A 57671-nucleotide genomic window follows, 5' to 3' on the forward strand; every position below is an offset into this window, starting at 1 on the left:
TAAAGTCGTGGATATTGACCAAAGCCCAATTGGACGTACACCGCGCTCAAACCCTGCAACCTATACAGGTTTGTTTACGCCAATTCGTGAACTCTTTGCTCAAACCCCAGAAGCCAAAGCACGTGGGTATGCCGCAGGTCGTTTCTCGTTTAACGTGAAAGGTGGTCGCTGTGAAGCCTGTGAAGGCGACGGCATGATTAAAGTGGCGATGCATTTCTTACCGGATATGTATGTGCCATGCGATGCCTGCCACGGCAAGCGTTATAACCGTGAAACATTGGAAGTCGGCTATAAAGGCAAAAACATTTCTGACGTGTTAGAGATGACGGTTGAAGACGCCATGCATTTCTTTGATGCGATTCCTGTTATTCATCGTCGTTTAGAAACTTTACATCAAGTTGGTTTAGGCTATATCCGTTTAGGTCAGTCTGCAACCACGCTTTCAGGTGGTGAAGCACAGCGTGTGAAACTTGCACGTGAGTTGGCGAAGCGTGATACAGGTAAAACCCTGTATGTGCTTGATGAGCCGACTACAGGTTTACATTTTCACGATATTGCCAAACTTTTAGATATTCTTCATGAGCTACGCAATAAGGGTAATACCATCGTGGTGATTGAGCATAATTTAGATGTCATTAAAACTGCCGACTGGATTGTGGACTTAGGTCCTGAAGGTGGTGCAGGTGGTGGTATGATTATTGCCGAAGGTACGCCTGAAGAAGTGGCAAATAATAAGGTTTCTCATACAGCGAGATTCTTGAAGCCAATGTTGAAATAACAATCTCCCCTAACCCCTCTTTTCTAAAGAGGGGGAAATTCCCTCCTTTAAAAATGTGAGGAGCATTGCTCCGCAAGGGGGAGGATTTTTAAATATTCAATTTCTATGCTAAAACGGTGAATTAATCACCGTTTTTATTTGGGGTAATAATGGGTTTTGCAGAAAGGTATGGCTATTCAAAAGTAAAATCTGCCATACAACGAGAATCTATAGATAATGAATTAAAAACTAGATTATGGTCTTTATTAGATATTCATTTGTATAGCAACTATCGTAAACCTTTTCTATTCAACCGTGACACTCATAATTTTTTAGATCAACTAATTCAAAATTATTGGTATAAATTCTTAAAAGAATCAACAGACAATATCCCAATAAATAACTTGGAAAAAATTAAAGAATTAAAAGGAATTTTTTTCAACAAACTCTCTTGGTTTAAAATTTATGATTTTATGGAGTTCACTATAGTTGAGTTGCATAAGGTTAATCCAGAAGCAGATATTCTCCATAAAATTAAAAATGAACTTAACAACTTATTAGAAGAAGAAAATTCTGCGTATCGGCTTATAAACTTAGAAATTATAGAAATCAGTGCTCATTTAGAAATCCAATCCATCGAAGAAGCTTTAGAAAATACAAATCAATTTTCAGGTGTTCAACAACATTTAAAGCAAGCGTTACAACTGATGTCAGATCGCCAAAATCCTGACCATCGGAATTCAATTAAAGAATCAATTAGTGCTGTTGAATCCATTTGTAAAATTGTGACCAATGACGATAAAGCTACTTTAGGAAAAGCACTTAAAATTATTGAAGATCAATTCGGTTTACACCCTGCACTTAAAGGAAGTTTAAGCCAACTTTATGGCTATACATCCGATAGCGATGGTATTCGCCATGCAATGTTAGAAGAATCTAATCTAACCTATATCGACGCTAAATTTATGCTCGTTGCGTGCACCAACTTTATTAACTATTTAATTGAGAAAACCAAAGATCAAAACTGAAATTTAATGACATGACAAGCGACATGGATGTCGCTCGTTTGATTGGGATATAAGGATGTATCCTCAATCAAACAAAAGCATTTTGCCTACTTTTGTGCTTTCAAAAGTAGGAAACTCCTACGCAAATTTAATAAAAAACCTAACTGACAATTGAGGACGTAACTACTGCCAATATTCACATAATCTTAGCTTGAAACACTATTACGCCCCTGCGCTTTCGCCCTAAATAATGCTTGGTCTGCCTTAGCAAATAAGGCTTTCCAAGAATCAGCACCTACCGCAACACCCACACTGATCGAAACCGTAAATGATTGACCTTGCTCATCTGTAAATTGTAAATCACCAATACCCTTACGCATCTTTTCTGCAGCACGTAACCCATGTTCAAGGTCTAAATTTTCAATCAACACCAAAAATTCATCACCACCAAAGCGAACGACTAAATCGGTTGATCGAACATTATGACTTAAACAATTCGCCACCTGCTGAATGACCTGATCCCCTGCCACATGACCATATTGATCATTAACCTGTTTAAAATAATCAATATCTACAATCATCAAACACGTTTGGGTAAACTTATTGGGCTGAGCTTCCATAAGTTTGGTATAGGCTTCTAAAGCAAAACGATTTGAAACACCTGTTAATTTATCAGTATTGGCAATATTCTTTAATTCAAATTCAAACTCATCACGTTGATGCAACATTTTCTGAAGTTTTTGCATCGCTTCGTGTAATGAATGTACTTGCTTCTGCTGATCTTCAATAAAATTACTATCGACCAAAGCATTGGCATACGATAATTCAACTAATTTATCTCTCACCATGATAAGCGGCGAAATAACTTTACGTTGAACATAGATCATCGTAAATAAAGCAGCCAATAGTGAAATTAAAGAGACTATCAACGTGAGTAGGAAGTTCAATTGATTCGCGTCTTTTTCTGACTTCGCGATTTCAACGCTCTTATTGAGCAAATAGTCTTGTAAATCGATAACTGTTAAGAATTTACCAGATACAGCTACACTTAATTCAGTCCCTGATAAAAAATAAGGTTGTCCCTTTCGGCTTTCATCAATTAATCGCATGATGATAGGTAAACCTTGATCAATAAACTGAGTTTTCACTTCTTGGTGTAAACGAGCGAATTCAGCTGTACGATGGCGTTCTGGTTGGATGGTATTCACTAAATCCCACAAATAGCGCACTTGTTTTTGCGTTTGTAATGCGCGTGCAATATTGTCACTTGGTAACGGCTGCTGAAATGTCACATGTGCAGTTACGTTTGAAGCAACACGTCCAGCCTGATCACGCAAATCTGCCAACACCAAAATCATGGTGTAATAATGCCCCATCGAACTGTCTTTACTTTTAGACTGCATTACCAGTTTCTTCAGTAAATCATGACTGCTATCCCACGCATTAAACATTGTAAGAATAGCTTGATCTAAAGCTTCAGGCGTACGCTCTGCAAATGGCAACGAAATATAGTGATCGACTTGTTTGCGACCTTCCGCTAATTTTGGATTTAGGTATTGAGCGACGTACTCTTCTAAACCATCATATCCAGACTGATCTAATCGATGAATCGAGACCTTAATTTGTTCATCTACTCCCGCACGATACTCAATAAGCGCTTGTTTATTTTTTTCAAACTCTTCTTGTGAACTCGACATCGCCATGTTCGCAGGGCCACGCTCGCGTGAAATACGATTCGCTAGAGCAGCAACGGCTCGAAGATTTTCAATTTCAATCAATGCTGTTTGTGATTTCTGATATTCGCGATAATGGCTAATGACCAATGGGATTGAAATACAGAGGATAGATAAGACGATAATCATCACGAACACAAATAGGCGGCGACCAATTTGCTCGGAATGTGATTTTAACATCCAAACTACCTCTAAAATAAAAGACCGTATGAAGCGGTGAGATTTATAAAATTTCTTTGAACTTGGTTATATTTTACAATATAACCATGCTTAAAAAGCACTTAAAGCACAAGTTTTTATTTAAGAAACAACGTGATAAATATCACACTATTGTAATGCCGTAAATTTTTTTGTTTAATATTTAAATTATTTTTCCACCAATATACAAGTGATATATTTCGCAGTATTTACTTTTTTTGAATTAAAATCAGATGATTATTTTGATCACTTAATCAGCATCGAAAAAATAGATCACGCGCATAATATTTAATCATTATACAAACTTCATCCTTTAAACCATAATACTTACATCGCAAAGACACTGATTCATATCAGATTTGCTTAATGAATTTTGCTCTACCCTCGGATGTTTCTCCCACATATAGAACATCCTTTTTCAGCCCAGCCATCCCAATCGGCTGGGTTTTTTTTATCTTTTATATGACTTTTAACGTAAATAATGAAATAAACCGAGTCGATCTAAAATATCTAAAGTGATTTCCTTCCGTTGCTGAATTTTATCACCATTTTTCATTTCTAAATTTAATGCAAAGGCAGTGACTTGACCGCTGGCTTGTTCTACAAAACCCACATACCAGCCCACCTGAGGCTCAATATCCATTCCCCAACCACTTTTGGCATATAACTTATTCGCACCACGTGATTCAACATACATCATGTCTCTTACATCTTGTTGTACATCTCTACGAAACGGCAATGACAACTGTGCCAATCTATAAACAAATTTAACTTGTTGATCAGGTGTAATCTCTAGAGGACCTTTTAACCAAAATTGATCTATCTCATCCCCGACTTTTGCATTTCCATACTGAATTCGACTTAATTCCTGCTGCATCAATGTTGGTCCAATACGGTGTGCTAAGGCTTGATACACAGGTACAACAGATGCTTGTAAGGCCTCACCAAGCGTAAAATCACGTTGCCAACTATCAAATGAACGCTTATTTCCATCCCATTTAAACACTTCATACCGAGTTGATTTATGATGTTCTAATCCAATCAAAGCATTGACTATTTTAAAAGTGGATGCAGGGATAAAATTTTCTTTTGCTCTTGTTCGATCAGAACCGTAAGTTTTAACGTGTTTGCCATCATAGGTGAGAAATACACCTTGAATATTTTGCTGATTAAATAGGGTCTCAATATGATGCTGATTCTTTGATTCACTGCTATTCAGCATTGAATCGTCTTTTAAATCGTATGCTTTTGTTCTCGGATTAATATGATCTAAGGCCTGGCAGGCAGATAAAAAAACAGACGTTAAAACAAGTGCAACAACGTAGATTCCTTTCAATTCAATGTTCCAATTTGACCAATGCATTTAATTCAATTTTGACAGATTATTTCCAATTTTTTTTGTCTATTTTTAACACTTTTTTTAAAAATAATATTTACATGTGCAATATGCTGGTGCATAATGCCCCACATTAGGGCGAGATAGAAATATACCTCAGCAGAATTTCTGTATTTCCCTCAAGTTTTGGCGAAAAAACCTAGTTTTCATAGAAAACTAGGTTTTTTTTTGCTCAGTATTGATAAAGAATACACCTGATTATGCACTATAATAGTGCAAATAAATATAAGTTATAAAAAACCCAGCCTTGGGGAAAGCTGGGCATATAAGAGAAATAACCACTATAATATTTAGTAAATCTAAAAGGCAAAACTCAATTTATTTAAATATAAAAAAAAACTTAGTTAAGGAGCATGTAATTATGTGAAAATTAACTTAAATTGCAAACATCGCAACCCCTTGAAATTCCTAATCGACCTAACACTTTACCACCAAGTAGGTGAAAAAAGTCACATTATTTATTTTCAAATGAGTTAAAATTAAACGAAAATCTTAAATTTCATGTAAATTAACATTTTCTTTATACGTTTTATCCGATTCTAATAATCTTTTTTTTTTGTATAATTTCGATGCAATTTTTTAAGGTTAATCGACGTTGAAAATCTCCTTATCACATTGTTATTTTTGAATAAAATGTTCAAAAATTCATGTTCTTAATCTTCTTGTATCAAGACATAACACACAACATAAATTTAGACCAGCAGACTATTACCTTAAAGATCATTGACTTAATACATTGTTACAATACAATATTTACTGCATATTCATTCGACATTTATTTGGTAACTATTATGAAAAAAATTAGTTTAGCCACTGCTTTATTAGTAGCAATGACTGGGGCACACGCATATCAAGTTGAAGTACAAGGCGCTGCTGAATACTTTGATGACTCATTGAACAATGATAACTATACTGGTTCTGTTCAAGGTACTTACTACTTCAAGAATGTAGACTCAACTAAAGGTCCTTTAGCTGAAGCGGCTTTCTTAAATCAAGCATCTAATGTTTCTGTTGCTTATAACTTCGGTGAATATTCTGCTGATATTAAAGCTGCTAATCAGAAAGTTGAAGCTCAGCAACATAACTATGGTGCAAAAGCTGAAGCTTATATCCCAACTAAACTTATTCCTTTATATGCAAGCGCGTCATATAGCCACTCAAAAACTGATGCTAAAAATGACTTCACTGCAAACAACCCATTAAACCACCCACAAGTTGCTAAATTAGCAGATGGTAACGGCGATCGTTATGCTTTAGAACTTGGTGCAATGTTACTTCCAAACTTCTTAGTTGCTGTAGGTTATACAAGCGTTGCTGATCAATACTCTTTTGATGTCTTTAAAGCAATCAACAACGGCAGCGTATTCTCAGCACTTGAAACAGGTACTATTGCTGAAGATCAAGATGCGATCACAGCTCGTACTAAATATGTAGGCGGCATCACTGATACAAATATGTCTGTCGGCTTTGAAGCTGGTTTAGTATACGGTGAAGATACACTTTACCAATTAAAATCTGACCTTTACTTCAATCCACAGTTAAGCGCAGGCGTTTCTTATACTGAATCAAGCTTTAATGGCACTCCAAGCTCAGCTATCGGTGCTAACGTAAACTACTTCATCACTCCAGCTGTAGCTGTTGGTGCAAGTTATGTAAATGCTAACGCTGAAAATGGTTCTAGCCGTGATACTGAAACTGTTGGCTTAAATGCTAAATTCCGTTTCTAATAAATTATTAGATACAGAATCAAAAAAGGACGCATAATGCGTCCTTTTTTAATCATTCACTATTTACTCAGGGCTACGAATTACACTTAAGAAATGTAAATGTCTTTCGTATTGATCAATGACATCTTGAATTAAGTCTTCTTGTGTCCAGTCCATTACATCATAGGCCTGTCCACCCTCTCTTAAAAACACTTCCGCCTGATAATAATCCTGCTCATTCACCATTGTATCTGGCATAAAGCTCGGTGGCGTTGTTCTTTGTGACATCACTTGATATACGAAATTCAACTCGTCATGATGATCTACCCTCAACTCTATTCCTTCACCCAATCGATTTACACTAACCTTAAACTGTCTTCTCTTGAACTCTTTCTGCACTTGCTCTAATGCTTGATATACTTGAGATTCAATAAATACATCAACCTCTTCCTTAGAATGAGGATAGTGCATAATCAATCCTAAGCGTTTTTGCCAACTCCGTGGTTGATGAATTGCTCGAGGTGTAATTCTCGCCTCTTGCAGAGCATTCATTTTAATTAAATCTACTTTTAAGGCTTTGAGTAATCCCCAACAAATAAAGAGCATAATGACGGAGAATGGCAATGCACTCATGATGGTTGCAGATTGTAAAGCACCGAGCCCACCGACCAATAATAATACAATTGCCAATACCGCCATAAGCACAGTCCAAAAGAGTCGTTGCCATGTCGGTGAACCTTCACCTTTAGCCGTCAAATAGTCTGTAACTAATGCACCTGAATCCGCTGAAGTGACAAAGAATAAAATAACCAGCGATGTTGCTACCACACTCATCATTGAAGCGAGTGGTAAGCTATTTAAAAATTCGAATAATGCAACGGAAGAATCCTTCTGTACTGCTAGCATCAGTGCTTCATTGCCTTCTTGCATAATACTGAAGAGCGCAGCATTCCCCATAAAGCCCATCCAAATGAGTGTAAATCCAGTAGGAATCAACATAACTCCAACGATAAACTCTCGAATAGTTCTTCCGTGAGACACACGTGCGATAAACATCCCGACAAATGGTGACCATGAGATCCACCATGCCCAATACATAATCGTCCAACCACCAATCCAACCATTGGGTTGATAAGCATATAAATTAAATGTCATGGTAAAGAGATTAGAAACATACTGACCCATGTTCTGAATTGTGGTTTGCAAAAGATAAATGGTAGAACTCGTGAAGAATACAAAGAGTAATAAGCTTAATGCCAATACTAAATTCAGCTCAGACAACCGTTTAATTCCTTTTTCTAAACCTAGAAAAACGGATAATGATGCCAATGCACTGACGATAATAATCAGTATCACTTGTGTACTTGCTGATTGAGGAACATCAAATAAATAATTCAAGCCTGAGTTAATTTGCGTTACACCAAAACCCAACGTTGTCGCCACACCAAATACTGTTCCAATCGTGGCAAATGTGTCTACGGCATCCCCCATTGGACCATGAATTTTTTTTCCAATGATCGGATACAGCGCAGAACGCACTTTTAAAGGCAATTGATGTCGATAAGCAAAATAGGCCAAAGACAATCCAATCAATGCATAGATCCCCCATGCATGAAGTCCCCAGTGGAAGAAAGTCACTCGCATCGCTTGCTGCGCTGCCATAACCGTTTCTCCATCACCGACTGGCGGAGAGACATAATGCATTACAGGTTCTGCTACCCCAAAAAACATCAAGCCAATCCCCATACCTGCGGTAAAGAGCATTGCAAACCAAGAGCCATTACTGTAACTCGGTTGGCTATGATCTGGACCGAGCCTGATTTTGCCGTAGTCAGAAATTGCGATATAAGCCAGCACGATCAGAAATATGGCAACTGCTAAAACATAGAACCAACTAAAAGAATCCGTAATCCATTGGTTCAGTTGCTGAGTAACTAATTCAAAACCATTAGGAGATAACACCACAGTGGCCAAAAATACAAAAATGATGAGTACCGTGCTGATAAAAACACGTGGATTTACATTTGAATACCATGAAGGATGCTGAGAAGACATAATTCCCCTATATATTTATTTTTCGGTGAAACGCTTCAAACTGGATAAAACGCTATATGAATTGAGATCATTTATCCTCAACCTCATACAAAGCCGAGTTAGTTTCATCAAAAACAGAATAGAAAATCGACTCAATATCGAGGGTTGGAGATTATTTTTTGATCTAAGTACTTATTATTCATGATTTTGCAGATGAATGCCGTTAGCAAGATGTAACGTTCTGTTTTAATCATCCTGATGCTTTGGCAAATGAGCAATGTATTGCAGTGCAATTAAGCGCGAAACAATCAAAGCCAGATACATGACTCCACTAAACATTTGAATCATGGCAATCAGTCTCGCCAGCGGACTCAAGGGCATAATATCTGAAAGACCTGTTGCCGACTGAATACTAAAACTGAGAAACAACAAATCTAACCAACTATGTTGAACAGATTGTTCAGGCGTTATGCTAAAACTCAGTGGGTCATATAGCTGGCAGATGCTATATAAAAATACGAAGCTCCATGCAATTAAAGTAAAAACAGCTGCTGCCGCAAATAATTCATCTTTGGTCAAATAGCGGTCTTCGAACATATATCGAACCAAACCATAAGCCGCTGTCGTATACGCGATAACTTCAAATACATGCGCTGTAATTTGAATATAGGCTTGATGGTATCCAATCAGAATCAAGAAAGAAAAAATGAGAGCCCCTAATACCCCAAATAAACCTACAGCACTAAAAATTGGGGTCATTTTGATGACTTTAGCAATAATGAGAAGGACTAAAGCACCGAGAATCCAAGTCATGGAGCGATAAGCCAAATCATGATTTGATACCACTGCGAGGAATAGAATCAGCAGCTGCAAAATCAGTAGACAAGCGGATGGTAAACGTACGAGATCACGTATCGCGCGGCATATTAAATTCATCTCAACTCCAACTATTTTTATTGTTTTGTTTGAATAAAAGCATAGCGGACAGTTGATGAATTGTATGTCATTTAAAATAGAAATTTGGTAAAGAAAAAAAGCCCCTTAAAGGGGCTTTTTATCATGATCAGTATGGTTTAGTGGTCTGACGCACCAGAAATACCAATACCTGTTTGTGAACGTACAAACTGTGCATCAAATGCTTTACGTTCTGCTTGCGCTTGTGCAGAATTGTCTGTCACAGAGAACAACCAGCAGAAGAAGAATGCTAAAGGCATCGCAAATAATGCAGGACCGTTATATGGATTAATTGGTGTATCAGAAATACCAAGCGTATCTACCCAAACTGCTTTAGAAAGTACGATGAGTACAACCGCTAAAACTAATCCAACAACACCACCGGCAACTGCACCACGCGTTGTTAAACCTTTCCAGAACATTGAAAGTACAAGCACTGGGAAGTTTGCACATGCAGCAACAGAGAATGCTAAACCTACCATGAAGGCAACGTTTTGTTTCTCGAACAAGATACCCAAGATCATCGCAAAGATCGCAAGACCTAAAGTCGCGATTTTAGACATACGAAGTTCAGATTCAGGTGTAGTTTGTCCTTTTTTCAATACGTTCGCATATAAGTCATGTGAAATTGCTGAAGCACCTGACAACGTTAAACCTGCAACAACTGCGAGAATCGTGGCAAATGCAACCGCTGAAATGAAGCCCATGAACAAGTCACCGCCTAAAGCATCAGACAAGTGAACCGCAGCCATGTTATTACCACCAACAAGCTCTAGCTTGCCAGTTACTGCCATTTTCGCAATATCAAGGAATTGTGGGTTGTTCGATACATAGAGAATCGCACCGAAACCAATGATGAAAGTTAAAAGATAGAAGTAACCGATAAAGCCTGTTGCAACAACAACTGATTTACGTGCTTCTTTCGCATCTTTTACTGTGAAGAAACGCATGAGGATATGTGGTAAACCAGCTGTACCAAACATCAATGCTAAACCAAGAGAAATCGCATCAATTGGGTTTGATGCCAGACTACCTGGTCCCATGATTTTGGTTGCATCATCTAAGGTTAAATCATGTACTTTAGAGAAGACTTGAATCGATTGCTCGAACATATTGGTGAAGCTAAAGCCAACGCCTTTCATCACCATAAATGCCATGAAGGTAGCACCTGACAACAACATCACTGCCTTAATGGTTTGCACCCATGTTGTCGCTAACATACCGCCAAACATAACGTATGCCATCATAAGCAGACCGACGATGACGACAGCAATGTTATAGTTCAAGCCAAACAGAAGCTTGATCAACTGACCAGCGCCGACCATTTGGGCAATCAAGTAGAATGCAACAACAACAAGAGAGCTTAACGCTGCCAGTGTGCGTACAGGTTTTTCTTGTAAACGGAATGATACAACGTCAGATAAATTGTATTTACCCAAGTTACGCAAACGCTCTGCTATCAAGAAAAGTACGATAGGCCAACCTACCATGAAACCAAGTGAATAGAGTAAGCCATCGAAACCTGACAGGAAAACCATCGCAGAAATACCAAGGAACGATGCTGCGGACATATAGTCACCAGCAATGGCTAAACCATTTTGGAAACCAGAAATTCCACCGCCTGCGGTATAGAAATCTTTGGTGTTTGTGGTTTGTTTAGCTGCCCATTTGGTAATCCCCAGCGTTGCACCGACGAAAATCAAGAACATGATAATCGCAGGCCAATTTGTTGCTTGTTGTTCTGCTGCACCTAAATCAGGACCTGCGAATGCCAATCCAGATAACATTGCAGTCCCTGCAAATGTGAGTAAAGAATTCCATTTCATCTTAGTGTAGTCCCTTCTCGTGAGTGATGGCTTCAACTTCGCGCATAGCTTCTTCGTTTAATTGATCGAGCTTATTGTTGGCAATGTACGAATACACACCACATAACAAGAAAGACAGCACGATGATGCCTAATCCTAGAGGGATACCCCAAGTGGTTACACCACCTGAAAGCGATGACAATAAAAATTCTTTGTTATAGCCAACTAAAAGCATAAAACCAACGTAGACAAACAGCATAATGCCTGTCAATGTCCAGCTCAGTGTGCTTTTCTTTTTGACCATTTCTTTGAATTTGGGATTCTGTAGAATTTGCTCTACTTGTCTCTCATCCATAAACAAGACTCCATATGAGACCCAACCGTAGGTCATTTTTTTTATTTAAATTATTCCGATTTTTAAATTAGCAAGATTTTGCATTGGTTGTAATTTAGACTTTGGTCGCTAAATTTTGATCAATTTGAACGTGACAGTTCATGGATGCGTTATCATTACACGAGATTCTCAAGTGTAAGTCCTATGAACAGTTGGTTGATTATTGGGGTACTCGCCCTCTACATCCTCATCCTTTTTATTTGCGCCTTTTTTGGTGAAAAACATGCCAGTCGGCTCAGCCCACGTGGACGCATGTTATTGTTTAGTTTGACCTTAGGCGTGTACTGTTCGTCTTGGACATTCTACGGCGCAACGGGTGCTGCTGTTCGTGAAGGGATCATTTTCCTTCCAATCTACTTAGGCCCACTTCTGTTTGTCTGGTTTGGTTATGATATTTGGCGTCGCTTAGGTCGAGTACGTCAGCACCATGCTATTTCCTCAATTGCTGACTTTGTGGCAGCACGTTATGGCAAAAGCGGACCTCTCGCCTCACTCGTCACCATTTTAGCCGTGATCGCCATCACTCCTTATCTTGCCTTACAACTGAGAGCCATTGCACTCAGTGCATCCGTGATGTTGCAACAAGATTCAGAAGTGATGAATCTGACCACCAATGGTGTTCTTGCACTTACAGGGGTTCTCGCAATTTTGGCTATGATGTTTGGTACACGTCAGATTGCCAACACCGAACAGCATGGCGGTTTAATGCTGGCAGTCGCTTTTGAATCCTTTGTTAAATTATTTGCACTCCTCTGTGTCGCTTTTTTCTTTTTATTTGAACGCCCCGAAAACCTCATTCAAGTTTCCGCAGACGTATCCAAAACCTTCCATGAAATTCAACTGATGGGCGTGCCAGATACCTTTTGGATTCAAACACTTTTAGCAGCATTAGCGATTATATGTTTGCCACGCCAGTTTCATGTTGCTGTAGTTGAATTACGTGATGAAAAACATATTCGTGGTGCGCGCAGATGGTTTGCCGCTTACATCATTTTAACCGTTGTCGCGATTATTCCGATTGCAAGTTGGGCACTTCATGCTGCACCAGAATACATGGCAGTCCCTGATGTTGCCGTGCTGTCACTGCCTTTGAGCTATAACCAAGAATGGCTGACGCTCTTAGCATTCCTTGGAGGATTTTCGGCTTCAACTGGTATGCTTTTAGTCTCTTCAGTCGCACTCTCAATCATGCTCAGTAACGACTTGATTATGCCTGCGCTATGGCGTTTGGGTTGGATTTCTCGTCATGACAAGCGTTTACCTCGAATGCTGAAATTCACACGTCGCGTATGTATTTTGGCGGTCATGCTACTTGGATTCTTATTCTTCCATTTCTTTAATGACATTGATCAGCTGTCAGTATTTGGTCTTTTGGCATTTAGTGCTGTTGCACAGTTTGCACCTGCACTTATTGGGGGGTTGTACTGGCGTGGTGGAAGTAAACAAGGGGTCTATGCAGGTCTCATCGTTGGTTTTGTGATGTGGAGTTACACACTGCTCTTACCAACAATTTTAAGAAGTTTACCAGATGAATATTATCAATTTACTTATTCGTTTCTGATGTTTGGCCCTCTGGGATTTGACTTATTAAAGCCTGAAGCATTACTTGGTTTTGAATCATTTGCGCCATTAACACATGGTGTAATTTGGTCACTTGGCTTAAATATCGTGCTCTACATCTGGATCTCACGAATTTATCGTCCAAGTATTGCTGAGCAAATACAGGCAGAAAGTTTCTTCTATTACGAAACAAAACCCCTACAAACGCAACAAACCTCAAATGAAGTTAATTATTTACATCATGATGTCGCACGATTAAAAGTGGGTGACCTGATCACGCTTGCCAAACGGATTACGGGTGAAGGTCCGACCATGCATGCGTTTAATCAATTCTGCTTATCCAATAATGTGATATTAAACGAAAACAGCAGTGCCAATGGGATGTGGTGGCGTTTCACTGAACAATATCTTGCTGGCACAATTGGAGCTGCATCGGCACGTACCCTACTCACTACAGCCATGGTTAACAATGGATTAGCACTTGGACAGGTCGCTAATATTCTAGATCAAGCATCACAATGGCAACGCTTTAACCAAAATCTAATTATGACCATGATCGACCACATGACCCAAGGGGTAAGTGTTGTCGATGAAAACATGTGTTTAGTCGCATGGAATAATCAATATCTCGTTTTATTCGATTATCCAAAAGATTTGGTATATGTGGGCTGCCCAATTGCAGACTTGATCCGATACAACGCAGAGCGCGGTGAATGTGGACCTGGTTCCGTTGAAGAGCACGTACGTAAACGTATTCATTGGATGAAAGTAGGTAGCGCTCATGAGTTCGAACGTATTCGAAAAGATGGTCGTGTTATCCAAATGCGAGGAAATCCAATCGAAGGCGGTGGCTTCGTGACGACATTTGCTGATATCACGGCATTCCGAGAAACTGAAGCACTACTTGAAGGACGCGTTCAAGATCGTACTCAACAACTTGCCAATGCCTTGGCAGAACAACAATTGGCACGTGAACAAGCTGACAAAGCCAATATGTCAAAAAGTCGATTCATTGCTGCAGCAAGTCATGATTTACTTCAACCTATGCACGCTGCACGGTTATTCAGTACGGCATTAGAACAAAGCATTCAAAATGAAGAAGATGCTAAAACGCTACAGCAACTCGACCGTGCCTTACATGGTGCAGAGAGTATGCTTTCTGCATTATTAGACATTGCACGTTTAGAAGGTGGAACAATACAACCTAAACGACAAGCCTATCCATTACATGACCTATTGAGTGACTTAGAACTACAATTTAAATCAATTGCAGCACAACGAGCGATCTCCTTCCGAGTGCATGACGTGAAGTTCTGGATTGATACAGATCCTCAATGGATTCGCCGTATTATTCAAAACTTTGTCAGTAATGCCCTAAGATACACAGCAAAAGGTCGTGTAATTGTTGGGGTGTTACGTTCAGCAGAAAGAGCGAATCATATTCGTATTGGTGTTTGGGATACTGGTCCAGGGATTGCTGAACAACAACGTATTAAACTCTTCCAAGAGTTTGAACGTTGCGGACATACCTCGCCATGGGGTGAACAAGGTTTAGGTCTTGGACTCGCCATCGTTCAGAGAATGACCAGTATGTTGGGTTATCCTGTGCATGTGTATTCCGAGTTGGGTAAGGGTTCATGTTTTATGATTGAAGTCCCACTCATCGATGCACCAAAGGTTGTGACCGCACCAGTTCAAGCCACACCATTAAAATCTGCAGCGTATAAAATTTTATGTTTAGACAATGATGAAACTATTTTAGAAGGCATGGCAACTTTGCTTACTAAATGGGGTTATCAAGTGTTTAAAGCCACAGAACCTGAACAAGCGCTTGAGATTATTCAACAAGAGAACATTCAAGTTTGGTTGGTCGATCAACACCTGAATTCAAATAAAATAGGATTAGATTTTATTGTAGACCATCGTCAAGAAAATGTACCTGTAGCATTGATTACAGCTGATTCAGATCCTGAGCTTCCTCAACGACTCAAAGAGCTGAATATTGTCCTACTGAAAAAACCTCTCAAACCTGCCTCACTACGTTCATGGTTATCAGGTTTAAAAATTTCAAAATAAGATTCGAAATAGTCATATTTTGATACATTCATCACCCAGTTTTTCCAAGAAAAGCTGGGTGATTTTTATACATATTCACACCGTACTTTACAATGATTGGCAGATCTCAGCTTTAGAGGTGGCAAAAGAGAACAAAATAAAGCTAAAAAGAGCATTGGCAATTGACCAAAAAAATCAAAGTCCGATTTTCTATGGCAAAACACATCAAAAGTTGAAATATCATTTAAAACAAATAGTTACAAGTTTACTAACATCATGTTTTTAGATGACAAATTTACTCATCAAATAAAAATTAATACTTTAGTCTTATTCTTATTGCAATCAACATAATTCTAAATCTAGCCATCAGCACATCTTCTTTCGATTAAAGAAATCAAAGTGCCTCAAATTTTCTCGAGAATAAAAGTATCAAATGGAGTCTTGCAATGAACATTTCAGAAGCTATGCCACATGGTTTAGATCGTAATCACGAATTTCATCGCCAATATGGTGCCAATGCAATTTTGCCTGAAATCAAGTGGCAAGAAATTTTTCCATCTACATCCTTAAAAAATGTACATGTACGTGCCTTGGAACAGATTTACCAAACTGCAGTACCTTTGGCTTTACAGGTTTTTGAACAATTAAAATTTGATGTATTTACACCAGCAGCTTATCACCCTCAAGGCTTAGGTTTATTTGATAAACTGGCACAACAAGAAAATCAACTTATTCAACGTTTAGCATCAGAATGCCGAGATTTAGATGAACATACGCGTCATCAAGTGTGGAGTATGTTGTTGCGTGGTGGTGCCGTTTTGGTCTTTAAAGCTTGGCTTGGTAAAGTGAAAACTGGTGAAAATACGCTTGATACCACGCAGTTTGATGAAATTTCAGATTTACTCTTTATCAAAACATCGCCGCTTGCACTCGCAGAACAACTGGGCATCGATGCATATGCAGATTTCGATCATATTTTTCTCATGTATGGCAATGAGGTGTTTTTAGATCGTTTTAATGGACTTGAAACGGCTGCACTCTTTGTTGATCTGAAAGTTTATGATGCCGCTTTTTTAAGTCTTAGAGATGATCGCGTTGCAGAATATTTAAAACGCAAGGGCTATGTAACTCAAGACCAAATTGATGAACTTCAATGTGCACTCAATCCTCTGTATTGTAATGAGTTGACACCTAAACAGGACTGTTTAGCCTAAAGTAGATACGCATCGAAAAAAAGACCTTTGATTAGGTCTTTTTTTCAAATCTAGGAATCAATTAAACACGTTTTTCTTCGATGTTTAATGCATTAATCGCTAATACAGCCTGAGTACGATTTTGAACGCCTAATTTACGGAAAATCGCGGTCACATGCGCTTTAATCGTTGCTTCAGAAACATCAAGTTCGTATGCGATCTGTTTATTCAACAAACCTTCTGCAACCATCATTAACACTCGGAATTGTTGTGGTGTTAGAGATTGAATACGTTCTGCTAAAGCTGTTTCATCTGCAGCACGTGGATCAAAGTTTAAATTCGCAGGCAGATTTGGCGGTAACCACATATCCCCTTCTAATACCTGACGAATCGCTTCACCAATGTGACTTGGATGCGCTGATTTTGGAATATAGCCCATTGCACCATGTGCAATCGAGCGTTGAATAATTGAAACTTCTTCATGCGCCGATACGACAATAATTGGTAACGATGGATACTGTGCACGCACATGCACCAACGCTGAGAAGCCTGATGCACCTGGAAGATTCAAATCTAAAAGCACTAAATCTGGTTCAGGACCTTTTTCTAAACGTTCATAAAATTCATTAACAGCAGCTGTTTCATGGATTTGGGCTTGCGGTAAGCTGTAACGAACTGCTTGAATTAAAGCATGACGAAACAGTGGATGATCATCAACGATTAAAATATTCATAAGCGAGGCGAGAGATCTCAAACACAATCAATATACTAACTGTGCTATAGCTGTTAAGGATATATAAATATTAACGAATTTTTGCAGAAAATGTCGGGCTAAATCTTACAAACGCGATTTTTTTATGTAATTTTGAAAATTCGATAAGCACATCACTTTTAAATATAAAATTTATTCAAATATTGAAATAGCTTATTCATAATCATAAATATACGTTTATTCAGTTATTTATCACTTATTTGTATCTCAAAAAGATTAAATTATCGCCATATACGCAAAAATGATATTTATTCTTATTTTGCTTATTTTACAGAATAAGCATAAATCCACATAAATAGTGCATCCGAGATTAATTTTAAATTTTTAGGTTTGTACTATGTCTACTGCTCAACAAAAACCATTAAATATCGTTGCTGTCTCTGGCGGTCTAAATAATCCTTCAAAAACTGAAGCGCTTGTTCAAGCGATTTTGGATGAGTTAGGTGAAGCAACACCTATTAATGTGCATTTTATTAAATTTAGCGAAATCGGTCATTTATTAGGTGGTGCCATTTATCGCAATCAGCTGCCGCAACGTGTTCAAGATGATCTTGCTGCTGTTGAAGCCGCGGATGCGTTGATTGTGGGAACGCCCGTATATCGCGCATCTTTCACAGGTTTATTTAAACATTTCTTTGACTTTGTAGAACAAACTGCGCTGGTAGATGTTCCTGTATTACTTGCTGCATCAGGGGGCAGTGATCGCCATGCCTTGGTACTTGAGCATCAATTGCGTCCTTTATTTAGCTTCTTCCAAGCACAGACTTTGCCAATTGGCGTTTATGCAACTGATCGTGATTTTACGCCTGAATACACCATTCACAGTGAACTATTACGTGCGCGCATTACCTTAGCCATTGCTCGTGCTTTACCAATTTTAGAGTGGGCACCAGCCAAAGGTAAACGTGCTGAGGTTGTGAAAGATAAAACCCAACAAGCCAATCAGAACTTGGGCATTAACAAACAAATTGAACAAGAAGAAGTATTACCTTCAGCAGCAGTACCAAGTTTAGATGCAGCAGAGTCACGCTTGCATCACAAGAATAATGCTGCCCCAAAAATTGAAGTGGCATAAATATAATTGAATCAATGAGGGTATAAGCCATGTCTAATGCACAAAAACAAGCGATTAAATTTGCCTATTGGGTTCCAAATGTCAGTGGTGGTCTTGTCGTCAGTAATGTTGAACAACGAACAGACTGGAGCTACGACTACAATGTTCGACTCGCGCAAGCTGCTGAAAAAAGTGGATTTGAATATGCTTTGACACAGATTCGATTCACGGCAGGATACGGTGCGGAGAATCAGCATGAATCTGTAAGCTTTAGTCATGGCTTATTGGCAAAAACTGAAAAATTACGTGTAATCGCAGCAATTTTACCAGGCCCTTGGAAACCCGCGCTGGCGGCTAAACAGCTCGCGACAATTGATCATTTAACCAATGGTCGTATCGCTATTAATGTTGTGAGCGGATGGTTCCGTGGTGAATTTGATGCCATCGGTGAAGAATGGCCTGAACACGATCAACGATATGCACGTTCAGAGGAGTTTATTCGTAGCTTAAAAGGCATTTGGACGCAGGATAACTTTAGTTTTGATGGAAAATATTATCAATTTAAAGACTACACCTTGAAGCCAAAACCTGTTCAAAGCCCACATATTGAAATTTTCCAAGGGGGTAGCTCGCGTGCCGCACGTGATATGGCATCTCGTGTTTCTGATTGGTATTTCACCAATGGAAATACGCCTGCTGAAATTAAAAAGCAGATTGATGACATCCGTGAAAAAGCCAAGCTGAATCAACATCAAGTCAAAATTGGGGTGAATGCCTTTATCATTGCTCGCGATACTGAAGAGGAAGCAAAAGCTGTACTTCAAGAAATCATTGACAATGCAAATGTAGAAGCAGTCAATGCTTTTGGTGATGCAACTCGTGAAGCAGGTGCCGCAACTCAAGAAGGTGAAGGTAACTGGGCAAAATCAACATTTGAAGATCTTGTCCAATACAACGACGGGTTCAGAACAAATCTCATCGGTACACCGCAACAAATTGCTGAACGTATCGTTGAATTAAAATCAGTTGGTGTGGATCTGATCTTATCTGGCTTCTTACATTTTATAGAGGAAGTTGAATATTTTGGTGAAAAAGTACTGCCTTTAGTTCGAAAACTCGAAGCTGAACAGCAACAACACATCACCGCTAAATCAGCTTAATTGGTCTTCGATTATTCAACAACGATCTGAATGAAATCAGCGCTTTGTTCAATCTTGTTTTGACCCTGATAACTATAATAATAGCGTCATGCAGTAGCAACTTAACCCCCAAGGCTCGGCTTGGGGGGCTTTTTATTGGATAGTTCATATAATCTGATCAGCAACAGTACATCGAAAATTGAATAAATCGTACATTGTTCCGCTGTTACACGGTTATAATCACCTCAAAAATGAAGACAGCACAGCCTTATGGGTTCAATTCAATCAATAGAACATTCAAATAATTCCTCTAGTATTTCAGCAAATAAAATGGCGGTTCATATTATTTTCGCTATTGCATTAGCGCATGGATTACATGATCTGATCCAGTCTTGCTTACCTGCCATTTATCCCATGCTGAAACTCAATTTTGACTTAAGCTTTACCCAAATCGGGATTATTTCTTTGGTCTATCAAATGACTGCATCTATTCTGCAACCTTGGGTTGGACTCTACACTGATAAGCATCCTAAGCCCTACCTCCTCCCTTTGGGTATGTGCGTTACACTGCTAGGTATCGTTCTGCTGGCATTTGCATGGACTTTTCAAATCTTACTGATTTCAGCAGCACTCATCGGTCTGGGCTCATCTGCCTTTCACCCAGAAGCCTCACGAGTAGCGAGAACAGCATCAGGTGGTCGCTTCGGAACTGCTCAATCCGCTTTTCAAGTGGGTGGTAATAGCGGCTCTGCCGTTGGGCCACTGTTGGCCGCAGCAATCATTGTACCGAACGGCCAAGCCTCAGTTGCTTGGCTCATGATATTTGCCATTTTCGCTATTTATCTGCTTTACAGAATCAGTCGATGGACCATTCAATATGGTGTTCAAGCTGCTTCAGCAGTAAAAGCCAAGCAATCAACACCGTTGAAAGGTTCTAAACTTGTACAGGGAATTGTGATTATCTGTGCGTTAATGTTTGCAAAATTCACGTACATTGCAAGTATTGGAAATTACTATACCTTCTATTTGATCGAAAAGTTTCAGGTCAGTATTCAACAGGCTCAGCTTTATTTATTTGCTTTTTTAGCCGCAGTCGCAATCGGTACTTTTGCTGGCGGCCCTATCGGTGACAAAATAGGTCGTAAAGCTGTCATTTGGATTTCCTTCATTAGCATGACACCCTTTGCATTACTCATGCCACATGTGAATTTGATGTGGACGTGTATCTTTGCGATTCTTGCTGGATTGATTATGTCTTCCGCATTTTCAGCAATGGTTGTATATGCACAAGAAGCGATGCCAGGTCGTGTCGGCATGGTCTCTGGTTTGATGTTTGGTTTGATGTTTGGGATCAGCGGTATCGCGGCAGCAGCTTTGGGCTATGTGGCAGATCATCAAGGTATTCGTTGGGTATTTCACTTTAGCTCATACTTACCACTACTGGGTTTATTGACCTTCTTTTTACCTAGAACCAATTGATCTGCATAAGATGATCATCGCTACGATCTCAGTTAGGATTAAAAGCAATTAAGATTTATTTTTAGGCAAAGGTTTATTATGTATACAGGTATCGTGCAAGGGTTAGAAAAAGTATTAGATATACAGCATAAAGAGGGATATCGGACTTTTGTTATTTCTAATGCGCTCAATCTTTTTCATGATGTATTTATCGGCGCCAGTGTTGCTATTAATGGTGTTTGCTTAACCGCTACACAAATTGATCTGATCGCTGGTCAAGTGCATTTTGATGTTTCAAATCTGACACTTGAATTAACCACTTTAGGTCAACTCAACGTCGGTGATGAGGTCAACATTGAACGCTCCGCTAAAGTAGGTGCTGAGAATGGTGGGCATAATTTATATGGTCATATTGAAGGCACTGCAACCGTAAAGCATTTAACCAAAAATGGTGAAACGTTTCATATCGACCTTGAAATTCCAAATGGCAATATCAAATATTTCTTCTTAAAGGGCTTTATCGGTTTAAATGGCTGCAGTTTGACAGTCAATCGGGTTGATCGTGCAAACAATCAAATCTCAATCGATCTTATTCCAGAAACTTTACGCTTAACCACATGGAAATATGTTCAAGTCGGCGATCAAGTCAATTACGAAATTGATCAGATGACACGTACGCTTGTCGATACTTTAGAAAATATTCATCAAAAATAAATAAAAGCCTCTACGATAGAGGCTCTTTTCATAATCAATTCCATCTAAGAGTAGAAACTCGGATCTGGAACTTTTCCAGTTAATGCCCACTCTCCGACTTCCTGATATTTATAATCAATTGGATCATGCAGGGTTTGGGTTCGTACATTACGCCAGAATCGATCTAAATTCAGTTTTGCAGTAGTCGAGCGTGCACCCATCACTTGAAAAATATTTTGTGTCACATAAAGTGAAGTATGAGTCGCTGCGATTTTGGCGGTGGCGATTGCAATTGAGGCTTCACCACGTTGCTCCGCAGTTAATGTTTCCCCTTCATCCCACGCCTTTTGTAATGTATTGATCGCTTTTTCCGCGAGCAAGCGCACACCTTCAAGTTGCACATAAAATTCGGCGAAATGCTTTTGGGTAAATGGATCATTCACCGCTTGTTCAACCAGTGATTTCGACCAAGCTTTTTGTGTTTGAACTGTCTCTTTCGCAACATTGAACGCTCCCTCAGCAACACCTAAAAATAAATGCACGAAAATCAGTTGAGCAATTAGCGGTCTCAAACTTGAATAAGGTGTACTTAAAGGACCGGGATTGAGGAGTAATTCATCCTTGCGAATTTTGACCTGTTCAAAATGACTGGTACCACTATCCGTTTGACGTTGCCCCATATTATTCCAATCTCCAAGAAAGCTCACGCCCTCTCGTGCTGTTGGAATCACGCCAATCAGTAACTTTCCATCTTCATTAAATCCCGAACAGAGCAAGATATCTGAATCAATTGATCCAGAACAAAAACTTTTATCACCATGGAAGATAAATTCTTCATCAGAAACTTGTTTCGCGGTTGTTCTACGATCTAATGGATTTAACGTATTACCCCAAAATAAGCTATGTTTGGCTGTTTGTATAAACCAATCTCCATATTGAGCTGGCTGTGCAAAAATTTGTACCGTCGCTATAAGCAAATGATGAAAGCCATATACATGCGCAAGCGAACTATCGACTTGAGCAATGGTTTGAATGGTTTTAAAAATCGTGCTCCAAGTTGCACCTTGCCCACCAAATTCTTTTGGAATAGATAAAGACAACAAACCACTTTGTCGAATTAGATCTCGCTGAGCCTTTGGATTTCCACCCTGTTTGTCACGTTCTGCTGCGGTCTTCGCAAACTCAGATGCAAGTATTTGCGCAGTCTCAAGTGGCGTTTCAGGGTTAAAATTTAGGGGAGAATTCATTGTTATATTCCGTATCGCATCTGCTGATAAGCTTAGCAGATCAACATGATTTGACTTATCACAATGCCTGCTTTTCTTATCACTGAACTAAAAATACCGCTAGTTGAACTAACGGTATTTAAAACATGACTTCGTCTGTTTAATCGGGATTACTGCTGTGATTTCACTTCAGCAATTAATTGATCCACGACCTGTGGATCTGCCAAAGTTGAGGTATCGCCCAAACTATCTAGCTCATTAGCGGCAATTTTTCTCAAAATTCGGCGCATAATCTTGCCTGAACGTGTTTTGGGTAATGCTGGCGCCCAATAAATTGCATCTGGTGTAGCCACAGGTCCTAAAACTTTTCTTACCCAACCTACTAGCTCTTTCCTGAGCTCTTCTGACTCTGGCGTATCTGCCTGTAAAGTTACATAGGCTGCAATCCCTTGACCTTTGACGTCATGTGGCATACCCACAACGGCTGCTTCTGCAACATGTTCATGTGCAACCAATGCACTTTCAATTTCTGCAGTCCCCAAGCGGTGTCCCGAAACGTTCAGAACATCATCCACTCGCCCCGTAATCCAGTAATAACCATCTTTATCACGGCGTGCACCATCTCCCGTGAAATAATTCCCTGGATAAGTTGAGAAATATGCCTCGATAAAACGATCTGGATCACCCCAAATGGTACGCATTTGTCCTGGCCAAGAATCTTTGATCACCAAATTACCTTCAGCCTCTCCTTCTAGCTCTTTACCATCAGCATCAACCAAAGCAGGTTGTACACCAAAGAATGGACGTGTTGCAGAACCAGGTTTAAGTGCAGTTGCGCCCGGTAAAGGCGAAATCATAAAGCCACCTGTTTCAGTTTGCCACCATGTATCTACAATTGGACAACGACTTTCACCAACTACGGTGTAGTACCAGTTCCAAGCTTCAGGATTAATTGGCTCACCGACGGAGCCCAACAAGCGTAAACTACTACGGTCACTTTCACGGATAAATGCATCACCTTCACGCATCATCGCTCGGATCGCCGTTGGTGCCGTATATAAAATTGTGACGTTGTGCTTATCTACAATATGTCCAGTGCGTGCCCAAGTTGGGTATTGTGGAACACCCTCAAACATCAATGTTGTCGTCCCATTTGAAAGCGGACCATACAACACATAAGAGTGACCAGTAATCCAACCGACGTCAGCGGTACACCAGAAAATATCGTCTTGTTTTAAATCAAATACTTCCCTAAAGGTAAAGTTCGCGTAAGTCAGATAACCGCCTGTAGTATGTAGCACACCTTTAGGTTTACCCGTTGAGCCTGAAGTATATAAAATAAACAGCGGATCCTCTGAATTCATTGGTTCAGGTGGACAGATATCTGTGACTGTCATGATTTCCATGTGATACCACAGGTCACGACCTTCATGCATTGTGATTGGGTTACCAGTACGATGCACCACAATGACATTTTGTACAGAGCTCGTCCCTTCAAGCTCCATCGCTGCATCAACGTTTTCTTTCAGTGGAATTGGCTTACCACCCCGCATGCCCGAGTCTGCTGTAATGATGACTTTTGCTTGGCTATCATCAATACGACTTGCTAAAGAATCTGGTGAAAAACCTCCAAACACCACGCAATGTACTGCGCCAATACGCGTACATGCCAACATCGCAATGGCTGCTTCAGGGACCATTGGCATATACAGAACAACACGGTCGCCTTTGGTCACGCCATGCTTCTTGAGAACATTGGCAAAACGACAAACTTCATCGTGTAATTCTTCAAATGAAATAATTTTATGGCGTGATGGATGATCACCTTCCCAAATAATCGCAGGTTTATGTGGGTGTTCTTTTAAATGTCGATCGAGACAGTTTTCACTGACATTTAATTGGCCATCTGCAAACCATTCAACTTTGTAATTCTCTTTATCAAAGTTGGTATTTTTGACTTGTGTAAAAGGCTTAATCCAGTCTAGTTTCTTGGCTGCTTCGGTCCAAAATGCTTCGGGGTTTTCAATAGATGCTTTATACCGCTCGAAATATTGCTCTTCATTGGTTCGTGCAGTTTTTTTAAAAACTTCGGGTACTGGATATATTTCATTCATAATTCGCATCCTTGATTTATGTTTCTCATCTCGAGAGTTGTCTTGATCATACTGATCATTTTTTGTCTTATATCTTGAGTATGACTATACTTTAAAATTTCAAACAATCATGCTTTGGTCGTAGACTGAGCATTCATTTATTTCAAAAGTTATCCGTATCTTCTTGCCAATTGAACAACCTAAAATATCTAACAATCAATGATCCGAATCATTGCTGATCATCATTCCTAAGCAAGTAAAATCTGTCGTTGTCAAAAAACTCCATTTTTTTATCAATAAATACCATTTCGATTTTTTTGTTGGACAAGGTGCTGAATGTTTATAAAAACATGCAATTTTTTTGTTATTTTCAGTTTATTCAATGAATAAAAATGACGATAAAACCTGCGAACGTGATTTTTATTCACTGTATTTTCAGGCAAAATGTAAACATTCAATACATTTGGAACACTCGTGGCTGAACAACAAAATTCTTTGAGTCAGGTGGCTCAAGGTACGACTCAACTTCTACAAGATGCAAGTGAGAAAACGGCTCAAACCGTCATTGCACATACTGCGAAATACAATGATGCATATACCACCATTGATAAAATCATGGATGGCTTTTGGGAACGAATCCCTTATATCTGTATTGCTTTGATTGTATTTACCTTATTTTGGTTGTTGTCTAAGCTGTTCAAATTATTTGTCAGAAAAGCACTTTCAGAGCGTTCATATACCAAACAAAATTTAGTGCTCGTCCTCAACCGCGTCGGTAGCTCTTTTATTATTTTCTTTGGCTTCTTAATTGCGATGGTTATTGCAATTCCAGGGTTTACACCTGGACAGCTGATGAGTGCACTGGGGATCGGATCTGTCGCAATTGGTTTTGCATTTAAAGATATTTTTCAAAACCTGCTCTCTGGTATCTTAATTCTACTCGGTGAACCCTTCAAAATTGGCGACGATATCATTGTGAATGGTTTAGAAGGGACCGTTGAAGATATTCAAATTCGTGCAACCTACTTACGTTCACCTGATGGTCGTCGTATCGTCATTCCCAATGCAACGGTCTATACCAATGCAGTGACCGTCAATACAGCTTATCCACGTCGTCGTTGTGAATTCGTGGTCGGTATTGGTTACGAAGATGATGTTCAAAAAGCGAAAGATATTATTTTGAGTATTTTAGACCACGATCAACAAATCCTCAGTCAACCTGGATTTAGCGTGAATGTCTCTGCCTTAGCTGATTTCTCAATCAACCTCACTGTACGTTGGTGGGTGAATACGGGTGAAACTGCGACATCTACATCTATCAGTTTAGTTCAAGAAAAAGTGATTCAAGCTTTTGCTGAACATGAAATTTCGATTCCATATCCAGTTCAAGAGGTTAAAGTCTATCGCGGAGATTCTTCACAAGAAGATGAGTCACCACGTGCTAAACAGACGACCTAACACATAAGGAATCACCGTTTCAGTACGGATAATTCGGTTGCCTAAGCTGACAGCTTGGCAGCCGTTTTTTATGAGTAAATCAATCTCATAAGGAATATAACCACCTTCAGGCCCAATCAATATCGTACACGGGTGCTCAATCGCATGAGGCATACTTTGGGTTGCATAAGGATGTGCTACATAAGCTGGTCGTTCAACGGAAATCATTTGAGGAAGAACATCTTCCACAAAAGGTTTAAAGCGTTTATATATTTCGATTTCAGGTGGACATGTATCACCCGCTTGCTCTAAGCCCAGTTGAACATAGTGATCAATTTGCTGTAAAAATGGTGTTTGCCAATAGCTTTTATCGACCCGATAGCTGTGCAGCAAAATGATTTTTTCTACGCCTAGAGTTACAGCATCTTGAATCAATCGTCTCAATACTTTCGGTCTAGGCATAGCAACGATTAACGTTACAGGTAGTTTCTTCGGCACAGGCTCTTCATAAAGTGGCTGAATTAAGATTTTCCTTTCAGAAATTTCTATGACCTCAGCTGTATATCGACCAGCACATCTAATACCAACCTTTAAAGTATCTCCAATTTTAATATCAAGTTGATGCTTCAGATGCTCAATTTGGCGTGCTGATTGAATCGTCCAGAGGTCATCCTGTGCTGATGCAGGATCAAGCAATACAATATTCATATATTTAAAAACTAAAGGTATTGATTCAGGACATGAATATGTTTTTGCAACGACCCTGTATTCCGTTGCATGATCTGTTGAGCCTGATTTTGTACTGCTAAAATCGTTTCATCCTGAGATAAGCACTGAATAAGATGATTCACCACCTCTTCCGTAGTTTGACCGATTAGAATCCCTTTTTCTTCCACAAATTCATCGACAATGGTTTGAAAGTTAAAGTAGTTCGGTCCAATCACAGTCGGGACATTGAGTGATATTGGCTCTAAGATATTATGTCCACCGCCAGGTTCATTTAATGATCCACCCACAAAACTTGCTTGGCTCAATGCATACCAAATCCACATTTCACCCATACTATCAGCAAGATAAACTTGTGTATCAGCCTCAATGATTTCACCTAAACTACGTCGATGCATTTTTAACTCATGACTTTGAATGGCTTGTGCAACTTCATCAAAACGTTCTGGATGACGTGGTACAATAATCAGCAAGACGGCAGGATGATCATGTACATAATCTTTAAACTTAGATAACAGATTTTTCTCTTCAGGATGATGTGTGCTTGCAATCGTAATAATTTGGCGTGCTTGCAAATCCCAATCTTGATGAATTTGTTGCGCTTTCAATAGCATTTCTTCGGGCGCATGAATATCAAACTTAATACTACCCACTGTTTGACTATGCGCTGTAGCAGCACCTAAAGCCCTAAATCGATTGAGTGAAGCTTCATCTTGAGCCAAAAGTTGAGTCAGACCGCTGAGCATAGGCTGAGTAATACTTGGTACTTTGGCGTATCCTTTTGCTGACTTTTTAGATAAACGTGCGTTCACCAAAAAAGTGGGTATTTTACTAATTTTCGCCTGATCAATTAAATTGGGCCATAGTTCTGTTTCAACCAAAACCAACATTTTAGGTTGATATTTTTTAAAAAAAGCACTGACTAATTTTTTTTGATCTGCAGGTAAATATACTGCTTGAAAAAGATCTACATATGGTGCTTTTGCAAATAAGGATTTAGCTCGTGCCTGACCTGTTTTGGTGGTATTCGTAACCAACACAGCATACCCAAGCTTTAAATAATGTTCTATCAGAGGTTGTGCAGCATTGGTTTCTCCAACTGAAACCACATGAAACCATATCGCATTAAGATTTTTTGGAGATTGAAACGGACCGAAGCGCTCTAAGCACTCTTGATGAAATTGCTCAATATTGTCTGCTCGCTTTTTTATACGCCATTTATAAATTGGCTTTAATAAAGCCAATGCTGCATTATACCAAAATGGAGTTGTCAAAACGTAAGACCTCGAGCTTTCTTAAAAAAATAGGGCATGACCACGAAGTTGAGATCATACCCTGCGAATTTTTTCGGTTCAAATACTTATCTTAAATTTCAATTTCCTTGTAAAAAAGGATAATCGATATAGCCTTCAGCCACATTCGTCCCGATCATATTTTCTAACTTTAATTCATTCAAAGGAGCATTCTGTACCAAACGCTCATATAAATCAGGATTGGCGATATAATCTTTACCAAAAGACACTGCATCAGCTTGACCTGAAGTGAGAAGTTGTAAAGCATCCTCTCGACTTAAACGCATATTGGCAATAAAAGGAATACCTTGTCCACGCGCTTTTAATTCTTGACTAATACTGTCTTCTGCCAAATATTCACGTGTAAAGAAAAATGCAATGTGTCTTTGACCGAGTTGTTCTAACACATAACCAAAAGTTTCACGTGGATCATCATCACCCATATCGTGTTCATCACCACGAGGAGCTAAATGTACACCTACTCGACCAGCACCCCAAACTTCAATTAGCTCATCCACGACTTCTAACAAGAAACGCGCACGATTTTCCACCGAGCCGCCATATTCATCTTCACGCTGATTGGTTTTCGATTGCAAGAATTGATCAATTAAATAACCATTCGCCGCATGCAATTCCACACCATCAAATCCTGCCTCTTTAGCACGAATTGCTGCTTGTTTATATTGCGCTGTAATCGCGTGAATTTCAGAAATTTCTAATGGACGTGGCAAGACATAAGGACGTTTCGGACGCAACAAACTGACATGTCCGGCTTGTTGAACAGCACTCGCCGAAACGGGTATATCACCCTTCAGTAAATCTGGATGTGACACACGTCCAACATGCCAAAGCTGAGCGACAATTAAGCCATCTTTGTCATGAACAGCTTGGGTTACTTTCTTCCACCCTTCCACTTGAGCATCAGTGAATAATCCTGGCGTATTTAAATAGCCATTCGCCTCCTCAGAAATTACGGTCGCTTCTGAGATAATTAATCCACTACTTGCACGTTGCGCATAATACTCAGCCATCATTTCTGTTGGTACACGATCATCTGTCGCACGACTACGCGTTAAAGGTGCCATAACCACGCGATTTTTGAGCTTTAATTCACCAAAGACTACTGGGCTACTAAAATCAGTCATTCATTTATCCTCTTCACTCATTATCGTTAGAGTGATTGTTGAAGGTGTTCTGCAAAACTTTTTATCAGTGCTTCATTACGAGAAAAATAAGACCATTGACCATGCTTAGTAACATGAACCAAACCTGCTTGTTGTAAAACAGATAAATGATTAGACATGGTTGACTGAGATACATCTGCAATTTTTTCAATCTGTCCTGCACATACGCCACGACTAAAATCTTGCACGCACTCATCTTGTGGAATAAAGCGCTCTGGATCTTTTAAACATTGTAAAATTTGGCGGCGTATCGGGTTCGATAAGGCTTTAAAAATTGCTTCAGTATCCATCTCATTTCACTCAAGTTAATGATCTGCACTGTGCTGAACTCATTATATCGATTTTTATAGATATTAATATCGAATTATTACGATATTTAACAAATCGAGTTTATGAATGACTGTGCCGAATAATTCTGATTCTAACATTGAACTGATTTAATCTAGCAAGCTTCGTGCTAGAACAAAAAAAAGCAGGGCTTTTGCCCTGCTTTTTTTTAAAAATGATTAAAGCCCTTGTTTCAAACTAGCTTCAATAAATTTATCAAGATCACCATCTAACACGGCACCCGTGTTTGAGTTTTCAACGCCAGTACGTAAGTCCTTAATACGTGAATCATCCAACACATAAGATCGAATTTGGCTCCCCCACCCAATATCCGATTTAGAATCTTCTAGTGCTTGAGCTGCTTCATTACGCTTATTCATTTCCAATTCGTACAATTTAGCACGAAGCTGTTTCCAAGCATGATCACGGTTAGCGTGTTGTGAACGCTGGTTCTGACAAGCCACCACAATTCCAGTTGGTGCATGGGTTAAACGCACGGCAGAATCTGTTTTGTTAATGTGCTGACCACCTGCACCTGAAGCGCGGTATGTATCCGTACGGACATCTGCTGGATTGATCTCAATTTCAATGTTGTCATCAATTTCTGGAGACACAAAAACCGCTGAGAATGAAGTGTGACGACGGTTGCCTGAGTCAAAAGGTGATTTACGAACTAAGCGATGTACACCTGATTCAGTACGTAACCAACCATAAGCATATTCGCCTTCTACACGAATTGTTGCCGATTTAATCCCAGCCACATCACCGTCAGATTCTTCCATTAACTCAGCTTTAAAGCCATGACGCTCAATCCAACGTAAGTACATACGTAATAGCATAGATGCCCAATCTTGAGCTTCAGTACCACCTGACCCCGCTTGAATTTCGACATAGCAAGGATTTGGATCCATTGGATTACTAAACATACGTCTGAATTCAAGTTTAGCCAATTCAGCCTCAGCTGAATCAAGTTCTGCTTGAACATCTGCAAGCATTTCTTCTTCATCCGCTTCTACAGCAAGATCAAGCATCGCTTGTGCATCATCAAGTTGTGTTGCTAAACCATCTAAAACATTTAAAACGTTTTCGAGCTCACCTTTTTCTTTCGCCATCGCTTGGGCACGATTTTGATCATTCCAAATTGCTGGATCTTCAAGTTCGCGGAGAACCTCCTCTAAACGCTCTTTCTTTAGATCGTAGTCAAAGATACCCCCGTAGTGTTTGACCACGTTCGCTCAAGTCTTTTAGCTGGAGAAGATAAGGATTAATTTCCACGGTGTAGATCCTAAATATGTCTATATCAAAATTGCCAATATTTTAACACAGCCAAGTAAAACTTGAGAGTTTGCTTTTTTATTCAATATTCTCTTGACCATTGTTTAGTTATTATTAACAATACATTTAATTATTAAAAAATACTTACTTTATTTTTACAACAATAAGCAGAGACTTATGAAAATGAACAAAACCTATTTGGCTTTGGCCATCCTCCCTTTGACAACTTCAGCCATGGCCTACCAAGCTCAAATTGATGCTGGATATACCTATTTTGACCATGATAGTCTCAAGGTTGATTATCACGGTGTATTTGAAACAGAAGGTACTTATTACTTCAAAGCAGTTGATACTGAAAATAAACCACTTAATGAGGCTGCATTTCTTGGCCACCATAATCGCGTTTCAGCGAAATATAGTTTTCAGCATATTAAAGACGATAAATTGTATATAAATGAAACAGTTGTGCAAAGCAAACAAGAGCTGCACGGCTATTCAATAGGGGGAGAATATTATATTGATCAACTGTACTTCACAGGTGAGGTCGGTCGTCAACATTATAAAGTGGAGTCACGCTCAAGCTCACTAAACGGTTCATCTCATGCTAAGCAGCGTTTCGATCTAACCACCTATAGAGCTCTCGTTGGTTATACTCCTATTCAAAATTTACTGATAGCAGCAGGTATTAATGCTTATAAAGGTGAAGGCTTTGATGAAAATGCTTTTGCTTTAAAAGCCAAATATGTCACCCCATTAGACCAAAATGGTCAATATCTCAATTTAGAATTGGATGGTAGCTTTGGACATGATATTGATTCGATTACATTTGGTGGGGATTATTATTTAACTCAACGCTTAAGCCTAGGTAGTGCTTATACGCGAGATACGAATAGCACTAGTAAAATTCATAAAGACGAATACCAATTACGTGGCAAATACTTTATCAATAATAACCTCTCTCTTGGGAGTATTTTAAGATTCAGTGATGATGAAGATAAGTTTAATATAAACGGAACATATCGATTCTAATTCCATTCAACATGGGGAAGTAGCAGTGCCAAAACTGCTACTTTCGTTCAAATTGCATACAATTCATATTGAAAAGCAACATAAAATGACTAAAACACCTTATCTTTCACATGAATTAACATGATTTTTTATTTTTTAAAATCAATAATTTAAAGTTTTATTTTTACATAAAAATTACACAAGATACATTACTGTTACTTTTGCTTGATTGATCCTTCATGATTTTCCCCTACACTGAACTTGTAACAAAAAATGTATTAACAACTAACTCTATTGAGGGGAAGTATCCATGAAAAAATTAGCAATCGCGTCTGCGCTTCTTTCTGCTTTAGCTGTAACTGGAACTGCAAATGCATATCAAGCTGAAGTAGGTGCTTCTGCAGGTCTTATCGATCCTGATAATGGTAGTACAAGTGGTTCATTTGGTGTTGATGGTACTTATTATTTCCAACCAGTTCAAACACGTAATGCTCCACTAGCTGAAGCTGCATTCCTTGATCGTGCAAGTAATGTAAATGCGAAATACCAATACAGCGAAGTTGGTGATGATGAAAGACATCAATACGGCGTAGGTGTTGAATACTTCGTACCTAATTCTGATTTTTATGTAAGCGGTAATGTTGGTCGTGATGATCGTAAATTTGATATTGGACCTGATTTTGATGAGACAGTTTATGGTGCTGAAGTAGGTTATTTGCCTGCACCTGGCTTATTAATTGCAGCAGGTCTTAAGGGTTACGATAACGACTATGATGATGGTGTTGACCCAACATTACGTGCTAAATATGTAACTACATTGTCTAACGGTAAAGATATCAACTTAGAAGCTGGCGCTGCATTTGGTGACCTTGATGAATATAATCTAGCTGCTGATTACTTCATCGATAAAACTTTAAGTGTTGGTGTAGATTACTATAGTAAAGATACTGGTCCTGCAGATACAAACGAGTTTGGTGTAAGCGCACGTAAATTCTTCACACCTCAAGTCAGCTTAGAAGGTCGTGTAGGTTTTGGTGAACTTGCGAATAATGATTACAACAAATTCGGTTTAGCTGCTAAATATCGCTTCTAATATCTTGATTAAGATTTAATGTTTCTTAAAAGCCCATCTTAATGATGGGCTTTTTTTGTGCAAAAACCTGATGGAATGTCATTTTATGTACATTGACTCATCCCCTTTTGTTCTTACAATAGAAACTAGCTGTCACAAAACAGTCATATTTCTATAACAAAGAGAGTCAATATATGTTTAAAAAAATTACACTTGCGACTGCACTTATTGCAAGCTTAGGAACTGCACATGCGTATCAAGCTGAAGTTGGGGCTACAGCCAAATTGATCGATCCTGATAATGGTAGCAATTCTGCAGGTTTTGCGCTTGATGGCACATATTATTTTAATCCTGTTCAAATCAAGAACTCTCCATTAAACGAAGCTGCATTTTTAAATCGTTCAAGCAACGTGAATGCACAAGTGTCTTATGACGACTTTGATGTAAACGAATATTGGAATTATGGTGTTGGAGTTGAATATTTTGTTCCAAACACTGATTTCTATCTAAATGCCAATATTTCTCAGGAAACTGAAAAAGCTCCGAATACTCCCGACTTTGATATAACTTTCTATAAAGTTGAAGCTGGTTATTTCTTAGCACCATCTTTATTGGTCGCAGCTGGTTTACGTGGTTGGGATCATGATTATGATGATGGCATTGACCCTACTATTCGAGCAAAATATGTCACTCAAATTGGCGCAAACGATGTGAATTTAGAGGCTGGTGCTGCATTTGGTGATTTAGACGAGTTCTCTTTAAGAGGCGATTATTACATTGATAAAACACTCAGCGTGGGTGTCGACTATTTCAATCAAGATTTCAACGGCGGATCTTTTGATGAATTTGGTGTAAATGCTAAAAAATTCTTCAATCAGCAAGTAAGTGTCGAAGGTCGAATTGGTTTTGCAGATGACGGTAATACCTTTGCTATACGTGGTGCATACCGCTTCTGATCTTTGAGTGCTAAAAACCGCTCTGATGAGCGGTTTTTTTATTGATGCATATGTACAATGCGCATTTGTAAACTGGTATTGCCATTAAAGGTATTTTTATCCAGCTCATAGACCAAGCGAATTTCATTGAGCATCGGATCAAACTGATATTTATCTGCTGCGTTAAAGGCGATTGCCTCTACCACTTGACCATTTTCTAAAGCTACACGCAGTTTCAAGTGCACATCCTTCAGCCAGCGATAATCCAAAATTTTAAATACTCCCTCGAATACAGGCGCAGGAAACTTTTGCCCCCAAGGACTTAAATTTTGTAATACGTCCACCGTTTCAATTTGGAAAGCTGAAGCTGGCAACTCCCCATCCGTCCATAAGGTTGCAGTAAACAGACTTTCATCTTGACTGGCAATCAACTGCTCAAATACCTGCTTAAACTCAGCAAAATGTTCTTTTTGAATGGTTAGACCTGCAGCTGCAGCATGCCCACCAAAGTGACTGACAATATGTGGATATTGCTCAGCCACACGCTCAATCGCATCCCGAATATGAATTCCCTCAATTGAACGCGCTGAACCTTTGATATGAATGCCATCTTCATCACGGGCAAAAACGATACTCGGACGATGGAACTGCTCTTTTAAGCGTCCTGCCACAATTCCAATCACGCCTTGATGCCAATGTGGCTCAAACATAATTAACGCTGCAGGTATTGCATCCTTATCTAGCTGAATTTGATCTAATGCAGTCAATGCTTCTTGTTTAATCTTACCTTCTACCTGACGACGTTCCACATTGAGTTGATTCAGCTGTTCCGCTAAAGGATATGCTGTAGCCAAGTCGGATGCCAAGAGACATTCGATGCCAATGTCCATGGTTTCCATACGCCCTGCCGCATTAATTCGCGGTCCAATCACAAAACCTAAGTCTTGCGCTTTCAGTCCTGCAGGATCACGTTTGGCAATATCTAATAAGGCTGAAATCCCAGGGCGACATAATCCTTGTTTAATCCGCTTTAGACCACTGTCGATTAAGATTCGGTTGTTATAGTCCAAACTGGCAACATCGGCATAGGTCCCAAGCGCAACCAAATCCAAATAGCTGATCATTTGTGCAAAAGACTTGCCCATTTTTTTACGATGACTAGATAAATTCGCCAACACATAAAAGGCAACTCCTACTCCTGCCAAAGCTTTACTTGGAAACTCACAACCGAGTTGATTCGGATTCACCACTGCCTCAGCCATAGGCGTTGGCTTGGTTGTGAGATGGTGATCGGTAATAATCACTTGCATGCCATGATCTTGGGCTTGCTTAACTCCATCATGACTTGAAATACCATTGTCGACCGTAATCAACAAATCAGGCGTAAAGTTGGCAAACGCAAGATCTGCTATAGCAGGTGTCAAACCATAGCCATACTTAAAGCGATCAGGGACTAAGTAATCAACATCTGCCCCCATGTCACGCAATGCAAGCATCATCAGTGCTGTACTGGTTGCACCGTCAGCATCGTAGTCACCGACAATCACAATTTTTTTGTGTTGATTGATGGCTTGGTCAATCAACTGAATTGCAGCATCCAAACCTTTCATGGTTGGCGCCAATAAATGTTTTAATTTCAGTTCTAATTCTTGTTCAGATTCAACGCCACGACGTGCCAAAATTTCGGCAATAAATGAAGGCACGCCCTGAAAATTTTCAGGGCGTGTTAAAAATGGACGTTGCTTGATTTCAAATTTTGGCATTTATGGCATCAATCGTTGTAATTTCCACGCACCGTCGATTTTTTCATAACACAAACGGTCGTGCAAACGGTTTGGGCGACCTTGCCAGAACTCATAATAATCTGGCTCTATACGGTAACCACCCCAGAAGCCAGGCTTATCTAAAGTTTGTTGATCTGCCACACGCTCATGCAAATCATTAAAGCGTTGCTGTAGCTCGTCACGGCTCGCAATCACACCACTTTGTGGGGTACTAATATGCGCTGCAATTTGACTATCACGCGGACGCTTATGGTAATAATCAGCGGATTCTTGTTCCGAAATTTTTACCACTCGACCTGAAATGCGAATTTGGCGTTCTTGTTCTGCCCAATAAAACAGAATTTGCGCATAAGGATTGGCTACTAAGTCGAGTCCTTTTTGGCTGTCATAATTGGTATAGAACGCATAACCATTTTCATCCGCACCTCGAAGTAATACGGTACGTACGTGCGGTCGACCATCGGCATTTGCCGTAGCCAATGACATGGCATAAGGTTCGTGAAGCTGAGCTTCTAACGCATGGTTAAACCACAATAGAAACTGTTCATGTGGATCAGCATTCACTTGATCCTCATGTAATTCGCCTTTTTGATAATTTAGGCGCAGTTCACTGAGATCTTTAATCAAATCACTCATGAGTCAATCCCCGATTAAGCTGCTGCATTAGCACGTACAGCATCTGCCAAAGCATGTGCCAGTGCAGTCACTTCTTGAAGATTATCACCTTCAACCATCACACGAATTACAGGTTCAGTCCCTGACTTACGAATCAGTAATCGACCACGACCTTTAAGTTGCGCTTCGGCTTTGGCAAATTCTGCAGCCAATGCAGGTACTGAGTATGGATCAAACATTGCATCGAAACGGACATTTACAAGCACGTTTGGCAGTAATTTAAAGTCAGCAACCAACTCATGCAATGCTTTCTTCTGTTCAACCATGACAGTTAAGACTTGTAGGGCTGCAATAATCGCATCACCTGTGGTGCTCTTGTCTAGAGTTAAAATGTGACCTGAAGGTTCACCACCAATAACCCAACCGTTTTCCTCTAAACCTTGCAATACATAACGGTCACCAACTTTGGCACGTAGCAGTGGAACTTCTGCTTTTTCAAGTGCTAATTCAAGTGCCATATTGCTCATGAGCGTACCGACAATACCGGCTGGTTTATTGGCACTTTGTGTCGCCAAGATATATAGAATATGATCGCCATCAATCAGCTTTCCATTCTGATCCACTAGAATGACACGATCTGCATCGCCATCAAATGCAATACCCAAATCTGCTTGATGCTCAACAACAGCAGCTTGCAAACTCTCAGGATGAGTTGAGCCACAGCCTTGGTTAATATTCAAACCATTCGGTTCATTATGAATCGCAATCACTTTGGCACCGAGCTCACGGAATACCGCAGGACCCACGTTATATGCTGCTCCATTGGCACAGTCGACGACAATCTTTAAATTGTTTAAATCATAATGGTATGGGAACGTTGATTTACAAAATTCAATATAACGACCTGGAGCATCATCAACACGCACACTTTTTCCTAGACTCGCAATATCATCAATGACAATATCTTTCTCGAGTTCAGCATTAATCTCATCTTGAAACTCGTCTGGTAATTTTTTTCCTTCTGAAGAAAAAAACTTAATGCCATTATCATGATAAGGGTTATGTGAAGCTGAGATGACAATCCCTAAACTGGCATGCAAAGCACGAGTTAAATGAGCAATGGCCGGCGTAGGTAATGGACCCAATAAATGCACATAAACACCAGCTGCGTTTAAACCCGATTGTAAAGCCGCTTCTAAAATATAACCTGATAAACGAGGATCTTTGCCCATCACCACAATCGGTTTATTTCTTTTTGTTCTACGCTTAAGTACTTTACCCGCAGCAAACCCTAATTTGAGTGCAAACTCAGGTGTGATTGGAAATACACCGAATTTCCCACGAATACCATCAGTACCAAAATAACTCATTCATTCTCTCACTTCTTAGCGGGTGATTAACATCATCCTTTTTCAATGCGCACCACTTTACACCAAAATAAAAAAACCGTCATTTACATGACGGTTTTTTTTAAAAATTGTTTTATAACAGGCAATTAACCAACACGGTAATTCGGTGCTTCTTTAGTAATGGTCACATCGTGAACGTGTGATTCAGACATACCCGCAGACGTGATTTTCACGAATTTCGCATTTTGACGAAGATCTTCAATCACTGCAGAGCCTGTATAACCCATAGATGAACGTAAACCACCCATCATTTGATGCACGATGTTGCCCATTGGCCCTTTGTAAGGTACGCGGCCTTCAATACCTTCTGGAACCAACTTCTCAGCACCTGCTTTAGAGTCTTGGAAATAACGATCCGCAGAACCTGTTGCACCCGCCATTGCACCCAATGAACCCATGCCACGGTAAGCTTTGTAATAACGACCTTGGAAGAATTCAACTTCACCTGGTGCTTCTTCAGTACCAGCAAGTAAAGAACCCACCATAATCGTACTTGCACCTGCACCGATCGCTTTTGCCATATCACCTGAGAAGCGGATACCACCGTCTGCGATCAATGGAATTTGATCTTTCAGTGCGTTAGCAACAGAATCGATCGCCGAAATTTGTGGCATACCAATACCTGCAACAATACGAGTCGTACAGATTGAACCAGGACCGATACCTACTTTCACAGCATCTGCGCCTGCATCAAGTAAAGCCAATGCAGCATCGCCAGTCGCAATGTTACCGCCAATGACTTGAACTTGTGGGTAGTTGGCTTTAACCCAACGTACGCGCTCGATAACACCAGCAGAGTGACCATGTGCAGTATCGACTACAATCACGTCAACACCCGCATCAACCAATGCTTCAACACGGCTTGGAGTTTCAACACCTGTACCAACTGCAGCACCCACACGTAAACGACCTAAGTCATCTTTACAGCTATTTGGATAAAGCTCAGCCTTATTAAAATCTGTTACAGTGATTAAACCTTTTAGTTCGTTGTTTTCGCCAACAACAATCACTTTCTCAATGCGATTTTTTTGAAGAAGTGCCTGAATGTTTTCTTTTGATTCACCTTCGCGAACGGTGACCAAACGATCTTGACCAGTCATGATGTTGCTTACTGGCTGTTCAAGATTAGTTTCAAAGCGTGTATCACGACCTGTCACAATACCAACTACTTTGCCATCTTTCACCACTGGCACACCGCTGATATTGTTCGCTTGCGTAATTGCGATTAACTCACGCACAGTCGTTTCAGGGGTTACTGTAATTGGATCTTTCACCATGCCTGCTTCGAATTTTTTCACACGGCGTACTTCAGCAGCTTGCGCTGCAATATCCATATTTTTATGAAGGATACCAATACCGCCATTTTGTGCCATTGCAATTGCCATACGGGATTCAGTCACCGTATCCATTGCTGCAGACACAAGAGGGATATTCAAATTAATGCCGCGAGTTAAACGTGTCTTTAGAGAGACATCTTTTGGGAGAACAGTAGAGTAGGCAGGGAGTAATAGGACATCATCAAAAGTTAACGCGTCTTGAACGATGGTCAACATAACAGTCTCACTGGTAATTTCCGTGCGCCATTATATACAAATTTTAAGGTAAATTTCATTTCTTATTATCGACAATTTTATGAAATTTACCCATCACTCCTATTTTCATGCAATTTATTATCCAAAAAAATCATAATAAGAGCATATAAAACAGAAGCATATTTTAAATCATTCAAATTAACTGACCTGATCGTAATCCTCATCATTCGACGATGGAACAATTTCAATATCAATTAATGGGATCAGATGATGGGCTTGTCGAGCTTTGGCACATTGCGCATCTCCGGCTTGGACCTCTCTACACGATGAACTGCGAACCGTATAGATCGAGCAAGAGACCTGCTTCCCTATTTCTCCTTCTAGAGCAACGCATCGCGGGTTAGTTTGATTCGTCCCCACCATACAAGCATATACAGGGTTAATATCCTCAACCATCTCGGTAGGGATGTTCATCGCTTCCGCACCATAAAATGAAACACGGAAATAGGCACAACAAGCACCACAACTTAAACACGCATCCTGTGCAGAAATCTGAGAGAGCATTTTTAAATCTCTTAAAAATAATTTTTTAGTGACGAAATCCTAAAAAAACTTAATTTCGAAAACAAGATTTTTTTTATTATATTTATTTACTAATCAATAACTTCCATTAAAAAAATGCACCATTATGAATCACTTTCATGGTGCATTATTTCAATACTATTTATAAATAAACTAAATCTTTTGAAGATTCAGATCTTTATGCGTATACAACCATTTATAAACAATAATGTTGCACTAAAGTGCCCACACCAATGACAAGGAAAATTATTGCGCCAATTTTGTGAATCAAGGAGATAGGTAATCGATTCGCCAATTTATCACCAATAAATACTGCCGGCGCATTAGCGATCATCATACCTAATGTCGTTCCAGCCATCACCCACCAGATACTGTCAAAACGTGCAGCAAGTGCCACTGTCGCAATCTGCGTTTTGTCGCCAATTTCAGCCAAGAAAAATAAAATAAACGTCGCTCCAAAAACGCCAAATTTTTGCCATTTTTGAATACTTCCTGACTCATCCTCTAGTTCATCAGGGACCAGCATCCAAGCAGCCATAGCAATAAATCCTATTGCTAGAATCCACATGAGGATCTCGGGACTTAAAATTGTTGTAACCCATTGTCCTAGAGCAGCGGAAACTCCATGATTGACAATTGTCGCTAACAAAATAGCAATTAAGATTGGAACGGGTTTACGAAAGCGTGCAGCAAGAAGTAAAGCTAACAATTGGGTTTTATCACCCATTTCAGCTAGTGCGACGATACCTGTAGACAGAAGGAATTCATACATGATGTCTTTCTCTGGCTAGCATAACAAATACCAATGACCCACCATCCCTGCTAGCCAAAAATCCGCAGAATGGTAAATCAAAGGTCTTGCCAACAAAAGAAAGCTCAAATAGAGCTCATTTGGTTCTTTGCTATGATGACCATGCTCGTTTTAGAGCAAATATGTTGACCATCACCTGTTCTATTGCAGAACAGCGGCTACTCCCCAATGAAGTTTATCCATTATAAGCCTGGCTTTTTGTTTTTACAAATAAAAAACCCCACCGAAGTGAGGTTTTGATTCTGCAGACAAAATACGTTAAAAATATTTAGATGAGCAATGTACGAATATCTTTAAGCAGCTTCGTCAGTTTATTGGTAAAGCGAGCAGCATCAGCACCATTAATGACACGATGGTCATAAGACAATGACAATGGAAGCATTAAACGTGGATCAAAACCTTGTCCATTCCACACAGGTTGCATCGTTGCAGGTGAAATACCCAAGATTGCCACTTGCGGCCAGTTGACAAGCGGAGTGAATGCCGTACCACCAATTGCGCCTAGGCTTGAAATCGTGAAGTTGGCACCTTGCAGATCTTTCGGTGACAATTTCTTATCACGTGCTTTTTGACCCAACTCACCGAGTTCAACTGCGATTTGCTTAATTGATTTTTGATCTGGATTACGTAGCACAGGCACTGTTAAACCATCTGGTGTAGCAACAGCAATACCCATATGGATTTCTTTACGCAGTAATACGGTTTTGCCATCATCAGACAAGTGACCTGCAAACTCACGTTCTTCTTTTAGCAAATGCGCTACAGCCTTGATGATGAATGCCATAATGGTCAGGCTAATGCCTTCTTTCTTAAAGTTGCCTTTAAGCTCATTACGCCATGCTTCAAGCTCCGTAATATCTGCCGCATCGAATTGGGTCACTTGCGGGATATAATTGTTCAATGACAACTGTGGAATAGACACTTGCTGTAAACGTGTTAACGCTTTTTCTTCTACACCACCAAAGGCATCAAAACTTGGTAATTTAGGCAATCCTGCTGGTGCAGCAACTGTCGGTGCAGCAGTTACAGGTGCTGGTGCAGTTAAACGTGTTTTCACATACGCAAAGATGTCTTCTTTCATTAAGCGTGCATGTGGACCAGAAGCTTTGACTTCTGCCAACACAACACCAAGCTCACGCGCCAACTTACGTACCGCAGGACCAGCATATACTTTGGCATTTGCTGCATTTTGCTCTTTGGTCAGTTTATCTGCTGAAGGGGCTGCTGTTTGTACAGGAGCAACCGCTGCTTGCGCAGGGGCAGCTTTTGGTGCTTCCGCTTTTGTACTCACTGGTGCTGATACAGGGGCTTCTGTAACTGGGGTTGCTTGACCTTCAGCTTCAATCGTGACTAAAGCCACACCTTCAGACACATTTTGACCCAATTCAATATGAATTGCGGTAATCACACCTGTGGTGGTACTTGGTACTTCAACGGTCGCTTTATCTGATTCAACCACAATGATGCTTTGGTCTTTTTCAACCTTATCACCAACAGCCACTAAAATTTCAGCTACAGCAGCTTTGTCTACACCTAAGTCAGGGACAGCGATCTCAATTTTACCTGCTGGCGCTGAAGCAACTGTCGCTTTTGTTGATTCTGCAGGTGGTGCCTCTGCAGATGGAACAGTCGTCGGTGTAGTTTCTGCAGAAGCTTGCGCCGCGGTTGATGCTGAAGCTGCTGTTTTCACTTTCAGAATCACAACACCTTCTTTCACTGTATCACCGACTGAAATTTCAATCGATTCAACTGTACCCGCAACAGCACTTGGAACTTCAACTGTCGCTTTGTCAGACTCAACGACAATGATACTTTGATCGGCATCAATTTCGTCGCCAACCGCAACCAAGATCTCACCCACAGTGGCTTTTTCAACACCAATGTCTGGTACTTGTACATCAACGGTTTCAGACGCCGTTGATGCTGCTTTAGGCGCTTCCGCTTGAGATTGGGCTACAGGTTCTGCGTGAGCTTGTGCTTTCGATTCTTCAACTTGTGCTGTAGGTGCTTCAGATGACGTTTGCCCCTCCGCTTCAAGCTCTACCAAAGCCGCACCTTCAGCAACTTCGTCACCAAGGCTCACCAGAATACTTTTCACCACACCTGCTGAAGTGCTTGGCACTTCAACAGATGCTTTGTCAGACTCCAACAAAACAATGCTGTCATCGACACTAATCGTATCACCCACTTTGACCAAAATTTCAGCCACTGTGGCTTTATCTACACCAATATCAGGAGTCGTAATTTGCATGCTTAGTTCTCCTCTTTGTAGTCAGCTACAGCGTGAAGTTCAGGCGTTGTTTGAGGTGCCCAAGCGACTGGACGGTCAGTATCTAATTCAAAGCTAGAAATCGCATCCTTAACTAGACGCGCATCTACTTCACCCTCGTCAGCAAGTTTCTTCAATGTCGCAACCACAATATGCGCAGCATCTACACCAAAGTAGCTACGAAGTTTTGCACGTGTATCTGAGCGACCATAACCGTCTGTACCTAATGCTACAAATGGACGATTATCTGGAAGGTAAGCGCGAATTTGCTCACTGTAAGCACGCATATGATCAGTTGCAGAAACGACGATACCTTTCGTACCACGCAACTGCTTCGACACCCATGCTTCTTTCACATCTTCAGTAAGTGGATGTAAACGATTATATTCTTCGCACGCCATACCATCACGTGCAAGCTCATTAAAGCTTGTTACGCTGTAGACATTCGAATGAATTTGATATTCATCACGTAAGATTTGAGCCGCTTTAATCACTTCACGCAGAATTACACCTGAACCTAAAAGCTGAACTGTGGCTTTTTCATCTTCCTCAAGTAAATACATACCACGTTTAATGCCTTCTTCAGCACCTTGTGGCATCGCTGGATGCTCATAGTTCTCATTCATTACAGTTAAGTAATAGAACACACGCTCCTGATCCACATACATGCGTTTTAGACCGTCATGTACAATCACCGCAAGTTCATATCCGAAACATGGATCATAAGAAATACAATTTGGAATCGTATTCGCAAGAATATGTGAGTGACCATCTTGATGCTGTAGACCTTCACCATTCAGCGTAGTACGACCAGCAGTTGCACCCAATAAGAAACCTTGCGCCTGTGCATCACCTGCCGCCCATGCAATATCACCAATACGTTGGAAGCCAAACATTGAGTAATACATGTACATCGGGATCATAGGAAGGTTATTGGTTGAATAACTTGTTCCTAAAGCAGCCCAAGCACTCATCGCACCTGCTTCATTGATCCCCTCTTGAAGCATATGACCATCTTTCGCTTCACGGTAATGCATCAACTGCTCTTGATCTTCAGGGGTATATTTTTGACCGTGCGCGGCATAAATGCCCAATTGACGGAACATCCCTTCTAAACCGAAAGTACGCGCCTCATCTGGAACAATTGGTACTACACGGTCTTTAATTGCTTTTTCTTTCAGTAGTGCAGAGATCAAACGTACCATCACCATGGTCGTTGATTGTTGCTTACCATTAGAACCAGCTAACACTGCATCAAATACAGACAACTCAGGAATCGCTAAAGATTCACTTTCTTTACGACGTGCTGGTAAGTAACCACCTAAAGCCTCACGACGAGCCTTCATATACTTAATTTCAGGCGAGTTTTCACTTGGTCGATAAAATGGAACTTCTTCAAGTTGCTCATCGGTAAATGGCAAGTTGAAACGATTACGTACATATTTAAGCGATTCAAGTTGCATTTTCTTGATTTGATGCGTTTTATTGACCGCTTCAATTTCTTCAGATAAGCCGTAACCTTTAACAGTTTTCGCGAGAATAACCGTTGGCTGACCTGTAGATTTCATGGCTTCTGCATAAGCAGCATATACTTTGTAAGGATCGTGACCGCCACGATTTAAATTATCGATATCTTCATCACTTAAGTGTTTAACTAACTCTTCAGCTTCAGGATATTTACCAAAGAAGTGCGCACGTGTATAAGCACCACCTTTCACTTGATAACGCTGATAATCACCATCTACAGCTTCTTCCATAATGGCTTTAAGCGCACCAGATTCATCTTTAGCAAGTAGTGGATCCCAATGACGACCCCATACTACTTTAATCACGCGCCAACCTGCACCACGGAATAGAGACTCAAGTTCTTGGATGATCTTACCATTACCACGAACTGGACCATCTAAACGTTGCAAGTTACAGTTTACAACCCAAACCAAGTTGTCTAACTTTTCACGACCTGCCAACGAAATTGCACCAGTACTTTCTGGTTCATCCATCTCACCATCGCCAAGATAAGCCCAAACCTTACGATCTTCTTCTTTAATCAAACCGCGGTTCATCAAGTACTTTTGAATATGTGCTTGATAAATGGACATGATTGGACCTAGACCCATCGATACCGTTGGGAACTGCCAATAGTCTGGCATTAAGTACGGATGTGGGTACGAAGGTAAACCAATACCATCAACTTCACGACGGAAATTGTTCAGATGCTCTTCAGTTAAACGACCTTCCAAGAATGAGCGCGCATAAATCCCTGGTGCACAGTGACCTTGATAATAAATCATGTCACCACCGAAGTTATCACTGTTGGCACGGAAGAAATGGTTAAAGCCAACATCATATAAAGTTGCAGAAGATGCAAAGCTGGCTAAGTGACCACCAAGATCGTCGCCTGTTTTATTGGCGCGAAGCACCATTGCTAAAGCATTCCAACGAATCAAAGCACGAATTCGGCGCTCCATATCTGGATCACCAGGCATTGCAGGTTGCTCTTCTACTGAAATCGTATTTAAGTAAGGAGTATTTAGACGCTGAATGGGAACATGTTTCGCAATCGCACGTTGATACAGTTTTTCAAGAAGAAAGGCTGCTCTTTCCGTCCCCATATGCTGTAAAACAGAGTCAAAAGCGTCCTGCCACTCTTGGGTTTCTTGTGCGTCGGTATCACCGTAATACGCCATATTACACCTATATTCATGCCTATTTGTATGCCCTATATTTAACATATTTTCGCGATACGCAGTTATGGCTATAAATGAATACGACATTAGAATAATATTTCGATAATAAATAGTACCTGACCATTTATTACACAAATTAACACTAAAACGCCAATTCTGCTGTTTTTTTATACAAAGCTTTATTTTAATCTTGAATTTAGTCAGGTGACCTGACTGCAAAAACGAAAATCGCCAAGACTATGCTTGGCGATTTATTCAAATGACTTAACAATGGATGTGTATTAATGAGGTTTGATAATTAATTAAGGCAACATCGCTAGGTAAGTTGAAGGATTTTTACGCTGACCATCTTTGACCACTTCATAATGTAAGTGAGGACCAGTACAGCGTCCAGTACAACCTACATTGGCAATATGCTCACCAGCAGTGACTTTATCACCTACTTTAGCAATTAAGCGTGAAGCATGTGCATATCGTGTGATATACCCATTACCGTGGTTGATTTCGACATATTGACCATAACCTGTGCCCCAACCTGATTTAGTCACTATTCCTGGACCAGTTGCATATATTGGAGTTCCTGTTGGTGCCGCAAGATCCAAACCAGAATGGTTTTCAGCACGTCCGCCCATTGTTCGGCCGCCATAATTTGAACTGACACGACCACTTGGAAGTGGGTGGGTCACTAACCATGAATATGCATTATTTGAAGAGTAACGATTTGAACTTGTCGTCGTAGTTTTTTGAGCAGGGTATTTACTATTAAGCAGCGCATTATTTAATTCGATTGGATCCGCCTTTGCTCGAACTTTCACATCGACTTGTGCTGTCGCTGGAATGTCCATGTCATCAGGATGACTATAAGAACCTTGTGATAGTGTTCTTGTTAACTCTTCCAATCGATCAGGATTGGAGGCTTGTGTGGCATCTAATTGAACTAAATCTGCAAATGCAACCGAAGCTGCTGAAGCTGCTAAAGAAAACGCTAATAAAATACGTCGCGTATACATATAAACCTCATTAAACTGTTCTTACTCAAGTCTCTTGTGTGATCTCTTCCTTGATATCGAAAGAAACAAGCGTTTAAGATTAAGACAAAACAATGTAGGAACAATGTATGTCAGAACCAAAAAATATGTTTCAACAAACAAGACAACACATAAAAACAGGAAACTTATCGTTTCTCACAAAGCAAGTTGCTGACTGGCAGAGACTTACAAAATTAATTCAACCGCTATTGCCCAAAAATGAACAATGGCAAGTTGTCTGTTATCAATACGGTATTTTGACCATCACCGGTGAAAATCAAGCCATGATTAGTCAACTCGGTTACCTTCAAAAACAGTATATTTCTCAGTTATCACAAATCCCTGAACTCAAAGATTTACAAAAAATCCAAGTTCGTCTTCGAGCAAAAAAAGAAATTCCCCAAACACAAACTGAAAATTCCAAAACTTCTTTATGTCCGACAACGCAAGAAATGTTACTCAACGCTGCTAGTTTTGTGAACGATCCTAAGCTTAGCCAAGCTATGATACGTTTGGCAAGCAATAAAAAGTAACAGGACCATTTGATTTAAACGTCATTCACTATTTTAAAGGCAAATTAAGTCACACTTAACAATGTTACACTATAACATTTAACCTGAAGACAATGACTTAGATCACACTTACATATTGAATTGGACAAGACTTTTCGTCATCAAATGTTACAATTTCATAATTAGATGGATCACTCTGAACATTGCGAAGCAGTTGATTATTGAGTGCATGTCCAGATTTGTAACCATCAAACTTCGCAATAATTTGATGTCCGAGTAAATAAAGATCACCCACCGCATCTAATATTTTATGACGTACAAATTCATCAGCAAATCGTAAGCCTTCTTCGTTCACGACACCTGAATCATCAACACCAATTGCATTCTCTAAACTAGCACCCAAAGCTAAATTATTCGCCTTAAGATAATCCAAATCTTTCATAAAGCCGAAAGTACGTGCCTCACTGACTTCATAAACAAATGTTTCCGTTGAGAAATCAATACTGGCAGACTGATATTCTTTGGCAAAGGCTGGGTGATCGAAATCAATCGTAAAATTAAGTTGAAAACCATCATGCGGATTAAAAATAGCGCGCTTATCGTCAATTAATGCTTCTACAGGCTTTAATATTTTTATAAATTTTTTAGGCGCTTCTTGCTCCATCAACTCACCTTGCATGAGTAAATAGATAAATGGACCGGCGCTTCCATCCATAATTGGAACTTCTGAAGCTGATACTTCAATAATCAGATTATCAATACCAAGACCTGCAATCGCACTCATAATATGTTCGATAGTCCCAACTTTGGCATTTTCTTGTACCAAATTCGAACACATAAATGCTTCTTGAATCAGCATCGCATTAGCAGGAATATTTACAGGCGGATTTAAATCAATACGACGAAAAACAATACCCCCATCAGCTACATGTGGTACAAAGTTAATCATTACTTTTTGCCCACTGTGTAATCCGATACCACTCGCTTTCACGACTCGTTTCAGGGTGCGTTGTTTCAACATGTTTCTTCAATATTCATCTAAAATCTAGTATACGTTAGCACATTTAGCCATTGATAAAAATCAAAAAGGTGGCATAAGCGCCACCTTTTCTGTTTGATCATCGTAAACACATTATGTTACATGTTATTTACGCTGTTGATTTTTAAGATAATCTTGAATGCTCATTGGTGCAGATCGAGGCGCTGCAGAAGGCTCAGGGGCTACACTCTCTTGATTCTGACGTTTACTGATTGCTGGAACATCATCTTCATCCAAAGCAGCAGCTTGTCCACCAACTGATGGGTTTACACTCACTGGCGCACGGCGCTTCACTTCCGTTTCATTCGCATTACGAGTTAAACCTGTCGCAATCACTGTAACACGGATTTCATCACGCGCATCTGGATCAAATACTGTACCAAAGAAGACTTCACCTTCATCCAGATCAACAATTTGATTGACAACATCTGTGATAATTTCAGTTTCACGCAAGGTAACATCATTACCGCCAGTGATATTAATTAAAACACCCTTCGCGTTCATAATATTTACGTTGTCAAGCAACGGACTGCGAATCGCAAGACGCGCTGCATCTTCAGCACGATCTGGACCGCTACTCTTACCTTCACCCATCATCGCATAACCGCGTGTGCTCATCGCTGTTTTTAAATCGGCGAAGTCAAGGTTGATATGACCAGGACGCACAACTAAATCAAAGATACTTCGTACCGCGTTAAGCAAGACATCATCCGCTTTGCGATAAGCATCTTGCATTGAGATATCACCATAAACGCTAAGTAGGCGTTGGTTTGGAATGATAATCAATGAGTCAACATGCTTTTCAAGTTCTTCGATCCCTTTTTCAGCAGAACGTTGACGACGACGACCCTCGAAGTTAAATGGAGTGGTGACAACACCAACCGTCAAAATACCCATTTCTTGTGCTATTTCAGCCACGACTGGTGCTGCACCAGTACCAGTACCACCACCCATGCCGGCAGTAACAAATACCATATCTGCACCTTCCAGATGCTGACGGATTAATTCGCGACTTTCTTCTGCTGCAATTTGACCGACATCAGGATTTGCTCCTGCACCTAGTCCACGCGTACTTTGTTGGCCCAATTGGATTTTGAATGGCGCATTCATACGATCCAAAGCTTGTTTATCTGTATTTGCACAAACAAATTTCACGCCTTTGATATCAGATTGCACCATGTGTTGTACGGCATTACCACCACCGCCACCAACACCAAACACAGTAAAACGGGCTTGACCGTTATTATCGGTTTGTTCATCTTCTAAAAATTCAAATGAAGCCATGACCTTAACTTTTCCTAATAAATTTGGCAGTCACTTAAGCCCGTATACTGCCTTGATCTTCAATAATAAAAATTTGTTTTTAGGATGCGTTGCAATCACATTCTTGTCAAGCACATGAAGTTGCTCTTACAAGTTGCAAACAATACTCCCTTAAAAACTAAACTTAAAAAATACCTTTCAATTTGTTATTAAACGCATTCCAACCATTCGCTATGCGCTCTAATAATGGACGCTTATTCACTTCTTCAGGTTGCTCAACCGATTCTTGTAAATCGCTTTGACTAAATAACAGCAGTCCTGTTGCGGTAGAATACATTGAACGTCTTAATGCAGGTAAATGTTGATCATCCGCATATACTTGTAGCGGAGGGTTGCCTAAATGAGCAGAAACACCCAACATACGACGTGATAATGTGATCATACCCTCAATCTGGCATGCATCACCACTTAAAACTACACCGTGGTATAAACTTTGTAGCGCACCACGTTGTTGTAACTCATCACGCACCATAGAAAGAATTTCTTCGTAACGTGCAATAATAATCTCTGATAGCTCAATCCGACTGATCGCCTGAGGACCATCGATCGCTTCAAACTCGATCATATGTTCAGGTTTGACTTGCTGTAAATCAACGCAACCATAAAGCAATTTAAGTCGTTCAGCTTCTTCGGTCGTCGTTTGCAATACTGCAGCGATATCACGCGTTACATTTTCACCACCACGTTGAATGGTGTGTGCTAGCACTAAATGACCTTCAATATAAACTGCAATATTGGTTGTACCAGCCCCAATATCCAATAAGCATACACCATACTCTTTTTCATCTTTTAGCAATGCACCTTCAGCAGTTGCTAAACATGAAATCACCATCTTTTCGACAAAAATATTGGCGCCTTTCATTGCACGATCTAAATTTTGCATGGTGCTGATTGGTAGCATCATGAGTTGATAATGCGCCGTCATGCTATTTGCTGAAAGGTTAATTGGATTATGCACCCACTCAGGTGAATCATCCAACTCAAAACCCAATGGGACTGCACTTGCAAGATAATGATCAGAAGTTAAATGACTGGCTTTTGCCATTTCTAAAGCTTTAACCACTTCTGAAGTCGTAATGGTGCGTTCTGGATTAGAAATCGGTGTCCGGCCTGTCGCATAAGCACTTTGCAGTTCTGTACTCGGGATCGATACCCATGCCGAATGCACACGACACTCCGCCATATCTTCTGCTTCTTGTACCGCATTCTTAATCGCAGAGATCACCTTCTCAAGGCTAACAATTTTTCCTTTGTTCATGCCTTTATTTCGCGCAGTCGCCATACCGATGACCTGGATATTATCCGGCGCATGCACTTTACCAATTAGAACTGAAACTTTATGTGTCCCAATGTCTATCGCAACAACTGAGGGAACAGCCTCATTCATGATTCACTACCATTTTCTTCATTGTTTATATCTGGCTTATGCCTATTTTTAAAGCCACGTATTATGGCTTTGCAACTCTTGAATCTGCAATGTTAATGTCATTAATGGTTACAACAAACTGACCATTTATAATCTTTGGTGGTGTCGCATTTTTCCATTGAATCGCCAAGCCATTACGGTAACGTAAGTCAATCGCTGAAACTCTTGGCCAAACCACTTTCAGATCTGCTTGAGATAAGTGACTCAATCGTTGCAGTTTGCTCATGGTCTGATCCTGATCCACAATAATACGTAAACCCGAATCGAACTGCATAAACCATGTCCGACGATCTGTTAAATATAGCTCTTTCAAACGCAGATTAACTGGACTAAATAGTTGATTAATTTCATGATAACGTCTCATCATGACTTTTGACTGATCTGACGGACCATGCATAAGTGGTAAATTTGCGTGATTTCTAGAATATGCCTCTGTATACACCACACCCTGATCACTTAACAGACGTCCTGTTCCCCAACGTGCAATCGGATGTTTCGGAATAACACGAACCTTAATACCGTCTGGCCAAGCTCTAGAAATGACCACTCGATCTACCCAAGAAATCTCTAATGCCTTATCACGAATTTGCTCAAGATCAGCAGTAAAATAATTGCCTGTAATGGTAGGCATTAACTGCTGTTTTACTTGACTAATTTCAGGCTCGGCTTGCAGACCAACCACATCCAAAGATGCTACTTTTGCACTGGTCATGACGCTATATAAGCCATAAATCCCGACCAAAAGTACACAACATGCAAAAATAAGCATGACCCAACCACCCGCATTAATCATTTTCTCTTTGCGAGTCGGTGGTTTGTCATGAATCGATGTAATCGCCGCACGTTTGCGACGCATCGATGGAGGTAGTTGAGCCATAACTTAGTGTGATTCTTTCGCTAAGGTTTGCTCTAAAATAGCCAAACACAAATCTTCAAAACTATAACCTACTGCTTGAGCTGCTTTTGGTACCAATGAATGACTGGTCATGCCTGGAACAGTATTCACTTCTAGCAGCCAAAATTGACCTTGCTCGTCCTGCATAGCATCAATTCTACCCCAACCACTTGCCCCAACAGCTTGAAACGCTCGTAAGCAAAGCGCTTGTAAACTTTTTTCTTCAGCTTCACTCAAACCACAAGGGATACCATATTCAACATCATTACGTTGGTATTTAGCTTCATAATCATAAAAGGCTACATCAGCTGGAGGTTGTAAACGGATGACTGGTAATGGTTGTCCGTTTAAAAATGAAATCGTAAATTCACGACCTGTAATCCACTTCTCAGCCATGACCACGGCATCATGTTGAGTCGCTTTTTTAATTGCTTCAGCTAAATCCTCTGCTTTCTCAACCTTACTCATGCCCACACTCGAGCCTTCGTGCACGGGTTTGATAATCAGTGGTAATCCAAGCTCTGCAACGAGTGCTTGTGCATCAGTATCTTTAGAAACAATGCGGTATGGCGCTGTAGGAAGTTCAGAACCTTGCCAAATTTGCTTGGTCTTTACTTTATCCATTCCGATAGCCGACCCCTGCACACCAGTTCCAGTATATGGAATATTTAACCACTCTAATGCGCCTTGGATTTGACCATCTTCTCCACCACGACCATGTAACACAATAAATGCACGATCGTAATTTACCAGTTCAGTCACACTGCGTTCTTGAGGGTCAAAACCCTCTGCATTCACCCCTGAACGTACCAATGCTTCAAGTACAGCCTTACCACTATCTAATGACACCTCACGCTCTGCAGATTTACCACCAAGCAATACAGCAACTTTGCCGAATTTAGAAGCATTTGACACGTTTAGTTCCTTAAACTTATAAAATTTTCAATTTAGCCAAATCATCAAACGACGATTATTTTAAATAGAGCTGGTTCTGAGCAAGCTCAATTGAAATTGCTCCAACGTTACCCGCACCTTGAGTCAATAACAAGTCATTTGCTTGTAACACTTTTTGTATCACATTTGGCAAATTCCCTTCTACTGGATCAATCAAGATTGGTTCAACATCACCACGCAATCGGATACTTCTTGCCAATGAGCGACTATCTGCACCAACAATCGGCTTTTCACCTGCAGAATATACTTCTAATAGCAGTAATTGATCGACTTGTGACAAGACATCAACGAAATCATCAAAACAATCACGTGTACGGCTAAAACGGTGAGGTTGGAACATCATCACAAGTCTACGATCAGGATGACTTGCACGCGCAGCTTTAATCGTTGCTTCAACTTCTTTTGGATGGTGACCATAATCATCAACCAGTTTGACCGTTCCATCACTTAACTCAAATTCACCTTGAATTTGGAAACGACGCCCTACACCACTAAAACTTTCTAAAGCACGAGCGATTGCAGCATCAGATACACCTTCATCAGTTGCCACACCAATCGCAGCTAACGCATTAAGGATGTTATGCAAACCAGGCATATTAATGGTTAACTTGAGTGGCTCTTTGTTTTTACGAAGCACAGTAAAATGTGATTGCATCCCTTCTTGTACCACATCTACAGCACGAATATCGTTATCTTCGTTAAAACCATAAGTTAAAACAGGTCGACCAATACGTGGCATAATTTCACGAATATTTTGATCATCGCCACACACTACGGCTAAACCGTAGAATGGAAGCTTCTGCAAGAATTGAACAAAAGTATCTTTCAAAACATCGAAGCTACCACCATAAGTGTCCATATGATCAGCATCAATGTTGGTGACAATAGCGGCCATTGGTTCTAAATATAGGAATGAAGCATCAGATTCATCTGCTTCAGCTACAATATAACGACTCGCACCTAAAGCAGCATTTACTCCAGAGCGATTAAGCAAACCACCAATCACGTATGTCGGATCCATGTTTTCTTCAGCAAGCATACAGGTCACCAAACTTGTCGTAGTGGTTTTACCATGTGTACCTGCAACCGCAATACCATGACGGTAACGCATCAACTCGCCCAACATTTCCGCACGACGAACTACAGGGATACGTGTTTCAATCGCTGCTTTAATTTCTGGATTTTCTTGGTCAATCGCAGTCGATACAACCAATACATTCGCACCGTTAATATTATCAGCAGCGTGTCCGATATGAACTTTAATGCCATTTTCTTCAAGCTGTGCAGTGGTTTTAGAGGCTTTAATATCCGACCCTGAAACTTTATAGCCTTGGTTTTTTAAGACTTCCGCAATCCCGCACATTCCTGCACCACCAATACCCACAAAATGGATATGCTTGATACGGCGCATTTCAGGAATTTTAATCAGGTTTTTTGCTTTATCAGCTGGGTTCGTTGAAGACATAATTTTCTCTAAAACTTACAAATCTTGAATTAAACCAACCACACGCTGAGTTGCATCTGGTTGAGCTTGTTGACGTGCTTTAACAGCCATTTCCGTCAACAATGTACGGTTCATGAGTGGCAATAAAACTGCTTTTAATGAATCAGGAGTGAGTGTCGCTTGTGGACAAATTTTTGCAGCATTAATATCTGCTAGGAATTTGGCATTCGCAGTTTGGTGGTCATCTACTGCACTTGGCAAAGGTACAAATACGGCTGCAACACCCGCAGTAGCAATCTCAGTGACCGTCAGTGCACCAGCACGACAGATTACAAGATCGGCATTGGCATAGGCTTCCGCCATATTTTCAATAAACGGTTGAACTTCTACCTGTAAATGATCATGAGCATCGGCATAACGTGCCCGCGTGCTATCAGCATGATTTTGACCACACTGATGATAAACACTTAAAGGAACATCTAATTGTTTCAGTGCTTCGGGTACGCGCTCATTCAATGCTTGTGCGCCCAAGGAGCCGCCTACAATTAAAATACGAATAGGTTGATTGGCTTTTTCTCGCTCTTGATATCGCCAAGCAGGACTCAATATCGTAGAAATTTCCTTACGTACGGGATTACCTGTAGTCACGATTTTATGATTTTCTGGAAATGTTTTCGGGAATGCCTGACAGACCGTTTTAGCAACACGAGCCAATTGGATATTGGTGAAACCCGCTACTGCATTTTGCTCATGAATGATGACAGGAATACCAAGAATACGCGCAGCCAAACCACCAGGACCTGCAACATAACCGCCAAAACCAGCGACTGCATCTACGTTTAATCGTTTCATATAGCGCATTGCGCTAAGCGTTGCTTTTAAAATTTTAAAAGGGGCTTGCAGCTTACGGACGATTCCATTGCCACGCACACCCTGAATATCAATTTGATAAATTGGAATTTGGTGATTTTTAAGCAAGCGGTTTTCCATACCTGAAGGCGTTGCCAACCATGACACTTCGACACCTTGCTGTTGTAATTCCTGAGCAACTGCTAGGGCAGGAAATACATGTCCACCTGTACCTGCAGCCATCATCATGACATGTTTAGGTTGTTTATGCTGAGCTTGTGTCACGGTCTAATTCTTCAAATCTAAGAGCTAACAGAAAATTTTATATAAGGCATCAATTGTAATCACAATCGTATATCCATGAAAGTTTATTTACTTTTTTTTTCACGGACCCTTTAATTGTTTTTTTCATATGATTTCAGAGTTTAAACTAGATTTATTATGAGGTGTGCCTTTTTTTATGTATTTTACCATTCGATCTAGTTTATAACGCACCAAAATAATGATTAATGTGCACATTAAAAACCACCACAGTATTGGCTCTATTGTTCCTTCGTATCTTCGCTACCGCCATATTGGATATAAACTTATGTCTAAATGGTATGAGGCAATAGTTCTATTTATGATATTGCTATATCTCATTGAGATTCAGCTCGCGAATAAAAGGATTTTTAAACGCAAATGTCAAAAATATCATCTTATGACATTTGGATTATTTTGGCAGGCTACCTTGCTGCAATTCATGTCGGTAAACTTTCTGCTGTTATTCCAATTCTTCAAAAAGATTTAAATCTAAGTTTCACCCAAGCAGGCCTATCCTTATCACTGGTTCAAGGTGCTGGAATGCTATTTGCCCTGTGTATTGGTGCTGTATCTGAGAAAATAGGACTCAAAAAATGTCTTATTTTTGCACTCATTCTATTGGGGATGAGTAGTTTTGCAGGCTTATGGATTGATCATAGTATTAGCCTTTATTTTTTTCGATTTATGGAAGGCATTGGATTTCTCACCATTAGTCTTTGCGCTCCCGCAATTTTAAAACGACTGAGCACACCTGAAACCATGAATTTTAAAATGGGGTTATGGAGTTCTTATATGGGAGTTGGGGTTAGTCTTGCTATTTTGACCATTCCTGTATTACTCGAATGGCTCAGTTGGCAACACATTTGGGCATTATTTGGTGCCTTGTGTTGGCTGGTTGCCTTGATGATTTACCATTTTTTACGTTATGACGATAAACAAACCACTGTAACAACAGCACCACTGAACACATCAACCTCCAACTCTTTTTTATCTATTGTTAAAGCCACCGTGACCCATCCACCCATTCTCTGTCTAGCCGTTATCTTTGCTTGCTATACCAGTCAATGGATCACACTCACAGGTTTTTTACCCAGCTTGTATGTCTCATTCAATATGGATTTAAAGCTTGCAGGAATTTTGGTGTCAATGGTTGTATTATCTAACTTAGGTGGAACCTTTGGCGCAGGCGTATTACTTCAAAAAGGCATAGCTCCTTTTAAATTACTTCAATTTAGTTTTTTAAGTCTAATTTTATGTAGCTGGGTTGTATTTTCACAACCCTATTGGTTGATTTTTGAGTTGCAATATTTGTGCGCTATTTTGTTTTCTTTTATCGGTGGCATTATTCCGACGACCGTCTTTGCCAATACGCTTAGATACGCACCACAGGTCAATGCAGCAGCATCCAGTATGGGCTTAGTGCTGCAAATTTCTGCATGTGCGCAGTTCCTTGTTCCCCCAGCAACAGCAGCTCTCGTTTCGTCTTCTCACCAGTGGTACAATGCCGCATGGGTTACCGTAAGTCTTTCCACCCTAGGACTATTGACCAGCTATTATTTATTTAAAATATATACGCAAAAAAAAGAGCCTATTTAGGCTCTTTTTTGCAGATCAGCTAACGTCCAGCTTCCAAAACATCAAATAATGTATCTGCGATAGAAGTACCAAATTGTGCGTCTATTTCACGTATACACGTTGGACTAGTCACATTAATTTCTGTTACATA

46 protein-coding genes and 1 riboswitch (2 of these 47 cut by a window edge) are annotated in these 57671 nt (G+C 40.1%); of the genes, 15 read left to right on the forward strand and 31 right to left on the reverse strand.

All coding sequences use genetic code 11. From position 1 onward, the window contains the following. A protein-coding gene (gene uvrA, locus BMW42_RS03965; RefSeq protein WP_092766489.1) for an excinuclease ABC subunit UvrA crosses the window boundary here: on the forward strand, positions 1 to 778 show its final stretch. The gene continues 2054 nt to the left of window position 1, outside the view; only the last 778 of its 2832 coding nucleotides appear in the window; the start codon falls outside the window, past its left edge; it ends in the stop codon at positions 776 to 778. 149 nt (positions 779 to 927) lie between these two features. Then, positions 928 to 1785, forward strand: a complete 858-nt coding sequence (locus BMW42_RS03970) for an AbiJ-NTD4 domain-containing protein (protein WP_092766490.1) — start codon at positions 928 to 930, stop codon at positions 1783 to 1785. A gap of 185 nt (positions 1786 to 1970) precedes the next feature. Here BMW42_RS03970 and BMW42_RS03975 read toward each other — a convergent pair whose 3' ends face one another. Both BMW42_RS03975 and blaOXA read right to left on the reverse strand, forming a co-directional pair. Continuing rightward, a complete protein-coding gene (locus tag BMW42_RS03975; protein WP_092766491.1) occupies positions 1971 to 3677 on the reverse strand; it encodes a GGDEF domain-containing protein in 1707 nt (568 codons plus the stop codon). 487 nt (positions 3678 to 4164) lie between these two features. Beyond that, on the reverse strand, positions 4165 to 5058 hold the full coding sequence (gene blaOXA, locus BMW42_RS03980; protein WP_092766492.1) for a class D beta-lactamase: 894 nt from the start codon (positions 5056 to 5058) through the stop codon (positions 4165 to 4167). Between the two features lie 824 nt (positions 5059 to 5882). Here blaOXA and omp33-36 point away from each other — a divergent pair. Next, on the forward strand, positions 5883 to 6818 hold the full coding sequence (gene omp33-36 / locus BMW42_RS03985; protein ID WP_092766493.1) for a porin Omp33-36: 936 nt from the start codon (positions 5883 to 5885) through the stop codon (positions 6816 to 6818). A gap of 63 nt (positions 6819 to 6881) precedes the next feature. Here the strand turns inward: omp33-36 and betT are convergent, their stop codons facing one another. The 4 genes from betT to BMW42_RS04005 form a co-directional block, all read right to left on the reverse strand. Next, entirely contained in the window at positions 6882 to 8852 is a 1971-nt protein-coding gene (gene betT, locus BMW42_RS03990; RefSeq protein WP_092766494.1) for a choline BCCT transporter BetT, read from the reverse strand. A 225-nt stretch (positions 8853 to 9077) separates the two neighbouring features. Further along, positions 9078 to 9767, reverse strand: coding sequence for an ion channel (locus tag BMW42_RS03995; RefSeq protein ID WP_092766495.1), 690 nt, complete (start codon positions 9765 to 9767; stop codon positions 9078 to 9080). A gap of 137 nt (positions 9768 to 9904) precedes the next feature. Further along, positions 9905 to 11611 carry a cation acetate symporter gene (locus BMW42_RS04000; protein WP_092766496.1) on the reverse strand — a complete coding sequence of 569 codons (1707 nt, stop codon included), beginning with the start codon at positions 11609 to 11611 and terminating at the stop codon, positions 9905 to 9907. Position 11612: 1 nt separating this feature from the next. Beyond that, positions 11613 to 11945 carry a DUF485 domain-containing protein gene (locus BMW42_RS04005; protein WP_035265779.1) on the reverse strand — a complete coding sequence of 111 codons (333 nt, stop codon included), beginning with the start codon at positions 11943 to 11945 and terminating at the stop codon, positions 11613 to 11615. A 183-nt stretch (positions 11946 to 12128) separates the two neighbouring features. Between BMW42_RS04005 and BMW42_RS04010 the strand changes: the two genes are divergently transcribed. Together BMW42_RS04010 and BMW42_RS04020 are read left to right on the forward strand one after the other, a co-directional pair. After that, a complete protein-coding gene (locus tag BMW42_RS04010) occupies positions 12129 to 15620 on the forward strand; it encodes a hybrid sensor histidine kinase/response regulator (RefSeq protein ID WP_092766497.1) in 3492 nt (1163 codons plus the stop codon). A 425-nt stretch (positions 15621 to 16045) separates the two neighbouring features. After that, the gene (locus BMW42_RS04020; RefSeq protein ID WP_092766499.1) at positions 16046 to 16813 is read left to right on the forward strand and encodes a hypothetical protein; all 768 of its coding nucleotides are present in this window, start codon (positions 16046 to 16048) and stop codon (positions 16811 to 16813) included. Positions 16814 to 16874: 61 nt separating this feature from the next. Here the strand turns inward: BMW42_RS04020 and BMW42_RS04025 are convergent, their stop codons facing one another. After that, positions 16875 to 17525, reverse strand: a complete 651-nt coding sequence (locus BMW42_RS04025; RefSeq protein ID WP_035265788.1) for a response regulator — start codon at positions 17523 to 17525, stop codon at positions 16875 to 16877. 376 nt (positions 17526 to 17901) lie between these two features. On the opposite strand from BMW42_RS04025, the gene msuE reads away from it, so the two are divergent. The 4 genes from msuE to BMW42_RS04045 all read left to right on the forward strand — a co-directional run bounded on the left by msuE (position 17902) and on the right by BMW42_RS04045 (position 21929). Next, positions 17902 to 18639, forward strand: coding sequence for an FMN reductase (gene msuE / locus BMW42_RS04030; RefSeq protein ID WP_035265789.1), 738 nt, complete (start codon positions 17902 to 17904; stop codon positions 18637 to 18639). 29 nt (positions 18640 to 18668) lie between these two features. Beyond that, positions 18669 to 19778: a dimethylsulfone monooxygenase SfnG gene (gene sfnG / locus BMW42_RS04035; RefSeq protein ID WP_092766500.1), complete on the forward strand. Its 1110-nt coding sequence runs from the start codon at positions 18669 to 18671 to the stop codon at positions 19776 to 19778. Positions 19779 to 20087: 309 nt separating this feature from the next. Next, entirely contained in the window at positions 20088 to 21236 is a 1149-nt protein-coding gene (locus tag BMW42_RS04040; RefSeq protein WP_416224316.1) for an MFS transporter, read from the forward strand. Between the two features lie 78 nt (positions 21237 to 21314). After that, a complete protein-coding gene (locus BMW42_RS04045) occupies positions 21315 to 21929 on the forward strand; it encodes a riboflavin synthase subunit alpha (protein WP_092766502.1) in 615 nt (204 codons plus the stop codon). A 44-nt stretch (positions 21930 to 21973) separates the two neighbouring features. On the opposite strand, the gene BMW42_RS04050 is transcribed toward BMW42_RS04045, so the two are convergent. After that, complete coding sequence (locus BMW42_RS04050; protein WP_092766503.1) at positions 21974 to 23155, reverse strand: acyl-CoA dehydrogenase family protein; 1182 nt, start codon at positions 23153 to 23155, stop codon at positions 21974 to 21976. A gap of 149 nt (positions 23156 to 23304) precedes the next feature. After that, complete coding sequence (gene acs, locus BMW42_RS04055; protein WP_092766504.1) at positions 23305 to 25248, reverse strand: acetate--CoA ligase; 1944 nt, start codon at positions 25246 to 25248, stop codon at positions 23305 to 23307. A 453-nt stretch (positions 25249 to 25701) separates the two neighbouring features. On the opposite strand from acs, the gene BMW42_RS04060 reads away from it, so the two are divergent. Next, positions 25702 to 26685, forward strand: coding sequence for a mechanosensitive ion channel family protein (locus tag BMW42_RS04060; RefSeq protein ID WP_092766505.1), 984 nt, complete (start codon positions 25702 to 25704; stop codon positions 26683 to 26685). Here BMW42_RS04060 and BMW42_RS04065 read toward each other — a convergent pair. From BMW42_RS04065 to prfB, 5 genes are all read right to left on the reverse strand, one after another. Further along, on the reverse strand, positions 26659 to 27372 hold the full coding sequence (locus BMW42_RS04065) for a 16S rRNA (uracil(1498)-N(3))-methyltransferase (protein WP_092766506.1): 714 nt from the start codon (positions 27370 to 27372) through the stop codon (positions 26659 to 26661). The genes BMW42_RS04060 and BMW42_RS04065 overlap by 27 nt on opposite strands. Positions 27373 to 27383: 11 nt before the next feature. After that, the gene (locus tag BMW42_RS04070; RefSeq protein ID WP_035265800.1) at positions 27384 to 28664 is read right to left on the reverse strand and encodes a 3-deoxy-D-manno-octulosonic acid transferase; all 1281 of its coding nucleotides are present in this window, start codon (positions 28662 to 28664) and stop codon (positions 27384 to 27386) included. Positions 28665 to 28762: 98 nt separating this feature from the next. Beyond that, a complete protein-coding gene (locus tag BMW42_RS04075; protein ID WP_035265802.1) occupies positions 28763 to 29827 on the reverse strand; it encodes an alkene reductase in 1065 nt (354 codons plus the stop codon). 26 nt (positions 29828 to 29853) lie between these two features. After that, entirely contained in the window at positions 29854 to 30156 is a 303-nt protein-coding gene (locus BMW42_RS04080; RefSeq protein WP_035265803.1) for an ArsR/SmtB family transcription factor, read from the reverse strand. 216 nt (positions 30157 to 30372) lie between these two features. Next, a protein-coding gene (prfB, locus tag BMW42_RS04085) for a peptide chain release factor 2 (protein WP_143047395.1) occupies positions 30373 to 31468 on the reverse strand; the annotation gives its coding sequence in 2 pieces (ribosomal slippage) (positions 30373 to 31395 and positions 31397 to 31468; 1095 coding nt in all). Positions 31469 to 31645: 177 nt separating this feature from the next. Between prfB and BMW42_RS04090 the strand changes: the two genes are divergently transcribed. The 3 genes from BMW42_RS04090 to BMW42_RS04100 all read left to right on the forward strand — a co-directional run bounded on the left by BMW42_RS04090 (position 31646) and on the right by BMW42_RS04100 (position 34504). Beyond that, positions 31646 to 32497, forward strand: a complete 852-nt coding sequence (locus BMW42_RS04090; protein WP_092766507.1) for a putative porin — start codon at positions 31646 to 31648, stop codon at positions 32495 to 32497. A 289-nt stretch (positions 32498 to 32786) separates the two neighbouring features. Then, a complete protein-coding gene (locus BMW42_RS04095) occupies positions 32787 to 33569 on the forward strand; it encodes a putative porin (RefSeq protein ID WP_035265806.1) in 783 nt (260 codons plus the stop codon). A gap of 173 nt (positions 33570 to 33742) precedes the next feature. After that, positions 33743 to 34504, forward strand: a complete 762-nt coding sequence (locus tag BMW42_RS04100) for a putative porin (RefSeq protein WP_035265808.1) — start codon at positions 33743 to 33745, stop codon at positions 34502 to 34504. A 38-nt stretch (positions 34505 to 34542) separates the two neighbouring features. On the opposite strand, the gene recJ is transcribed toward BMW42_RS04100, so the two are convergent. The 9 genes from recJ to BMW42_RS04145 all read right to left on the reverse strand — a co-directional run bounded on the left by recJ (position 34543) and on the right by BMW42_RS04145 (position 47182). Beyond that, positions 34543 to 36246 (reverse strand): single-stranded-DNA-specific exonuclease RecJ, encoded by a 1704-nt coding sequence (gene recJ, locus BMW42_RS04105; protein ID WP_092766508.1) that lies wholly within the window; start codon positions 36244 to 36246, stop codon positions 34543 to 34545. Beyond that, positions 36247 to 36903, reverse strand: a complete 657-nt coding sequence (gene pdxH, locus BMW42_RS04110) for a pyridoxamine 5'-phosphate oxidase (RefSeq protein ID WP_092766509.1) — start codon at positions 36901 to 36903, stop codon at positions 36247 to 36249. 14 nt (positions 36904 to 36917) lie between these two features. Further along, positions 36918 to 38252: a phosphoglucosamine mutase gene (glmM, locus tag BMW42_RS04115; protein ID WP_092766510.1), complete on the reverse strand. Its 1335-nt coding sequence runs from the start codon at positions 38250 to 38252 to the stop codon at positions 36918 to 36920. A gap of 125 nt (positions 38253 to 38377) precedes the next feature. Continuing rightward, complete coding sequence (gene guaB / locus BMW42_RS04120; protein WP_035265814.1) at positions 38378 to 39844, reverse strand: IMP dehydrogenase; 1467 nt, start codon at positions 39842 to 39844, stop codon at positions 38378 to 38380. 177 nt (positions 39845 to 40021) lie between these two features. After that, positions 40022 to 40387 (reverse strand): YkgJ family cysteine cluster protein, encoded by a 366-nt coding sequence (locus BMW42_RS04125; protein ID WP_035265816.1) that lies wholly within the window; start codon positions 40385 to 40387, stop codon positions 40022 to 40024. A gap of 214 nt (positions 40388 to 40601) precedes the next feature. Then, positions 40602 to 41177, reverse strand: coding sequence for a TMEM165/GDT1 family protein (locus tag BMW42_RS04130; protein ID WP_035265818.1), 576 nt, complete (start codon positions 41175 to 41177; stop codon positions 40602 to 40604). A gap of 76 nt (positions 41178 to 41253) precedes the next feature. Further along, positions 41254 to 41395: riboswitch (yybP-ykoY riboswitch) on the reverse strand. Positions 41396 to 41484: 89 nt separating this feature from the next. Then, on the reverse strand, positions 41485 to 43467 hold the full coding sequence (locus BMW42_RS04135; RefSeq protein WP_092766511.1) for a 2-oxo acid dehydrogenase subunit E2: 1983 nt from the start codon (positions 43465 to 43467) through the stop codon (positions 41485 to 41487). 2 nt (positions 43468 to 43469) lie between these two features. Continuing rightward, a complete protein-coding gene (gene aceE, locus BMW42_RS04140) occupies positions 43470 to 46172 on the reverse strand; it encodes a pyruvate dehydrogenase (acetyl-transferring), homodimeric type (protein ID WP_092766512.1) in 2703 nt (900 codons plus the stop codon). A gap of 302 nt (positions 46173 to 46474) precedes the next feature. Continuing rightward, positions 46475 to 47182, reverse strand: a complete 708-nt coding sequence (locus BMW42_RS04145) for a M23 family metallopeptidase (RefSeq protein ID WP_092766513.1) — start codon at positions 47180 to 47182, stop codon at positions 46475 to 46477. A gap of 107 nt (positions 47183 to 47289) precedes the next feature. Here BMW42_RS04145 and BMW42_RS04150 point away from each other — a divergent pair, with 107 nt between their 5' ends. Beyond that, entirely contained in the window at positions 47290 to 47733 is a 444-nt protein-coding gene (locus tag BMW42_RS04150) for a hypothetical protein (RefSeq protein ID WP_035265826.1), read from the forward strand. Positions 47734 to 47830: 97 nt separating this feature from the next. On the opposite strand, the gene lpxC is transcribed toward BMW42_RS04150, so the two are convergent. The 7 genes from lpxC to murG form a co-directional block, all read right to left on the reverse strand. Further along, entirely contained in the window at positions 47831 to 48733 is a 903-nt protein-coding gene (gene lpxC / locus BMW42_RS04155) for a UDP-3-O-acyl-N-acetylglucosamine deacetylase (protein ID WP_092766514.1), read from the reverse strand. 123 nt (positions 48734 to 48856) lie between these two features. Next, positions 48857 to 50035, reverse strand: a complete 1179-nt coding sequence (ftsZ, locus tag BMW42_RS04160; protein WP_035265829.1) for a cell division protein FtsZ — start codon at positions 50033 to 50035, stop codon at positions 48857 to 48859. Between the two features lie 163 nt (positions 50036 to 50198). Next, positions 50199 to 51461 carry a cell division protein FtsA gene (gene ftsA / locus BMW42_RS04165; RefSeq protein WP_035265831.1) on the reverse strand — a complete coding sequence of 421 codons (1263 nt, stop codon included), beginning with the start codon at positions 51459 to 51461 and terminating at the stop codon, positions 50199 to 50201. Positions 51462 to 51522: 61 nt separating this feature from the next. Beyond that, positions 51523 to 52377: a cell division protein FtsQ/DivIB gene (locus tag BMW42_RS04170; protein WP_035265833.1), complete on the reverse strand. Its 855-nt coding sequence runs from the start codon at positions 52375 to 52377 to the stop codon at positions 51523 to 51525. Between the two features lie 3 nt (positions 52378 to 52380). Then, on the reverse strand, positions 52381 to 53310 hold the full coding sequence (locus BMW42_RS04175; RefSeq protein ID WP_035265835.1) for a D-alanine--D-alanine ligase: 930 nt from the start codon (positions 53308 to 53310) through the stop codon (positions 52381 to 52383). A gap of 55 nt (positions 53311 to 53365) precedes the next feature. Then, positions 53366 to 54814, reverse strand: coding sequence for a UDP-N-acetylmuramate--L-alanine ligase (gene murC / locus BMW42_RS04180; protein ID WP_092766515.1), 1449 nt, complete (start codon positions 54812 to 54814; stop codon positions 53366 to 53368). A gap of 15 nt (positions 54815 to 54829) precedes the next feature. Then, positions 54830 to 55927 (reverse strand): undecaprenyldiphospho-muramoylpentapeptide beta-N-acetylglucosaminyltransferase, encoded by a 1098-nt coding sequence (gene murG / locus BMW42_RS04185; protein ID WP_092766516.1) that lies wholly within the window; start codon positions 55925 to 55927, stop codon positions 54830 to 54832. Positions 55928 to 56323: 396 nt separating this feature from the next. Here murG and BMW42_RS04190 point away from each other — a divergent pair, with 396 nt between their 5' ends. Then, positions 56324 to 57541, forward strand: coding sequence for an MFS transporter (locus tag BMW42_RS04190; RefSeq protein ID WP_092766517.1), 1218 nt, complete (start codon positions 56324 to 56326; stop codon positions 57539 to 57541). A 19-nt stretch (positions 57542 to 57560) separates the two neighbouring features. Here BMW42_RS04190 and gshB read toward each other — a convergent pair whose 3' ends face one another. Further along, positions 57561 to 57671, reverse strand: the 3' portion of a protein-coding gene (gene gshB, locus BMW42_RS04195; RefSeq protein WP_035270267.1) for a glutathione synthase. 828 nt of this gene lie beyond the right edge of the window; only the last 111 of its 939 coding nucleotides appear in the window; the start codon falls outside the window, past its right edge; the stop codon is at positions 57561 to 57563.

The sequence above is a fragment of the Acinetobacter sp. DSM 11652 genome, assembly GCF_900109815.1.
Taxonomy (GTDB): domain Bacteria; phylum Pseudomonadota; class Gammaproteobacteria; order Pseudomonadales; family Moraxellaceae; genus Acinetobacter.

Bases quoted from the DNA above. Each gene is read 5' to 3' on its own strand.
- BMW42_RS03970 (WP_092766490.1), top strand. From the start codon at position 928: ATGGGTTTTGCAGAAAGGTATGGCTATTCAAAAGTAAAATCTGCCATA.
- BMW42_RS03975 (WP_092766491.1), bottom strand. From the start codon at position 3,677: ATGTTAAAATCACATTCCGAGCAAATTGGTCGCCGCCTATTTGTGTTC.
- blaOXA (WP_092766492.1), bottom strand. From the start codon at position 5,058: ATGCATTGGTCAAATTGGAACATTGAATTGAAAGGAATCTACGTTGTT.
- omp33-36 (WP_092766493.1), top strand. From the start codon at position 5,883: ATGAAAAAAATTAGTTTAGCCACTGCTTTATTAGTAGCAATGACTGGG.
- betT (WP_092766494.1), bottom strand. From the start codon at position 8,852: ATGTCTTCTCAGCATCCTTCATGGTATTCAAATGTAAATCCACGTGTT.
- BMW42_RS03995 (WP_092766495.1), bottom strand. From the start codon at position 9,767: ATGAATTTAATATGCCGCGCGATACGTGATCTCGTACGTTTACCATCC.
- BMW42_RS04000 (WP_092766496.1), bottom strand. From the start codon at position 11,611: ATGAAATGGAATTCTTTACTCACATTTGCAGGGACTGCAATGTTATCT.
- BMW42_RS04005 (WP_035265779.1), bottom strand. From the start codon at position 11,945: ATGGATGAGAGACAAGTAGAGCAAATTCTACAGAATCCCAAATTCAAA.
- BMW42_RS04010 (WP_092766497.1), top strand. From the start codon at position 12,129: ATGAACAGTTGGTTGATTATTGGGGTACTCGCCCTCTACATCCTCATC.
- BMW42_RS04020 (WP_092766499.1), top strand. From the start codon at position 16,046: ATGAACATTTCAGAAGCTATGCCACATGGTTTAGATCGTAATCACGAA.
- BMW42_RS04025 (WP_035265788.1), bottom strand. From the start codon at position 17,525: ATGAATATTTTAATCGTTGATGATCATCCACTGTTTCGTCATGCTTTA.
- msuE (WP_035265789.1), top strand. From the start codon at position 17,902: ATGTCTACTGCTCAACAAAAACCATTAAATATCGTTGCTGTCTCTGGC.
- sfnG (WP_092766500.1), top strand. From the start codon at position 18,669: ATGTCTAATGCACAAAAACAAGCGATTAAATTTGCCTATTGGGTTCCA.
- BMW42_RS04040 (WP_416224316.1), top strand. From the start codon at position 20,088: ATGGCGGTTCATATTATTTTCGCTATTGCATTAGCGCATGGATTACAT.
- BMW42_RS04045 (WP_092766502.1), top strand. From the start codon at position 21,315: ATGTATACAGGTATCGTGCAAGGGTTAGAAAAAGTATTAGATATACAG.
- BMW42_RS04050 (WP_092766503.1), bottom strand. From the start codon at position 23,155: ATGAATTCTCCCCTAAATTTTAACCCTGAAACGCCACTTGAGACTGCG.
- acs (WP_092766504.1), bottom strand. From the start codon at position 25,248: ATGAATGAAATATATCCAGTACCCGAAGTTTTTAAAAAAACTGCACGA.
- BMW42_RS04065 (WP_092766506.1), bottom strand. From the start codon at position 27,372: ATGAATATTGTATTGCTTGATCCTGCATCAGCACAGGATGACCTCTGG.
- BMW42_RS04075 (WP_035265802.1), bottom strand. From the start codon at position 29,827: ATGACTGATTTTAGTAGCCCAGTAGTCTTTGGTGAATTAAAGCTCAAA.
- BMW42_RS04080 (WP_035265803.1), bottom strand. From the start codon at position 30,156: ATGGATACTGAAGCAATTTTTAAAGCCTTATCGAACCCGATACGCCGC.
- BMW42_RS04090 (WP_092766507.1), top strand. From the start codon at position 31,646: ATGAAAATGAACAAAACCTATTTGGCTTTGGCCATCCTCCCTTTGACA.
- BMW42_RS04095 (WP_035265806.1), top strand. From the start codon at position 32,787: ATGAAAAAATTAGCAATCGCGTCTGCGCTTCTTTCTGCTTTAGCTGTA.
- BMW42_RS04100 (WP_035265808.1), top strand. From the start codon at position 33,743: ATGTTTAAAAAAATTACACTTGCGACTGCACTTATTGCAAGCTTAGGA.
- recJ (WP_092766508.1), bottom strand. From the start codon at position 36,246: ATGCCAAAATTTGAAATCAAGCAACGTCCATTTTTAACACGCCCTGAA.
- pdxH (WP_092766509.1), bottom strand. From the start codon at position 36,903: ATGAGTGATTTGATTAAAGATCTCAGTGAACTGCGCCTAAATTATCAA.
- glmM (WP_092766510.1), bottom strand. From the start codon at position 38,252: ATGAGTTATTTTGGTACTGATGGTATTCGTGGGAAATTCGGTGTATTT.
- guaB (WP_035265814.1), bottom strand. From the start codon at position 39,844: ATGTTGACCATCGTTCAAGACGCGTTAACTTTTGATGATGTCCTATTA.
- BMW42_RS04125 (WP_035265816.1), bottom strand. From the start codon at position 40,387: ATGCTCTCTCAGATTTCTGCACAGGATGCGTGTTTAAGTTGTGGTGCT.
- BMW42_RS04130 (WP_035265818.1), bottom strand. From the start codon at position 41,177: ATGTATGAATTCCTTCTGTCTACAGGTATCGTCGCACTAGCTGAAATG.
- BMW42_RS04135 (WP_092766511.1), bottom strand. From the start codon at position 43,467: ATGCAAATTACGACTCCTGATATTGGTGTAGATAAAGCCACAGTGGCT.
- aceE (WP_092766512.1), bottom strand. From the start codon at position 46,172: ATGGCGTATTACGGTGATACCGACGCACAAGAAACCCAAGAGTGGCAG.
- BMW42_RS04145 (WP_092766513.1), bottom strand. From the start codon at position 47,182: ATGTATACGCGACGTATTTTATTAGCGTTTTCTTTAGCAGCTTCAGCA.
- BMW42_RS04150 (WP_035265826.1), top strand. From the start codon at position 47,290: ATGTCAGAACCAAAAAATATGTTTCAACAAACAAGACAACACATAAAA.
- lpxC (WP_092766514.1), bottom strand. From the start codon at position 48,733: ATGTTGAAACAACGCACCCTGAAACGAGTCGTGAAAGCGAGTGGTATC.
- ftsZ (WP_035265829.1), bottom strand. From the start codon at position 50,035: ATGGCTTCATTTGAATTTTTAGAAGATGAACAAACCGATAATAACGGT.
- ftsA (WP_035265831.1), bottom strand. From the start codon at position 51,461: ATGAATGAGGCTGTTCCCTCAGTTGTTGCGATAGACATTGGGACACAT.
- BMW42_RS04170 (WP_035265833.1), bottom strand. From the start codon at position 52,377: ATGGCTCAACTACCTCCATCGATGCGTCGCAAACGTGCGGCGATTACA.
- murC (WP_092766515.1), bottom strand. From the start codon at position 54,814: ATGTCTTCAACGAACCCAGCTGATAAAGCAAAAAACCTGATTAAAATT.
- BMW42_RS04190 (WP_092766517.1), top strand. From the start codon at position 56,324: ATGTCAAAAATATCATCTTATGACATTTGGATTATTTTGGCAGGCTAC.